The sequence below is a fragment of the Snodgrassella alvi genome, assembly GCF_002777425.1.
Taxonomy (GTDB): domain Bacteria; phylum Pseudomonadota; class Gammaproteobacteria; order Burkholderiales; family Neisseriaceae; genus Snodgrassella; species Snodgrassella alvi_B.
Window position 1 is genome coordinate 1 of record NZ_MDVC01000050.1, and the last position, 41,443, is coordinate 41,443.

Here is a 41,443-nt window from a genome sequence, read left to right on the forward strand (position 1 = left end):
ATAATATATAATTTATAAAATCGTTATTTTTTGTAAAAAAAATTGACACAAAATAACGATTGTTATGAAATAATTACCGTACTTGGCATACATTTCCTAAATAACAGATACAAAACTACCCACTGATGGATAGCCGCATCATCGGCCACGCCAAACTGTAGGTTTTTTTGAAGATATTGATTGCCAATGTACTTATCTGCTATTGAGCAGCACTACATAATAAAACTTCATCTACTGGAAAAATAGAAAGGAATTACATTAATGGATAATTCAAATAACCATAAAAAACACCGAAACAACGATAAAGCTACCACTACCTTAAAAGGTCTGGTACCTATCGAACCTAGCAAAAAACTCGTTAAAACAAAATATCCAATCGTACTTGTCCATGGGTTATTTGGTTTCGACAGAATTATGGGATACCCATATTTCTTTAATATTGCTGAATCTTTAAAAAAACAAGGTACTGAAGTTTATACTGTTGCAATTTCAGCTACTAATTCAACCGAAACCCGTGGTGAACAGTTGCTGGCTGAAGTTAAAAAAATACTGAACGAAACTCGTGCCCAAAAAGTAAATCTGATTGGTCATAGCCAAGGTGCGCCTACTTGCCGTTATGTTGCTGCGCTCCATCCTGAAATAGTCGGCTCAGTAACTTCTGTAAATGGTGTGAATTTCGGTTCTGAAATTGCAGATTTAATGTTGGAAATTCTTTCTGGCAAATTGGTTGGCCCTGCTGCTGATATGATTGTTGAAACATTTATGAAATTTATTGGTCTATTTAGTACTAAGCCATGTTTACCACAAGATTTTAGAAGCGCACTACAAAGCTTGTCAACTGAAGGTACTAACGCGTTTAATAAAAAATATCCGCAAGGTCTGCCCGAACAATGGGGTGGCGAGGGTAAAGAGCTAGAAACTAATGGTGTTTACTACTATTCTTGGAGTGGTATTATTAAATCAAACTCGCTTAATGAAGGTTTAAATCTGGCAGATCCATCGCATGCTATTTTGGTTGCATTAGGTACTTTCTTCACAAAAGAGCGTAGACAAAATGATGGTCTGGTTGGCCGTTATAGCACTCACTTGGGTAAAGTTATCTGTTCTAACTACCAGATGGATCATTTCGATGCTGTCAATCAAATTGCTGGTGCGCATCCGATTAAACCAGATCCGGTAAAACTTTATTTGGAACATGCTGCACGCTTGAAATCTAAAGGTCTATAAATTATATTTATGAGCAAAAGCTGGATCATGTGATTTTACAGGGTTCAGCTTTTTTTATTTATATTTGGCGTTTATTTGTTGGTGCAGTGTGGGAATTAAGCTGAATTTAAATAACTAAATATTAACAAGCACACTGTTGGAAATACTTAGTTGTTTATCTTTATTATTAACATACTTGTGTATATTCATTAACAACGGTTAACAGTAAGGATGTAAGTAAAGGTCCAAACTGCCATATACACATACCTGGTGATACCCAATGTACAGGAAATGGAGAGGAAGTTAATTTTAAAGCTATAGGTAATACAATTAATATTGCTAATACCTTTGATATTGTGGGTGGAGGTGATAACGACCCCAAAGCCGATATCGGTAATGGTGGCAGCATGAAGTTGACTATTCCATTAGAATGGCGCTTAGATAAATCTGCCAACTGGAAAAGTATGGGTAGTGTAAAGCAGGATATTGTGCTATGGGCCAATGGCAATATCACAATATCTAGCCGTGCGAATAGAATTCTTGTGCGAAAAATTTATGCATTCAGCCAGTTATAAATAAAGGCTGCTAGTTGTTAACTAGCGGCCTTGGGCATAATTAATTGAAAAATTTATTTTTTCAATTCTTTTGCCAGATACAACCAAGTTTCAATCACGGTATCAGGATTGAGAGAAATGGTTTCAATTCCTTCTTCAATCAACCATTTGGCAAAATCAGCATGGTCAGATGGACCCTGTCCACAAATACCAATATATTTGTTTAACTTGCGACAAGCCTGAATTGCCAGACTGAACATCACTTTAACTGCTGGGTCGCGTTCATCAAAAGTGCCAGCAATCGGGCCACCACTATCACGATCTACGCCCAGAGTTAACTGAGTCATGTCGTTGGAACCAATAGAGAAGCCATCGAAGTATTTCAGGAATTGTTCAGCTAATACAGCATTGGTTGGCAATTCACACATCATAATCAGGCGCAAGCCATTTTTACCGCGCTCCAGACCATTATCCTTCAGGGCACGAACTACATGTTCTGCTTCTTTTAAGGTACGTACAAATGGAATCATGATTTCAACATTGGTCAGACCCATTTCATCACGAACATATTTCAGGGCTTTACATTCAAGCGCAAAACAGTCTTTGAAATCATCTGATACATAACGTGCTGCACCACGGAAGCCCAGCATCGGATTTTCTTCATGTGGTTCGTATTTGTTACCACCCAACAGATTGGCATATTCGTTTGTCTTAAAGTCAGACATACGCACAATCACTTTTTTCGGATAAACGGAAGCAGCAAGTGTAGCAACACCTTCAGCAATTTTATCAACGTAAAAATCTACCGGAGAGGTATAGCCAGCAATACGGTCGATGATAGTGGCCTGCATTTGCTCATCCTGCTGGTCAAAGTCCAGCAAGGCGCGAGGGTGGATACCAATCTGGCGATTAATAATAAATTCCATGCGTGCCAAACCAATACCATAACCAGGCAAGCCGGAGAAGCTGAAAGCCAGCTCTGGATTACCTACATTCATCATGATTTTGGCTGGTGATTCAGGCATATTGTCTAGAGGTATTTCATTAACATCAACCTTCAATAAACTTTCATAAACATAGCCAGTGTCACCCTCGGCACAGGATACTGTTACTTCCTGACCATCCTGCAAGGCAGAAGTTGCATTACCACACCCTACTACGGCTGGAATACCCAGTTCACGCGCAATAATAGCAGCATGGCAGGTACGGCCGCCACGATTGGTAATGATGGCAGAAGCGCGTTTCATCACTGGTTCCCAGTCTGGGTCAGTCATGTCGGTTACCAGCACATCACCTGGCAAAACCTTGTCCATTTCATCAACGCTTTTAACCAGTCTTACTTTGCCCTGACCCACTTTCTGGCCAATGGCGCGACCTTCAACCAGAATGGCAGATTTGTCATTAATCTGGTAGCGACGCAGTACGCGGCTGTTATTTTCCTGTGATTTTACGGTTTCAGGACGAGCTTGCAGAATATACAGTTTGCCATCAATACCATCACGCCCCCATTCGATATCCATTGGACGGCCATAATGTTCTTCAATAATCAGCGCGTATTGAGCCAGCTCGGTAATTTCTTCCGCACTAATAGAGAATTTTTTCCGCTCAGCAGGCTCTACATCCACGGTCTGTACAGACTTACCTGCCTGTGCCGCATCGGTGAAAACCATTTTGATCAGTTTTGAACCCATAGTTTTACGCAGGATAGCCGGGCGGCCTGCACGCAAGGTAGGCTTATGTACGTAAAATTCATCAGGGTTTACTGCGCCCTGTACTACGGTTTCACCCAAGCCATAAGATGAAGTAATGAATACCACCTGATCAAATCCGGATTCGGTATCCATGGTGAACATTACGCCGGATGCGCCTTTATCAGAGCGTACCATGCGCTGTACGCCGGCAGAAAGTGCTACTACATCATGAGCAAAATTCTTGTGAACTCGATAGGAAATGGCACGATCATTATACAGGGAAGCAAATACATGATGCATAGCTTCCTTGACATTTTCATAGCCACTGATATTCAAAAATGTTTCCTGCTGGCCTGCAAAAGAAGCATCCGGTAAATCTTCAGCAGTAGCAGAAGAGCGCACAGCCACGCAAATCTGGTCTGTACCGGCATCTGCTACCATTTTTTCCCATGCAGCCTGTAAATCTGATTCCAGTTCAGGCGGAAATGGGGTATCCATAATCCATTGACGGATTTGTTTACCTACTCTTGCCAATTCGGCAACATTATCGACATCAAGTGCATTGAGTTCGTTATTAATCCGTTCACTCAAACCTTCGTAAGCAAGAAATTTGCGATAGGCTTCGGCAGTGGTAGCAAAACCACCGGGGACACGCACACCTTTTTCAGTGAGCTGTGAAATCATCTCGCCAAGAGAAGCATTTTTACCGCCGACGCTTTCAACATCAGTCATGCGCAAATTTTCAAACCAGATTACGTTATTACCGGCCATGATGGTTATCCAGTGTGGAGTGTGAAAGTTGAAGACGGTCTATTCTAACTAGTCAGGTATAAAATGTCATGTATTTTTGGCTATTTATCTGCTCTTTGTGAATATAGTTTAGCTTTTGTCAAACACCTTTTACTTACAAATCATTGATAGCATAAGTATTTTAATTTCAATATCGATTTTTTAGCTGAATATATCAATTTAATTTGCTTATTAACAATTTAAATTTAAATATATGACAAAAATAGCTTAAAGTATGCGTATTTATGCCGGAATAACGCAAGTTCAATGTGATTTATTTTTCCAAACCAGTTATTGAAAAAAGCCAACACTGAAATATGAGTTAGGAGAAAACTTCATTTACAATAGATAATCTATTCAACTGTCGCAATTTCTTTAACTTTGATTGTATAAATAATTATGAAACCTGTACGCCAAGTTTTTTTTGTTTCCGACCGCACCGGAATTACAGCTGAAAGTATGGGGCTAGCTTTGCTGAATCAGTTTGACAATATTGAATTCAAACGTGCTACCTACCCTTTTGTAGACACAGAAACAAAAGCACGTGAAATTGTTGCTTTAATCAATAATGCTGCAAACCATTGTGAAACACGCCCGCTGGTTTTTTCGAGTATTGTTGATGAAAATGTTCGCGAGCTGATTAAAACCAGTGCCGGTTTGCACATGAGTTTTTATGATGCTTTTATTGGAGAACTGGAAGATGAGCTGGCCACCGAGGCCAATCATTCTATCGGCCGCACCCATGGCATGCATGACACCGAACGTTACGACAAGCGTATGGAGGCAATTAATTTTGCTCTTAATCATGATGATGGTATTACAGATCGGGAATTAAAAAAAGCCGATGTGATTCTGATGGGTGTATCCCGCAGCGGTAAAACCCCTACCTGCCTGTATCTGGCACTACAGTATGGTATTCGCGCGGCCAACTATCCCCTTATTCCTGAAGATCTGGAAAGCAGTGAACTACCCAGAATGCTACAGCCGTTCCGGCAAAAATTATATGGATTAACTATTGACGCTGACCGCCTGCATCATATTCGTTCGGAGCGGCGTCCTGATTCACGCTATGCCAGCAGAGATAATTGCCGGCGTGAAATTTTAACTGCAGAAGATATGTTTCGCCGTTTTAATATTCCTTATACCAATACGACTCATAAATCCATTGAAGAACTGGCCGCCAGTATTATTCTGGCTGCAAAGTTACAGCGTCGGTTTTAAAGTTGTTTAATTCTGTGTATTTTCGCCCTGAAAATTTTCAGGGCTTTTTTTATAGTTGTCAGCCATATTAGTGTGAATATGCTGTTTAGACAGACAAGAAAAATGTTCTTTCTCGCGTGCGATTGGCATTATCTTTCAGAGCATGCAAACAGAAAAAATTTCTCTTCGATACTTTAACTTAAGAATTCTTGCCATTTTTTTCACGGCATGGGATTATGCAATACAGAATTCGGAAATTCTCTTAACTATTAAAACTTTGAGACTGATTTATGGAATTGCGCCCAGTTATTGGTATTCCGTGTGATGTGAAGCAGATGGGTAAGTGGAATTTTCACGCTGTGGGCGAAAAATACATACAGGCCGTACAGGATAGTGTCGGTGATGTGATTCTGCTGCCAGCACTGGCTGACCAGACTGTATTACAGCGTTTACTAACACTAGTAGATGGTGTTTTTCTACCTGGCTCCTATTCCAATATCGATCCAAAATGGTATGGCGAAGCTACTGCCCGTGAAGGAACACTACAGGACACGGCTCGCGACCACACCACTTTGCCACTTATCCGGCAACTTATCGACAAAGGTATACCGCTTTTCGGTGTTTGCCGCGGCTTGCAGGAAATCAATGTCGCACTTGGCGGCACGCTCTATCAGCATTTACAGGAAATACCTGGTTTTCTGGATCACCGGGAACCAGATAATCAACCAATTGAAGTACAGTACGATGATGCGCACATTGTCAACCTGCATGCAGACAGTTTATTGATGCTGTGGCTGGCCGCAGACCAGCAACAGTATGCTGTTAATTCTTTACATCAACAAGGAGTTAAAACTTTAGCACCTGGGCTTAGCATAGAAGCAACTGCACCAGATGGCCTGATTGAAGCATTCAGGATTGATGCCGCGCCGTTATTTGGCTATGCAGTGCAATGGCATCCTGAATGGCTATATGGGCAAAAACCGCTTTCTATCGCTATTTTTAAAGCTTTTCGTGAAGCATGTATGCAATATAAATTGCATAAGCAAAAGGAATCATTTTAAGGTGACTTATGTATGATGGCATATTTAACTGGCTCAAAGAACATGGTATTACTGAAGTAGAATGTATCTTGCCAGATATTACAGGTGTAGCTCGCGGCAAAATTATTCCCAAAGACAAATTCATATCTGAACCGGATATGCGCTTACCTGAAGCAGTATTACTGCAAACGGTTACCGGCGAATATCCGCAGTCCAGTCTGCTGGATGAAACTGATGCAGATATGGAATTAAAGCCAGACCCTACAACATTACGGTTTGTTCCCTGGGCGCAGGAACCCACGGCATCACTGATATTCGACTGTTTCTCCCCAGAGGGTTTACCGGTAGAGACCGCGCCACGCAATGTCCTCAAACGCATACTGAAACTGTATGAAAATATGGGGTTGGAGCCGATTGTTGCTCCTGAAATGGAATTTTATCTGATTTCGCCCAATCCTGATCCGGATGTACCGCTGCAACCACCGATAGGCCGTACAGGACGCAGTGAGTTTGGCCGGCGCTCCTATGCCGTGGATGCAGTTAATGAGTTTGACCCGCTATTTGAGGAAATATACGACTATTGTCATGAACAGAATCTTGAAGTAGACACCTTGATTCATGAAATTGGTGCCGCACAGATGGAAATTAATTTTCTGCATGGCAATGCACTGGATTTGGCTGATCAGGTATTTCTGTTTAAACGTACTGTACGGGAGTCAGCATTTCACCACAAAATGTATGCCACTTTTATGGCCAAGCCTATGGAAGGTGAACCGGGAAGTGCCATGCATATTCACCAGAGTCTGAATGACGTAAAAAGCGGTAATAATGCTTTCAGCAATGCCGATGGCACACCTTCAGATCTGTTTTTCCATTTTATTGGCGGTTTGCAAAAATATCTGCCTCTTACCATGCCATTTTTTGCCCCGTATGTGAATTCATTTCGCCGCCTGACCCGTTTTACCGCGGCGCCAACCAACGTAGAATGGGGCTATGACAACCGTACGGTTGGCTTACGTGTTCCTCGTGCCAGTGCCAAAGGCCGGCGCATTGAAAACCGGCTGGCTGGGGTGGATGTCAATCCCTATCTGGCGATAGCCTGCTCACTGGGCTGTGGCTATCTGGGAATTAAAGAACAGTTACAGCCGCGCACCCCCATGAGCACTAATGCATACTCTCTGCCCTATCAGTTTCCTACCACACTGGAAGAGGCCATAGAACGTCTGCGCCAGTGTGAACCAATACATGATCTATTGGGGCAACGTTTTGTCGAAATGTACATTGCAGTCAAAGAACAGGAAGTATCTGAATATTTTCGGGTAATCAGCCCATGGGAACGTAAATATCTACTGTTGCATGTTTGAACCACGTACATGGCCGGTTCTGCGGGTTTGCTGCTGTTCACAGCAAGCTTAGTAAACAGCCTGTATCATTTTTAACAAAGGAGTATTTTATATGACTAAAAAAACCGATACCAAACACGCCGTAAAACATCACCTGCATCCGTTTTCAGACAATGCCCAGCTTAAAAAACATGGCGTACGTATGATGGTTAAGGCTAAGGGTATTTATGTCTATGACAGTGACGGCAATGAAATCATTGATGGCATGGCCGGCTTATGGTGTGTGAACATTGGTTACGGACAAAAGAAACTGGCTAAAATTGCCGAGAAACAAATGGAGGTTTTGCCGTTTTATAATACTTTTTTCAAAACCACCCATCCGGCTGTAATTAAATTATCCGAAAAACTGGTAGAAATTACCCCGCCTGAATTTAATCATGTGTTCTATACAAATTCTGGTTCGGAATCAGTTGATACCATGATTCGTATGGTGCGTCATTACTGGACATCAGTAGGACAACCAACCAAAAAAATCATTATTGGTCGCTGGAATGGCTATCACGGTTCAACCCTTGGCGGAGCCAGCTTGGGCGGTATGAAAAGCATGCATGAACAGGGTGATTTACCCATAGCTAATATCGTCCATATCGAACAGCCCTGGTATTACGGTTTAGCCAACAACAATGAAAGTGAAGAAGAGTTTGGTATCCGTGCGGCCAATTGGCTTGAAGAAAAAATCCTGTCCCTGGGTGCGGATAAAATTGCAGCATTTGTTGGCGAACCTATTCAGGGCGCAGGTGGCGTGATTATTCCACCAGCAAGCTACTGGCCACGAATTGAAGCAATCTGCAAAAAATACGATATTTTGCTGGTAGCGGATGAGGTAATTTGTGGCTACGGCCGTACCGGAAGATGGTTTGGCTTCGAAACACTCGGCTTTACTCCCGATATCTTTACTACGGCTAAAGGATTGTCTTCCGGATATTTACCCATTGGAGCTGTTATGGTAAATGACAGGGTAACTGAAGGCCTGCTGGCAGGTGGTGATTTTAATCATGGCTTTACTTATAGCGGCCATCCGGTTTCAGCAGCAGTGGCGTGCGAAAACCTGAACATACTGGATGATGAAAATATTATTGAAAAGGTACGCACCAAAACCGGCCCATATCTGCGTAAACGCTGGCAGGAAACATTCAGCCAGTTTAAATATGTTGCAGATATCCGAGCAGAGGGTCTAATGTGTGGTTTCACTCTGGTAAAAAACCGCGAAACGCGAGAATTTTTTGAAAATTTTGGTACCACCGGTTTAATTTGCCGTGATATCTTTTTCAAAAACAATCTGATTTTCCGCGCCTGTGGTGACCACATGGTAGCGGCTCCACCGCTGATTATTTCCAAAAAGGAAATCGATACCATGCTGGCCATTGCCGCTACCTGTATGCGTGAATTTGAAGAACTCATGGATAAAAAGCTGAGCAGTGATGCTGATAAGACAGCCTGACATTCACACAGGCAAAAGACCTGAGCTAGGACTCAGGTCTTTTTAATTCAGTTAACGCTGAGGCTTTACAGCCATGCTAATTATACCCCATGCCTTTTAAAGCCATATTGGTTACCGAATTCAACCCCAGATTCGCAGCATTCTGTGGCGTTAAAGTAAGCGGAACAGTCCGTTTAACCAGCACCAGACCATAAACTGCGGCCAAATGCGGCCACCAGCGGTTACCCATATACTCGATGGCTTGATGATTTTTCCCGAAACAGCCAGGGATGCCATAACCCATAAACTTTCCTTCTTCAAGATACAAGCCATATTGTTGCATCCGGCTCACTACAGCACTTGCAGATAAAAGATTTAAAGCTGGCCGGCTGTGTATGCAGCGCTTATAAAACAGGCGCCAGTATCCCTGAACATTCAGCCCAGTTAGGATAACATGACCTCCCGGCACTAATACCCGTGCTATTTCCGCTATGGCTGCATCATGACTGGATATCATATCCAAACCATGCGGCCAGATAATTGTATCCATACATGGTTGTACCCAAGGTAAAGCCGTACTGTCAGCAACAATAGCCACATTTGCATCAGCCTGTACGCTTTGTACAATATACTGCGACTCTGCGGCAAATACATTCTGAAACTGCCACCGTGGCAAGCCGCATTGCATAATAGTTCCAAAACGCAATACTGATAATTGATGCCTTATAAACTGCTGTTCAAGCTGGCTAAGATACAAACCAAAAGCATGCTCTGCCAGCCAGTTTTCCAATCTCGGATAACTCATTCACAACACCATTGCGCATATGTTAAATAAATATCATAGCCATTTAAAAGATTCTATCGCATTTGCAACATTACTGTAAAAATAGGGATTTATCCTTGACTGTTAAGGAATTCCTCTTTAATATTAATGGGATTTTGCATAAATTTTACGGTTATACGAATGGCTCAATTGAAGCATATGGTACTGGCACTCACTAGCCTGGTACTCGCTCCCTCTATCTCATTTGCCCAATCTTACACCAGTAATGGCATCGGATTATCAATCATGAATTTGAATGCGGCCACCCTTAAAGGCAAAGCGCATCCTGCTCATGATATCTGGGGGCGTATGCGTCAGGATTTTCGTATGACTGAAGTCAATCCTGAAATTGTTCGCAAGCATGAGCAATACTATTCAAGCCACGGCGACTATTTCAATCGTACCATTCTACGCAGTCAGCCATATTTATATCACATTGTGAATGAGGCAGAAAAACGCCAGATGCCGGCTGAAGTAGCTTTATTGCCTTTTATTGAAAGTGCTTTTGTCAGCAAGGCAAAATCTCGCGTGGGTGCATCTGGATTATGGCAGTTTATGCCCCACAGCGGCCGCCAGTATGGACTGGAACAAACCAATCTTTATGATGGCCGTCATGACGTATATGCTGCTACCGATGCTGCTTTAACCTATCTGCAATATCTTTACAGCCTGTTTGGTGATTGGTCGCTGGCACTGGCTGCTTACAACTGGGGTGAGGGCAATGTAGGTAAAGCCATCAAACGCGCCCAGCTGGCCGGCATTGCTCCTACCTATGAAAATCTGCGTATGCCTAATGAAACCCGTAATTACGTGCCTAAGCTGCTGGCTGTACGCAATATTATTGAAAATCCACAGGCATTTGGCATCCATCTGGCTTCCGTACCAAATCGTCCTTATTTTGAAGCCATCAGTATCGACCAGCCGATTGATATTGATGCGGCTGCCCGCTTGGCCAATATTTCTACTTCAGAATTCTTAACACTCAATCCAAGCTTCAAGAGCCCGGTATTCATTCCCAAAGAAAACCGCAAAATGCTGCTGCCGATTACCGCAGTGAATACCTTTGAACGTAATTACCGCAGCGCAGATAAAAGCAGCCTGCTGTCCTGGAATGTCTTTAAAGCTTTTGCACCTACCAGTGTGGCAGATTTAGCAGCCCAGACCGGCATGAGCAGTGCAGAAATCAAACGGCTGAATAATCTTAGCAGTAACACTGTTCCAGCCGGACGCAGCCTGCTGATCAGTAAAAACAGCTTGAATACTCAGATTCTGGATTCTTTCAGCAACAGTGATACCGACCCATTGCTGAATATTGCCATGGCACAGCCTGTGTTACCTCCCGGCACATTCGTGACCCATCCTACTGTAACAGTAGCCCAGTCAAACAATATAGTTAGCAATAATCAGGAAGCCCTAACTATTACCCGTACATCTACGGTGGCTACCACTGCGCTTAATGCCGAACAGCCATTGCCGGAAAATACAACAACACAGACAGTGACAGTTGCTACTGCTACCACCACACCAGCAGCGGCTAATTCACCAGCACCATTAGCAGCAGAAAATAGTGACGCATTGATGCAAATGGCACAGACTGCTCAACTACAGGCCGCCGCTGCCGCTTCTGTACAAAAAGTACTGGCACAGGCTGAGCGCGAGGAAGCACAGGTTTCCCGTGTAGCTGAAAACCGTTCTGAGCGTGCTGCACGCAAGATAATTAATGTTGCCGACAGCCGCCGTAATGTAGCCCATAAAGTGAACAAGGGTGATACTTTATTCTCAATTGCCCAGCGCTATAACATCAATGTTGCCGATCTGGTAACGGCGAATAATCTGCGAGGCCACAACCTACAAGTGGGGCAGGTACTGAAAATTGATACTAATGTTAACAGCAAACGCATGCTGGCTTCAGCACGCAGGACTGGCAATAGCAAGACCAGCATTATTCCAGCGTCCTATACTGTAAAAAAAGGCGATACCCTTACCAGCATTGCCCAGCGTCTGAATATCCCCGTAAGCAAACTCAAGAAAGTTCATGGTAAGCAGGTATTACGCCCGGGGCAAAAACTTAAACTGACCAATATGTAATCTAGTTTTTTGTCAAAGCTTCAGTGCTAAAAATCAGGGTTAGTGCTCAATGCACTAACCTTTTTTATTAAAAGTAAATCTGCTTAGTTCTTTTGCGGAATGAATATACAGGTAGTTGCCACCCCAATAACCATTATCGTACCGGCCAGAACCTGCATACCCACAGACTTTTTAAGCAATATAATTGCCATTATTATTAACCTGAAAACCGTTTTCAGTGCCAGAAAAATACCACTTACACTGACTGAAGCATTTTCTAGTCCTTTATTCCGTCAGCATCAAGCAGTAACCAGAGTTCAATCAATATTCAGTTAAACTATTGCATCCATGTCCTGAATGGAATAATGCCCCACATACACCCAGCACCAGTATCACTGGGTCACCAACAGTATTATCTGTCTGTAACATTAAAGCTGTTGAGATTTTAACGTCCATTCTGTGCAACATGTTCTGCCGCAGACGAATCCAGACAGCCTTTTACAATAGCCGAAGTCAACACCAGCACAGTACCAAGCCATGCAATATTGCTCTTGTCTTTTCCTGTTTACCTTACCCCAATCCCATACTGAAAAAACCACAACATTGATTTCCTACCGATATATTGACCAACGTATTAACAACCATCTTTATTTCCCCCATCACGACTCATAATTAATATTATTGGATATTCCGTGGGCAAAAGCATGCATATTAGCAGACACAATTTTTTATAAACTGCTAGAATCCTGACAGCAGGATTCAGAATTTGATTAAGTCCTTTTCAGACTTCAAAGAAATTTTTAATTATGTTTTATTTTAGTATTAATAGCCCAGACAACCATCATCTTGGTTTTCTGGTGTTGATGGACGAAGATGATTCCACCTATACCAGTGGTGCTACCGGTTATTATGCAATTAAAGCACAGGCAGATGAGGCAGACCGGCAAGCATGCCCGGTACAATGGCAGATATTGCAGCAGTTGTCCCAACATAACAGCCTAAGCTGGTACAGACAGTCCGATTATGTGCAATTATGTGATGCTGAAAACAATATTATCGGCCGTTTGCAGCAACAGTATCTTAGCCTGTGCGGCCAGCATTTTCTGCTGAACGACCTCACCGGCACCCTGTAACCATTCAGTACCTTTTTGCAAGGTCATATATGCCTACACCTGATATATTGCCATCTGGCAACCAGTTTGCTTTTGCCCATACCAGAAGGTTCCTGCCGCTGTTTGGTACCCAGTTTTTTGGTGCATTTAACGATAATCTGTTTAAAACCGCCCTATTTGTGCTGATTAGCTTTTATGGCCTGGGCGCAAACTCCTGGCTACCTGCCAGCCAGATGTTAAATGCCGGTGCCTTACTGTATATTCTGCCCTATTTTTTGTTTTCTGCCCTATCTGGCGAATTATCCAACAAACTGGATAAAGCCATACTGGCGCGCTGGATTAAAGCCGCAGAAATCTGCATTATGCTGGTAGCTGGCCTTGGCTTCTGGCTGCATTCGGTAGCAATATTAATGCTGTGCCTGTTTCTGATGGGAACACACTCTACTCTGTTTGGCCCCTTAAAATACGCTATTTTGCCCGAATACCTGCCACAATATGAATTACTGAATGGTAACAGTCTGATTGAAAGCGGCACCTTTTTGTCTATCCTGTTGGGGCAGATTTTCGGTACCATCCTGGCAGGCACTGACACAACCTGGTTGTTTGGTATTCTGCTGTTTGTGGCCATATTAGGGCAACTGGCCAGCATGTTTATGCCACGCGTACCGGCACAGATTCCCCAGCAGTATATTGATGCAAACCTTTTGCGCAGCACTAAACAGCTACTCAAGCAAACCTATCAGCAAAAAAACGTCTGGGTAGCCATAATCGGCATTTCCTGGTTCTGGCTGATTGGTTCGGTTTACATTACTCAGCTTCCCACTTTCACCCGCCTGAATCTTGGCGGTAATGAGGCGGTATTTAATCTGATGCTTACTTTGTTTTCATTGGGCATTGGTAGTGGTTCGATTGCCTGTGCGCGCCTGAGCCGGCATCAGTTACATCTTAGTCTGGTTATACTAGGTACGCTTGGCATGAGTATCTTTGGTCTGCTGCTGGTGTGGGTCACTCAGGCACAGCATAGTCTGCCCATTGAGGGTATCAGCACATTTCTGAGCCGACCCAATAGCATAATGGTTATGCTGTGCATAATTGGTATTGGCTTTTGCGGTGGTTTCTTTTCCCTGCCTCTATATACATGGCTGCAAACGGCCAGCAGCAATGAATTCCGTGCTCATGCAGTTGCCGCCAATAACATTATTAATGGCCTGTTTATGGTCTGTGCAGCAATATTGAGCGCTGTGCTTATCTGGCTGTTTAACAGTATTAATGCCCTGTATCTGATTGTAGCTTTGGGAAATGTGCCGGTTTTATTTTATTTATGGTGCAATCAGGAATTATGCCTTGATTTTAAGAGATTTATTTTACGCAAATATTAAAACCTTTACTTGACAGCTTTAAATTAGAGTTTTGAAATGGGTATAATACCGGATGGTTTTAATAAACAGTAATTTGATTAAAGCCAAAATCCCATTTCATTAGCTCGGGCAAGGCATTATGTCAGATAACGACAGAATTCATATTCGCGGTGCACGTACACATAATCTTAAAAACATAGATCTGGACATTCCCCGCCATCAACTGGTAGTCATCACCGGCCTGTCTGGCAGTGGTAAATCTTCTCTGGCTTTTGACACCTTATATGCAGAAGGTCAACGGCGTTACGTCGAAAGCCTGTCGGCTTATGCACGCCAGTTTCTGCAAATGATGGAAAAGCCGGATGTTGATTTAATTGAGGGTCTGTCCCCAGCCATTTCCATTGAACAGAAAGCCACCAGTCACAACCCCCGTTCCACTGTAGGCACGGTCACTGAAATTCACGATTATCTCCGTTTATTGTATGCACGGGTTGGTACGCCGTATTGTCCCGAACACAATCTGCCACTTTCAAGTCAAACTGTTTCGCAGATGGTAGACCATATTCTGGCTCTGCAAGAAGATAGCCGGGTAATGATTCTGGCACCCGCGGTACGCGGGCGCAAAGGTGAATTCATAGACTACTTTGCCGATTTACAGGTACAGGGTTTTGCCCGGGTACGGGTTGATGGTGAAGTGTATGCGATTGAAGAAGTGCCCAAGCTACAGAAAAATATTAAGCACGATATTGACGTAGTCATCGACCGAGTAAAAGTACGCACCGATATCAAACAGCGTCTGGCTGAAAGTTTTGAAACCGCACTGCGTCTTGGCAATGAACGTGCCCTTGCCATAGAAATGGACAGTGACCAAGAACACTGGTTTTCTGCCCGCTTTGCCTGCCCTGTATGCTCATACAGCCTACAGGAACTGGAACCAAGGCTGTTCAGCTTCAACAATCCTGTCGGTGCCTGCCCCAGCTGTGACGGACTGGGCAGCATGGATTATTTTGACCCTGAACGCGTAGTTATGCATCCGGACTTGTCTTTGGCCGCGGGTGCTATCAAAGGCTGGGATAAACGCAATACTTTTTATTTCCAGATGATTCAGTCACTGGCTCATCATTTTGATTTTGACGTTGATACTCCATTTAATCAACTGAAAGAAAAAATCCAGAACATCGTTCTGTATGGTTCCGGCAAGGAGCAGATTGAATTTACTTACCTTTCAGAACGGGGTACTAAATTCACCCGTAGCCATCCGTTTGAAGGTATTCTACCCAATCTGGAGCGCCGCTATCGGGAAACCGATTCCGCCACTGTGCGCGAAGAGTTAGCCCAATACCAAAGCCATCGTGCCTGCCCGGCCTGTGGGGGTGCGCGTCTGCGTACTGAAGCACGTTACGTTTATGTAGGCGGTAAGCCATTACAGGATGTAAATGCTTGGCCGCTCACAATCACACTGGATTTTTTCCAGAATCTGAATCTGGATGGTAACAAAAAACAAATTGCCGAAAAAATTCTTAAGGAAATCAATGAACGGCTTGGTTTTCTGATTAATGTTGGCCTCAATTATCTGAGCCTGGCACGTAGTGCAGAAACATTATCTGGCGGTGAAGCACAGCGTATCCGTCTGGCCAGCCAGATTGGTTCCGGCTTGACCGGTGTGATGTACGTACTGGACGAACCCTCTATCGGTCTGCACCAGCGTGATAACGACCGCCTGCTGGATACCCTGAAGCACCTGCGCGATTTGGGTAACAGCGTAATTGTGGTCGAACATGATGAAGATGCCATCCGTGCGGCTGATTTTGTTGTCGACATGGGCCCCGGTGCCGGTGAACACGGTGGCCACGTGATTATTGCCGCCTCACCAAAACAGGTTGCCAGCTGCAAAGAATCGATTACTGGCCAGTATCTTAGTGGCAAAAAATCCATCAGCATACCGGCACAACGCACTCCTGTAGACAAAAAACGCTTATTGATTTTAAGTGGAGCCAGCGGCAATAATCTCAAAAACGTTACTTTGACATTACCGCTTGGGTTGATTACCTGTATTACCGGTGTCTCTGGTAGCGGTAAATCCACCCTGATTAATGATACTCTGGCGAAAATTACAGCACGAGAACTAAACCGTGCCAGTGAAGAGCCTGCGCCATATGAAAATATTCAGGGATTGGAACAACTGGACAAAGTAATCAATGTCGACCAGTCGCCCATTGGTCGTACCCCGCGTTCCAATCCAGCCACCTATACCGGTCTGTTCACCCCAATCCGTGAACTGTTTGCCGGCGTACCGCTGTCACGCGAGCGTGGTTACAGCGTTGGGCGGTTTTCCTTTAATGTAAAAGGCGGACGCTGTGAAGCCTGTCAGGGCGATGGCGTGATTAAGGTAGAAATGCATTTTCTGCCCGATATTTATGTTCCCTGCGAAGTTTGTCATGGCAAACGTTATAACCGCGAAACACTGGAAATCCAATACAAGGGCAAAAACATCAGCGAAATTCTGGAAATGACCGTTGAAGATGCCTGTACTTTCTTTGATGCCGTACCTATAGTAAAACGCAAACTGCAAACACTACTGGACGTAGGGCTGGGCTATGTGCGTCTGGGGCAGTCGGCTACCACCTTGTCCGGTGGCGAAGCTCAGCGTGTCAAACTGGCACTGGAGCTGTCCAAGCGCGATACCGGCCGCACCTTGTACATACTGGATGAACCCACCACAGGTCTGCACTTTGCCGATATTGCCCTGTTACTTGATGTTATTCAGCGCCTGAAAGGCAAAGGCAATAGCATCGTTATTATCGAACATAATCTGGACGTAATCAAAACAGCTGACTATATCGTTGACCTTGGTCCGGAAGGTGGTGATGGTGGCGGTACCATTATTGCAGAAGGGACACCAGAAGAAGTTGCCGCCAATCGTAAAAGCTATACCGGTAAGTACCTTAAGCCAATGCTGGGCAAATAACCTTTCAGCCTGTTTGCCCAATATAGCTAGACCATTTTGGTTACAGGTGACTACTTTACTGATTAACCAAGCTATACTCATATGTAAAAAATACAAGCAACATGCATTTTGTGTTAATGTTAAACAGTATGTTTTATCGTTTATCTTAATCAAGGTTAAATATGAAAAAATTGTTATTTGCATTACTGTCTGTGGCTGCAATCGGTACAGTACTCACTGCATGCAGCCAGAAAAATGAAGCTGCATCGTCAGCCAATACCAGCAGCGCATCAGCTGCTACCAGCGAAACCGTACTTAAAGTGGCAGCCTCACCAGTACCTCATGCTGAAATTCTTCAGGTAGCCAAACCATTGCTGCAAAAAGAAGGTATCGATTTACAGATTGTACAAATGACAGATTACGTGCGTCCGAATATCGCTTTGGCTGAAAAAGATGTTGATGCCAACTTTACCCAGCACAAACCCTATCTAGACGATTTCGTGCAAAAACATAAAATGCAGTTAACACCTGTTGTTAACATCCATGTGGAACCAATGGGTGTTTACTCTAAAAAGGTTAAATCACTCAACGAAACTCCTGACGGCGGTCTGGTAACCATTCCAAATGATGCCTCTAATGGCGGTCGTGCCTTGTTATTACTGCAAAAAGCTGGCTTAATCAAACTTAAAGCTGATGCAGGTATCAGTGCTACTGTACGCGATATTGTAGACAACCCGAAACACCTGAAAATTACCCCAATGGACGCACCGCAGTTACCACGTACTTTGAATGATGCCACCTTAGCCGTAATTAATACCAATTTTGCCATGGAAGCCAAACTGGTACCGACTAAAGATGCTTTGTTCATTGAAGAAAAAGATTCTCCATATGCAAACATGCTGGTTGTCCGCACCGGTGATGAAAACCGCGCAGCAATTCAAAAACTGAAACAGGCCATGACCTCGCCTGAAGTGAAAAAATTTATTGAAGAAAAATATCAGGGTGCAATTATTCCCGCATTCTGATTAACCATGCATTACTAATCAATATAAATAACCCTTATGCCCAAAGGCCTAAGGGTTATATTTTTACATCTGGAAAGAATACCGGTAATTCATTACAAATCGCGCGGGCTAACCGCCTGCCACTGTCCCAAAGGCAGGTGCAGAGAAAAAACATTTAACCGCCCGATACCAACCCGTACCAGACGCAAACATGGCCAGCCTACTCTGGCACACATGCGCCGCACCTGCCGATTTTTACCTTCACTGATACGAATTTGCAGCCAGAAATCTGCTACCGTCTTGCGTTCACGGATTGGCGGCACCCGTGGCCACAGGCGGGCACTATCAGCCGTACTCACCACACTCACCTGTGCCGGAGCTGTCACAAAATCTCCTAAATCCACGCCCTGTCCCAGTTGCTGCAGGCGTTCCGCATCGGGCTTACCCTCTACCTGTGCCCAGTAAGTTTTCACCAGCTTATATTTTGGATGGGCAATTTTTGCCTGCAAACGTCCGTTTACAGTCAACAATAATAACCCCTCACTATCCGTATCCAACCGGCCAGCAGGATAAATATCCGGTAAAGGCACATATTGCTTTAAGGTAGGATATTTTTCATGGGCACTAAACTGACAAATCACCCCATATGGCTTATTCAGTACAATCAATTCCGGCACGGACATTATTTATCCAATCAGCAAATCAGGCTGCCAAAAATACTTTTGACAGCCTGTTAAACAACAATACAGAGACTTAACTCAGCAATAAAGCATCATCAGTTACTTTTTCACCCTGAGTATGCTCAAACATTTTTAACAAATCAGTGACACTCATACCGGCACGCTTATCGCCGGCAACATCCAACACCACCTGCCCCTGATGCAGCATAACAGTGCGCGAGCCATGATCCAGAGCCTGCTGCATCGAATGAGTTACCATCATCGCAGTCAGATTGTTTTCGCGCACAATACGGTCAGTCAGTTCGAGCACAAAAGCGGCTGTTTTCGGGTCAAGAGCAGCAGTATGTTCGTCCAGCAACAAAATTTTGGAATCCTGCAATGAAGCCATTAGCAGGCTAACCGCCTGCCGCTGGCCACCGGAAAGCAGGCCAATCCGGTCGCTTAGACGATTTTCCAGTCCCAGATTGAGCATGGCCAGTTTTTCCCGAAACAGTTCACGATACTGGCGCTTAATTGCAGCACGTAAACCACGTCCGTTTCCGCGCCTGAGTGCTAAAGCCATATTTTCTTCTATGGTTAGCGCTTCACAGGTACCGGCCAGCGGATCCTGAAACACCCGAGCCACCAACGGCGCACGTTTATAGGCCGGCTCATTGGTCACATCTTTATTATTAATGGTAATACTGCCAGAATCCACCAGAATATCACCACTGATAGCATTAAGGAAAGTAGACTTGCCAGCACCATTACTGCCGATAACCGTAACAAACTCGCCTTCAGCAATACTCAAACTCATGCCACGCAAAGCAGGATTTTCAATAGGCGTTCCTGCATTGAATGTCAGGCGTAAATCATCTGCGCGCATCATGCTTTTAATTTCCTTTTAAAATAACTTTTGATTGCTGGCAAACGCAAGGCCAGTACCACCAGAATGGCCGTTACCAGATTCAAATCCTGCGGGCCAAAACCGATATGTTGCAGCGTATCGCTGCCTAATGCCAGCGCAATAAACGCACGATACAGCACTGCGCCCACAATCACGGCCAGCGTAATCACCAAAAAACGCTTACCCGGAATTAGCGTTTCACCGATAATTACCGCCGCCAGACCAACAACAATTGTGCCGATACCAATGGAAATATCAGCGCCGCCCTGCGTCTGCACAAATAGAGCACCAGCCAGAGCAATAAATGCATTGGACATTGCCATGCCCAGCAACAAAATGCGCGAAGTATTCACGCCCTGTGCACGCGCCATTCGTGCATTTACCCCAGTGGCACGCATTGACAGACCTATTTCAGTGGCAAAAAACCAGTCCAGAAACAATTTGGCAACCAAAACAAAACCGAATATCACCAGTGGCTGTACCCAATACTGATTACTGATATCAGCATTGTAAAACGGTGTGAACACACTGGGCTGATCCAGCAGAGGCAGATTAGGCGCCCCCATAATACGCAGGTTCACCGAATATAAAGCCACCATAACCAGAATGCTGGCTAAAAGCTGCATGATTTTCAAAGAAACATGCAGCCATGCTGTCACCAAACCTGCACAGGCACCGGCTGCACCACCAAGTGCCGTCGCCAGCCACGGATTAACACCATGAGTCACGCACACGGCAAACACAGCGCCACCTAGCGGAAAGCTGCCATCAGCAGTCAAATCGGGAAAATCCAGAATTCGAAATGAAATCAGCACACCCAGAGCAACAAGGGCATATATCAGCCCGCTTTCTAAAGCACCAAATAAAGCTATAGAAGACATATTATCCAATTAATAAATTGTAGTTAAAAATAAAAACAACATCGGCAAAGCCAGAATCAGCCTGCCGATGTCACGGTATTCAGCACGAAGACCGGTTATTCTAATCGATTACTTTAGCCTGTTTAAGTAGCTCTGGCGGTAAGGTAATACCCTGTTCCGCGGCATTGGATTTACTTACCATCAAATCCAGCTGTTCGGCAGACACCCGCTGCGGCGCAATACTGCCAGCCTGTTCACCCTTAAGAATCCGACCCACAATCTTTCCCGTAGTCACACCAAGCTCATGATAATTAACGCCCAGTGCCACAGCAGCACCACGTTTCACCGAACCAGTATCGGAAGCAACCAGCGGCATTTTCATATTTTTGGCAACCTTGTACATGGATTCATAGGCAGAAACCACATTATTGTCCAGTGAGGTATAAATCAGGTTTGCCTTACCTTGCAGGCTTTTTGTGGCCATAGGCACATCAGTAGTGCGTTGTGCCGGAGCTGCCGCAACCGTAATACCATCTTTGGCCAGTAAAGTTTGCAATTGTCCCAGCACCACAGTGGAATTCACTTCACCCGGACTATACACATAGCCAACAGTTTTCAGATTAGGTACCACCTGTTTCATCAAATCAATCTGCGGCTGCAACGGCAGTTCATCAGACACACCAGTTACATTGGTTTTACTCGGCTCCCAGTTTGCCACCAGTTTGGCTGCTACCGGATCGGTTATCGCAGCAAATACTACCGGTATCTTGCGTGTTGCCGCCACTACAGACTGCGCACTTGGTGTACCAATAGCCACAATCACATCCGGATTACTACCAGCAAATTTTTTGGCAATCTGGCTGGCTGTAGCTGTATTACCCTGTGCACTCTGAAAATCAATCCGCAGATTCTTGCCCTGTTCATAGCCTTCGGCACGCAGTTCATCTATCACACCCTGACGCACAGCATCCAGTGCCGGATGCTCTACAATCGCAGTGATGGCTACTTTCTTCATACTATTATCACTGGCCTTGCCGCCCTGTTCGGACGGCGAACAGGCTGTAAGCAAACAGGCAGCAGCCAAACCCAGAATCAGTAATTTTTTTTTCGATCCGAGCATATTGGGTTCCTTAGCACAAGGTTATTCAGAAGCAATTGAGTAATAAAATTGCTTACAAGCAGATGATGGTGCAAATTATACAAAAAATCCAGCCTGAATGCGTAATCAAAATTACTTAAGCAAACTGCTTTATACCGAAATAAAAATTCCATACTTTATTTTTATAAGCAATAAAATACCAAATAATAGCTTAAATCACAAAAATAATGCTCATAACTAGCAAACCATGCCATATCTGACTTTTCTTTGCAAAGAGTATTTGCCTAGTTTCAACCAGCCGGCTATACCGGCCGGAAACCACATAGCCAGGTTTTCCAGAACAGCCGCTGCTGACGCGGACGCGGCACAATTAATTGATACTGTAAAACATTTGCCAGCCCATCTTGCTCAATTTCCTCAAGCAGCGCAGAAGAGATTGCCAGCATCGCCAGACTGCTACGCTGCCGATATTTGTCTGCCTGCGGTAACAAAGCCACAATAGACTTAAACTGTCTTTTCAATTCAACCAGCCATGTACTTAATAAAGACATAAATTCTGCACTACCATGTGCATTTAATATCTGATGAGCTGGTACATTAAATTGCTGCAACATCGCTACTGGAATATAAAGCCGTCCCTGCCGCGCATCAGCACCAATTTGTGAAAACAGCTTTACAGATTGGCATAATTCACCAGCTTTTTCGGCAAATTCCAAAGTTTGCTGCTCAGTAAATCCCAAAACCCTGCTACCCAAACGCCCTTGTACCATCCCAGCCTGACATGCATATTGGCGTAACTGCTTCATATCCTGAAATCTAGCCTGAGTTAGCTCCGTACAATGCGCCTTAATCAGCGCCTGCAACTCAGACTGCGGCAAAGCATATTCTGCAATTAGCGGTTGCAGAGCCTGCATCAGCGGATGTTCCTGCATTGCTTTGTCCGCATAAAGCTGGCTTATCTGCTGTTGCCACCAGTTAAGAGTGGTCAGCGCTACATTGGCTTCCGAACAATCCTGTACTACCTCCCGCAACTCCTGTTGCAGAGCATACAACACCACCAGCGCCTGACGCTGTGCACGGGAAAGAAAAGGAAAACGAAAAGCCATAGCATTCCTGCTATGGCAGATTTTCTGATAACAATATTCAAGTGGCTGCACAGCAATAGATTAATTTTAACTTAAATAACTATTGTAACCTGTTCCAGCTGTTTATCCAGCAATATATGCATGCAAAAATTTAATTTTTTAGCGTGTCTTTTTTTACCTCACCCGAACGCAAAATAAAATTCAGCCTGCCTTCCCAGAATTCAATCAGAAATAAATCATCTTTAGACAAGTGTTGCTGCTGCATTTTCTGCTCTAGCCATTTTTCATCTTTGTTTATACGCTGTAATTCAGTTGTACGAACTTCACCATCCTTGAATAAAATCAATGAAGGATATTTGCCCCTGTCGGTAAGTACTGTTAATGACCCACTGGGTTCTATCTGTGCGTAACTAACTTCCTGAAAAGAAGTAACTCCCTGAGCATGCAATAGCGAAGCCACATTCAAAATATCAATCTTATTTTTTTTACGCAGAATATTATCCATCAAAAAGCGCCCGTCTTTCATAATCGGAATCGGTTCTCCAATGGCAAACATTCTAAAAAAACTCACGTGTTTACAGATCCAATTTAAGAGTGAAATCAGACCAACACCAATCAACAGCACAATAATATACTGATGAATGGGGATATCCTCATTATAAATAACGCCACCTATAATTCCACCAAGTACAAAATTACCAATAAAGTCAACTGGCGTCATCTGATTCAGCTGGGTTTTACCGGTAAAATTCAAATGCAATATCACAATTAAAAAGCCTACAAGAAACTTGGCCAGCACCCATAAATAGTATTCCATAAGAATTCCTAACTGTATTTCAAAGTTAAATTCCCGGCCAACAACTATTGGCTCAGGTTCCTTCCCCTCATACAAGCATAATTCCCAACTGTACTGATTACTGTGTAAACATAAAAATTTCAAACACCAACCTGATCCAATAGTATTTCAACCATTTGATAAAAATAAATTTTTTACCAAAAATTTCTAAATTCGCATAAAGAAATGAACTTTCTAGCCACATTACACATTTCATTACAATAAGATAAACTAAACTTTTCTATTAACATAAAAAGTAAATAAAAGTTATAGACAACGCTTTGCCATATAAATAAAATTACATACTAGGTATAACCAGATTGATACACCGATTTCCGCTATAATTAAATTCTTTACATATTGAATTAAACATCTATGTCAAATCAGCGTCTCATCATCGGTTTTCATGCAGTTAACGCCCGTTTATGGCAAAACCCCGCCAGCATTATTGAGCTTTATGTACTTGAGGGTAAACACGATGCCCGTATGCGGGATGTACTAAGCAAAGCTGAAACAGAAAATGTACGTGTCATCAGTGCGGATCAGACACGCCTCGACACCCTGAGCAAACATGCACGCCATCAGGGCGTAGTGGGCTTCATCGATGCATCAAGACAACACGTAGACATAGAGGATGTACTCGAAAACCTGAATGAACCACCATTACTGCTAATTCTTGATGGCATTACTGACCCTCATAATCTGGGTGCCTGCCTGCGCGTAGCAGATGTCATGGGCGTACATGCCGTTATCGCCCCTAAAGACAAAAGTGCTGGCCTCAATGCCACCGTAAGTAAAGTGGCCTGTGGTGCAGCCGAAACCGTGCCCTATATCACCGTTACCAATCTGGCGCGCACCATCCGTGAGCTGAAACAGCGCGGTATCTGGATTATTGGCACCGATATGGAAGGCAGCGAGGATTTATACCACTTTACTGCCCCTGAAGCCGTAGCTTGGATAATGGGTGCCGAAGGCAGCGGTATGCGCCGTTTGACACGTGACCTGTGTGACACATTGGTATCCATTCCCATGTTTGGAACTGTTGAAAGCCTAAATGTTTCCGTAAGTACCGGAATTGTGCTGAGCGAAACCCGCCGGCAGCGAATACTGGCCAACAACGGCAAAAACTGAAATAAATACTTATTACTGATAAGTACTAGACGATTAGAAAATTAAGGAGATACAGATGATTTGGTGCATTGTCGCCCTGCTACTGTTTGTGTTGGAAATGTTCAGCGGTACATTTTATCTACTGGTAATCAGCGCCTCATTACTGAGTGCCGGTCTGACAGAGTGGCTACTGCAAACCAGCAACAATACCAATGCATTAATTGCCACCGTTTTTTCCATTATTGGTATCACCATTGTACGTTTGTGGCAAAAAAAACATCCACGGGAAAACAGAGCTAACGCAAGTGATGACCCGGATTACGGTCAGACTGTGGTGCTCACCCAGCCGCTTACCGATGGCTTATGGCAGGTACACTACCGTGGCACCACATGGCAGGCGCGTTTTACCCAGCCCACCACCGCAAAAGCCGGTGACAGCGCCCAAATCATCAGTCACAACGGCAATATTTTAAATCTCACTTCGCAAATCTCCACTACTTCTCAGGAATAACCATGATTCTGACCTTTCTTTTTTTAGCAGCTATCGTTGTCTTTATCTGCATGGCATTTAAAGTTGTGCCACAACAGGAAGTCTACATTGTCGAACGCTTAGGCCGCTATCATGCCACCATGGTAGCCGGTTTGAACTTTATCATTCCAATTATCGACCGGGTAGCCTACAAACATACCTTAAAAGAAATTCCGCTGGATGTACCCAGCCAGGTATGTATCACCCGTGATAATACCCAGCTTACCGTGGATGGCATTATTTATTTTCAGGTAACTGATCCCAAACTTGCTTCCTATGGTTCCAGCAACTTCGTCGTAGCCATTACCCAGCTGGCACAAACTACCCTGCGCTCAGTAATTGGCCGCATGGAACTGGACAAAACCTTTGAAGAACGTGATGACATTAACCACACAGTGGTTGCTTCACTGGATGAAGCAGCCGTTTCATGGGGTGTAAAAGTTCTGCGCTATGAAATCAAAGATTTAGTACCACCACAAGAAATTTTACGTTCGATGCAGGCACAGATTACTGCCGAACGGGAAAAACGCGCACGTATTGCCCAGTCTGAAGGGATTAAACAGGAGCAGATTAATCTGGCAGCTGGTCAGCGCGAAGCCGAAATTCAGAAATCTCAGGGTGAAGCACAGGCCTCCATCAATGAATCTCAAGGTGCCAAAGTTGCCCAAATCAATCGCGCTGAAGGTGAAGCAGAAGCCCTTCGTCTGGTGGCTCAAGCCACTGCCGAAGCAATCCGTGAGGTTGCCGCTGCGGTTAAAGAACCTGGCGGTACAGAAGCAGTTAATTTGAAAGTAGCTGAACAGTATGTTGATGCCTTTGCCAAACTGGCAAAAACCAATAATACCCTGATCATGCCTGCCAACGTAGCCGATATCGGCAGCTTGGTTAGTGCCGGTATGAGCATTATCAAAGGCCAGAACAGCACCGCAGCTAAATAAACAATTATTCGTGACTAAAAAGCAGGCTACCGGTTAACTCAAACCGGTAGCCTGAATATTTTCAGCACCATTAAATTAACACCGCTTATTCTGTCAGAGTAAGCAATATAATACTGGTTATCCTGATTTGTCTGTATATCCAGTACAGATACTATAATTCTTCAGTTAACGGCCACAGCCATGCCCAGACATTACGGCCTTCGCTGCGCAATACCATAAAAGTACGACATGCAGCTGCCGTAGTCATACTTTCAACACCTATACCTTTCGCTGCCAGTTGCGCCGTCAGGCGCGGGTGAATAAACACATGTTTACTACCAGTGCCAATCAGAATGACTTCCGGCTGCGCTTGCATAGCTTGGGCAAAATCTTCGATAGTTAATGCTTCAGCACCATCTTTATCCAATGACAATACTTCAGTTGTAGTAATACACACAGGCCTAGTGTATTGCTGGCCATTTACCGTAATTCCACCATTATCAAACTCTTCAATCCATAAGCCCTGTTTATCACGGATTTCATCAATCTGCATCAAATACTCCTTATGCTTAACCACATAATCTAATATAGCAGTAGTAGTCAAAAAAGCTGTTTTCCGCTAGCATAGTAGATTAACGTAAAATTGCAAGTATTAAGCAGTCATACAATTAAATTCGTCTAATTTAAGGAGTAAAAATGCAGCCTCTACGCATTGGTTTGCTGGGTGTTGGCACAGTTGGTGGCGGCACCGTCAAGTTGTTACAGAATAATGCAGATGAAATCACCCGCAGGCTCGGGCGTGAGCTGATTATTACCCGAGCAGCCAGCCGTAATATAGAACGCACCCGCGAAATATGTGGGCATCACACCCTCATCAGTAATGATGTATTCGATGTAGTCAATGCTCCAGATGTTGACGTTGTAGTAGAACTGATTGGCGGTACAACAATTGCCAAGGATGCTGTGGTACAGGCAATTAAAAATGGCAAGCACATCGTTACCGCTAATAAAAAACTACTGGCCGAATTCGGTAACGAAATTTTCCAGCAGGCATCAAAGCACAATGTAATGGTAATGTATGAGGCAGCAGTTGCTGGCGGTATTCCCATTATCAAAGCACTGCGCGAGGGGCTGGCCGCCAACCACATCGAATCTATTGCCGGTATCATCAATGGTACCAGCAACTTCATTCTGAGTGAAATGCGTGCCAATGGCAGCACCTTTGCGGAAGCATTGGAGCAGGCTCAGGCATTGGGCTATGCAGAAGCCGACCCCACCTTTGATATCGAGGGTCATGATGCCGGCCATAAATTAAGCATTATCTCTGCGCTGGCATTTGGTACACCGATTAACTTTAGCCAGTGTTATCTGGAAGGCATCAGCCATCTGGAAAGTCTGGATATCTGCTATGCAGAAGAATTAGGCTATCGCATCAAATTACTCGGCATCACCCGTAAAACCTCAGAAGGCATTGAGCTGCGTGTACACCCTACCCTGATACCGGAAAGCCGCCTACTGGCCAAAGTAGAAGGCGTGATGAACGCAGTATCAGTTCAGGCTGATATGATTGGCCAGACGCTTTACTATGGTGCCGGTGCCGGTGCCGGCCCTACTGCCAGTGCAGTCATGGCTGATATTATCGATGTTACCCGTTTACAGAATGCAGAAGCCAGCTACCGTGTTCCTTATCTGGCCTTTCAGACTAATTCACTGCAAAACATTTCTATCCTGCCAATGGATGAAATTATCAGCAGCTATTATCTGCGCGTATCCGCCTGCGATGAACCTGGGGTATTAGGTGAGATTGCCAATATTCTGGCCGCAGAAAACATTTCCATCGAGGCATTGATTCAAAAAGGCATTCTCAACAAAGAATCCGCCGAAATTGTTATTCTCACCCACTCTACCAAAGAGCGCTTTATCAAACAGTCTATGGCTCGTATTCAGGCATTACCACGGGTGCTGTCACCAGTAACCATGATTCGAATGGAAAGTTTGTATCCACGCTAATCTCTTGTTGCAAAAACGATGATTTTAGATACGGGCAATATTGCCCGTATCTAATTGCGTTTTAATATACGCCGATAAACTTCGCTCAAAATAATATAATTAGTCAGCAATCTCAGATAGTATAAGTATACTTAAATCCTAAACTGATAATCTAATCAACTTATATAGTTTAAATGATTGAAGAAAACACCAAAAATACAGTGTTCAACATCACCCATTCAGAGCTTGGCGAACAATTAATCATAACTATTTATTTAAATTAATTACTCAACCTGATTTCCAAAAACACAGTATAAAAACACAATAAATTAATAAAATCTTCAAGTCCGCACCAAACAGGCTGCACAATCGTTTATTCCGACTGAAAATTTATAAAAATTCATTATCTATCATATACATAAAGTTAAACAAGCTGCAAAACAATTAAATCCCTAATAAACAAAATATAATCTATTTATATAAAATATATTACATAGATATATTTTATATAATATAATGCCATAAGTATAAATATATTCAACCCAATATGGCACGCTTATTTCATCATCATCCAGATAAGCATCAACCACATTCAGCTCAGCATAACATCCAGGGATATAGCCTGACCCAGCTATTAATTACACTTGCAGTTATCCTGATACTCACCGCCATCGCTTACCCCTATTACCACCAGCAGGTACAGCAGGCAAGACTACAGCAGGCACAGGCCGCCTTGCTTACCAACAGCCAATATCTGGCCAAACACTACCAGCAGCACATCAGTTACAAGAAAAACAAAAATAGCTGGCCACACTTACCCATCAGCCAGAATCAGTATTTTTGTTTCCGCATTCAGGGTAATCCACGCTATACCCGTGAAGAACATTACACGCTTAAAGCAGTAGCACTAGACACCAAAGCCGAACCTCGTATACTCAAGCTCAATCAGGATGGCAGAGTATTTGTCTGCCAAAGCAGTACCAGCCGTTGTGATGAAGAAGAGCATTTTTTCAGCGGCCACAGTCAAACCGACCAGAACTGCCAAATCTTTAATCACTAGCCAATTCAGGACCACAACAACATTCTAATAATGAAACTGTTACAATACGCGCTCTTTCCATAACACATATCCGAACTTAGTCTGGTTAAATCATGAGTATTCTGTCACTGGATAACGCCTGCTTTGCAGTTGGCCACCATCCCTTACTGGATCAAGCATCCCTGCAAATGGACGCAGGGGAAAAAATCGGCTTTATTGGTCGTAATGGTGCAGGTAAATCCACACTACTGAAAATTCTTGCCGGCGTACAAAAGCTGGATGATGGTCTATTAACCATTCAGAACAATCAAAATGTAGTATATGTGCCGCAGGAGTCCTTTTTCGACCCACAGGCTACTATTTTTGACACCATAGCCCAGGGGCTGGGTGAACTGCAAAGCCTGCTGCGCGAGTATCATGAAATCAGCCAGAATGTGAGTGATGAAGCCAGCCTGAACCGTTTAACGGAACTACAGAATGAGCTGGAAAGCCGCAATGGCTGGCAATTTGATGCCCTGATAGCACAGACCCTGAGCGAATTAAAACTACCGGAAAATGAATTTATCGGTAATCTCAGCGGCGGACAGAAAAAACGAGTTGCTCTGGCACAGGCATGGGTACAGAAACCCGATATTCTGTTACTGGATGAGCCCACCAATCATCTGGATATCGAAGCCATTGAGTGGATGGAAAACCTGCTGAGCAATTTCGCTGGTAGCTTGATTGTTGTTACACACGACCGTCGTTTTCTGGACCGCGTAGCCACGCGTATAGTTGAATTAGACCGCGGACACTTGCGCAGTTATCCGGGCAGTTTCAGTGCCTACAGCGAGAAAAAGGCACAAGAACTGGCAGTAGAAGCCGAGCACAATCGCCTGTTTGATAAATTCCATGCTCAGGAAGAAGCATGGATTCGCAAAGGTATTGAAGCACGCCGTACCCGCAATCAGGGGCGAGTAAAACGGCTGGAGCAATTGCGGCGCGAGCGCGCGGCGCGACGCGAAGTTCAGGGGCAAGTTAGCTTTAATCTGAATCGTGGCGAATCCAGCGGTAAAATCATAGCCGAAATCGAACATGCAAGCTTCTCCTACGGTGAGCATATCATCATGCGCGACTTCTCCAGCATTATTCAGCGTGGCGATAAAATTGGCCTTATCGGGCCAAACGGGGTGGGTAAAACCACATTTCTAAAATTGATTTTAGGAGAGCTGCAACCCACTTTAGGCAAAATTCGTCAGGGCTCACGCCAGGAAGTAGCCTATTTTGACCAATTTCGCAGTGCACTGAATGAAAACGATACTGTTTTCGATACTATCGGACAGGGTAACGACTATGTAGAAATTGGTGGCCAGCGCAAACATGTTATCGGTTACCTCGAAGAATTCCTGTTCTCTCCGGCTCGAGTACGCAGCGAAGTCAAATCACTTTCGGGAGGTGAACGCAATCGGCTATTATTGGCCAAACTGTTTACCCGTCCGGCCAATATTCTGGTACTTGATGAACCCACCAACGATCTGGATATCGATACTCAGGAATTACTGGAAGAATTATTGCGCGATTACAACGGTACGGTATTTTTGGTCAGCCACGACCGTACTTTTCTGGATAATGTCGTTACCCAATCTATCGTATTCAATGGCAATGGCCAGTTAAAAGAATACATCGGTGGCTATCAGGATTACATCGATGCCAGAAAACGCGAACAAAGCTTGCAGACACCGACACCAACAGTAAGCAAAGACACCAGCAGCAGTGACAAAACCCGCACCAAAAACCGGCGCAGCGATAAACTTTCCTATAATGAACAGCGCGAACTGGCCAGTTTACCAGATGAGCTTGCTGCGCTGGAAGCTGAACAAACTGAGTTGAATGAAAAACTTTCCGACCCAGAAATTTTCAAAAATGACTACAAACTGGCAGCCGAATGGCAAGCGCGCATTGCTGAAATTGAAGAACTATTGCTAGAAAAACTTGAGCGCTGGGAAAGCCTTGAAGCAAAACAAAAGCTCCAGAACTGATGCTCATAAACAAACAGCTAGTGAATTAATTACACTAGCTGTTTTGCAAAACCGGATTTATCTTTTATGGTAGCGTCCGCCAGCACCAGCACGCCGCATACAAGTATCATAACGACGAGTAACATTAGTCGCATACCAGTTAGTATTGTAATCCTTACTTAATTTCGGCCCACTAATTACCACCTGCGGCATAATCGCATATGGTGGATTTTTACCAAACTGGCGTTTATACAAATTAATCACATTTTGATACGTAGTTGTATTTTCAAATTCCGCCTGCTTTTCCTGCAATAAATCCGCCCGGATCTCTTCTGATTTCATCGCCATACCATGATCAGCAAACAACTGATTAAGTGCTGTTTCAGTCTGACTAGGCATAGACTGAGCATTATCATCCTTATCATACAGCAGCAAATCTCCATCCAGAGACATATCCAGATTCAGCAGCTTATTAATACTCTGCTGAAAAGCAGCATTGCGGCTCGAATACATACCTGAATTATAATCTGCAAAACGATATTGGGTATTATCATAGTTAGCAGGATATTTCATCAGCCGGTGAATACCATAATACAAACCACCCTCACGAGTATACATATAATCTCGCAACTCATTTACAGACGCATGGTCGCGCTGGTGCTGACGCGCATATTTCACCGATACCTGCATCGAACCAATAGTAGTAATCGGATTATTTTCTTCCCCCAAATCCTTGCCCATAAATTTGGCCGCGGCATTGGCAATAGAGTCGGCATAAAACTGCTTGGCAACATAAGCAAAAATCTGTCGATAAATCAAATCCAATTGCTGTTCAGTTTTTACGGCACGCATCTGCACCAGAAAACTGTTTTCCTTGCTCGGCTCATTAAGCAATACATAGGTAAAATAACGAGAAACTGCTGGCCCTAATGCCGGACCAAACTGTTTAATAAATTTTTGTGGTACTTCAGTCTGAAACGCTTTAATTGCCTTATTACCCAAATCAGGAACAGCTGGATTGGCAACAAAATTGGACTCCTGGTCCACCACAGCAATCACACTACACACATTTTCCCGTGTCTTACTGATTTTCAGCTCATCCATAATCCGGCTGATATCTGCCGCCCATGCATCACGTTGTGCTACCCTTGCCGGTATTAGCTGGCTTATTTGCGCAGACTGGGACAATATTTTACTATTGTCACGCTGCGAATCTTCATCGACACCAGACCAGCTTCCATGCTCCTTACAGGCAACTAAAGCCCACAACAATAATCCTGCCAATGTTATCCGACCAGCTGCTTTCAGTAAAAATTTAGCGTTCATACTATATACATTCATTCAAGCAAATCAGTTCATCAGCATACCCAACACAGCTTATTTCCTAACATCCTTGCAACGACAACGCCAGAACCATACCCAGACCCACAGCAATACAGCGCTAAAAAATAATGCACTCCATATCGGCAAAGGTACCCACAGAATACGTTGAACTTCACCGCAATTGCCTGAGCCACGAATAATTGGTTCATACCAGTCAAACAATGGCGCATTACGATAAAGAAATGTCAATGGTGCGCCGCAGGAGGGCTGCTCAACTAAGGGCAGGTGCTGAATATATATCTGGTATATCGCCACATACAGCCCTACAACTGGCGCCACACTCACCACAACAGCATTAATCACACGCTCTAAACAACTACGATTGGGGCAGCAGGCACACAAAAGAGCCAGTAATGTTGTCGCAATCACTGCAATACGTTGTTTAATACACATCACACAGGGATTCATGTCCAGAACATATTGGCCGATAAATGATCCGGCTGTACAAAGCACACCCAGAAAAAATACACACCATAATGCCTTACGAAAGCTCATTTTCAATCCTTTCAAGCTGGCTGCAACCAAAAGCACACTGACCACTTACCGGCTGGCTACAACAAAACAAGCCATGCCACTCATAGCTTATACCCCGGCAACCGTCATATTATCAATCAGAATAGAACCCACCTTATGTGTACTGCGTCTTAATGCATCGTCTGCCGCACCAACCATGGCCATAAACATATCCTGCAAACGCGAAGCAATCGTAATACCTTCTACCGGATAGGCAATTACCCCATTTTCCACCCAGAAACCAGCCGCACCACGTGAGTAATCACCAGTAATTCCATTCACGCCCTGTCCCATTAGTTCTGTAACTAGCAAACCAGTGCCCATCGTCTTCAACAGCTCAGCCTGAGTAGTATGCGTATGATTCAGATATAAATTGTGCACCCCACCGGCATTGCCAGTTGTCGTCATGCCTAACTTGCGCGCACTGTAACTGCTTAAAAAATAGCCAGACACATGGCCACCATCAATAACCGTACGTTCACGGGTAGCCACACCTTCAGCATCAAAATAAGTACTGGCCAGTGCCTTTTTCACATGCGGCTTTTCAGTCAGAGATACCCATGGTGCCAGAATTTGCCTGCCCAGACTATCTACCAGAAAACTGGTTTGCCGATACAGCGCACCACCACTAAGCGCACCCACCAGATGGCCAATCAAACTTCCAGCTACCGTAGTATCGAAAACCACCGGATATTTACCAGTAGCAACAGACTGGCCATTCAGGCGCCGCACCGTACGTGCAGCAGCAGTTTGGCCAATCGTTTCGGCTGTAGCCAGATCGCACGCATCACGTGCCAGATCATACCAGTAATCACGCTGCATACCAGAAGCATCAGCAGCCACCACACTACAGGAAATACTGTGCCGACTGCCACGCTGATAGGCACAAAAATCATTACTGTTGGCATATACATACTGATAATGGTCAGTCTGCACCTCAGCACCTTCGGAATTACTGATACGCTCATCCGTATCCAGCGCAGCCCGTTCTGTACGTTTACCAATTGCAATTGCTTCATCCGCAGATAAAGACCAGGGAAAAAACACTTCTGTATCACCCAGCTCTGTTGCCAGTAATGCAGCATCGGCCAAACCGGCACAATCATCCTGAGCAGTATAGCGGGCAATATTCAATGCCGCCGTTACCACCTCCCCGATTGCCCTGTCATTAAAATCAGCAGTACTGGCACGCCCTTTGGCCTGCCCCAGATAAACCGTAATATCCAGAGACTTATCCTGCTGATATTCAATATGTTCAACATCCTGCTGGCGCACTTGAACATTCTGTCCAACAGATTCACTGATATCAATTTCAGCCGCACTTGCCCCCTGTTCTCTGGCTTTCTGCAATGCCTGCTGGCTCAACTGTTGTAACTGTTCGGCGCTGTGATGAAACATAATTAACCTCTTGCAAAGAAGCCTGCATTCTAGCATGCTGCTTTAAGCACTGGCAGCAATGAAACATACATGCCAACTGAAATAATACGGATTTTTTGCTAAAATAGACACTTGAAATTCAGATTACATGTGACACCTAAATATATGAACAGCAACCTTGATAGCCAAACCATTGCAGAAAAAGAATGGGTAAGCAAAACCCAGATGAAAAAGCAAATGAACGATTTGCAACAACTGGGCATGGAACTCACCAAACTTTCTGCTGATACCTTAAAGAAAATGAATCTGTCCGAAGATTTATTACAAGCAGTACTAAGCTATCAAAAAATCAGCTCCAACAGCGCCCTAAAACGGCAGGCACAATTTATTGGCCGCCTGATGCGTGAAACCGACACCGCACCAATCAGCGATTATCTGGCACGCCTCAAAGGTGAAAACAACGCACATAACGCCTATCTGCAAAGGTTGGAAAATCTGCGCCAGCGTCTGATTGCCGATGATAGCAGCCTTACTGAAGTCATCAGCCAGCACCCACATATCGACATCAATAATCTGCGCACTCTGATTCGCAATGCCCGCAAAGAACAGATTTCCGGTAAACCGCCAAAAGCATTCAGAGCAATTTTCCAATTACTGAAAACCGAAATCAGCGAAGATACCTCTTCCTGAAACAACAAAACATATTTCTGAAATTAATGGCCATTTCCCTGCCTGATTAAGTCAATTTCAGCACCCGAATCTGGATAAACACCATGAGCGATATCTTAAATAAAATCATTGCCACCAAAAAAAACGAAATGGTTGCAGCCAAAACTGCTGAATCACTGGCCGAAGTTCGAGCACGGGCTTACGATCAGGCACCGACGCGCCCTTTTCTTGATGCCATCCATACCAAACATCATCAGGGTAAAGCCGCCATTATTGCCGAAGTCAAAAAAGCCAGCCCATCCAAAGGGCTGATTCGCCCCGACTTCTCACCAGCAGACATCGCTCAAGCCTACCAGCAAGGTGGTGCCGCCTGCATGTCTGTCCTTACCGATACCAGCTATTTTCAGGGCAGCCTCGCCTACCTGAATACAGCCCGTAACGCTTGCAATCTGCCCGTATTACGTAAAGATTTCATCATCGACATCTATCAGATTTATCAGTCCCGGGCGCACAACGCCGATGCGATACTGCTTATCGCAGCAGCACTAAGCCATACCCAGCTAAATGAATATGAAGCAATTGCCCACGAACTGGGCATGACCGTACTGCTTGAGATTCACGATGAAGATGAACTGGAAAAATGCAACAATATGCGCACCCCGCTATGGGGTATAAACAACCGCAATCTGCGTACATTCGAAGTGGATTTACAGCAAACCATCAAACTTCTACCGGCACTAACCGGCAAAACCATCGTTACCGAAAGCGGCATTTTTACCACAGACGACATTCATATGATGCAACAACATCAGGTTAACACCTTTCTCATCGGTGAAAGCCTGATGCGCAAACAGAACATTGCTGATGAATTGAGTATACTAGTCAATGCCTGAAGCATTTATACACCCTATCTAAACCTAATTAATTACCGTAAAAGGAAAAATCATGGCCGTGATTATTAAAAATGCAGAAGAAATTGCTGCAATGCGCGTTGCAGGCCGACTGGCTGCCGAAGCGCTTGACTATATAGGCCAGTTCATCAAGCCAGGTATCACCACCAACGAAATCGACAAACTGATACATGATTACCACATCAACGTTCAGGGCGGCTATCCTGCACCATTGGGTTATGGTAACCCACCATTTCCCAAATCCTGCTGCACTTCCGTTAACCATGTTATCTGTCACGGCATTCCCGATGACAAACCATTAAAAAATGGCGACATCCTGAACATCGACGTCACCATTATCAAAGACGGTTTTCATGGCGATTCCAGCCGCATGTATGCAGTCGGGGAAATCAGCCCACAGGCACGCCGCCTGATTAACATTACCCATGAAAGTATGATGGCCGGTATCTCAGTAGTTAAACCGGGTGCCACTCTGGGAGACATTGGCTATGCATGTCAGCAGGTTGCCGAAAATGCCGGATACTCCATGGTACAGGAATTCTGTGGACATGGCGTTGGCCGCGGTTTTCATGAAGAACCACAAGTGTTGCATTATGGTCGCCGCAATACCGGCTTAAAATTGCAACCAGGCATGATATTCACTATTGAACCAATGGTTAATCAAGGTAAACGTCAATTACGTATCTTAAGCGACGGTTGGACAGTCGTAACCAAAGATCACAAACTCTCCGCACAGTGGGAACACGAAGTATTGGTCACCGAAAATGGTTACGAAATTCTCACCATTAGCCCTCTAACAGGTAAACCTTAATCCCACAAAAAACAACAAAACTTTACATTAAAACGTCATTAAACCTGATTTAAGACAATAACTATTAACCCAGTTTAATTAAAATAAAATTGTATTATTTTTGAAACACCATATTTTTATAAACCAGCAGCAATATTGTATTGAATGTAAAAACTATTGTGATAATATTGAAGTCCATAGATAATTATGCATATTGGTCTAACATTAGTCACTACTTTTAATGACTAAACTTACCAAAATAATTAAATATTTATGAATGATCATATTAATTAATTCTACTAACACATAGACAACTTGTTTTTAAGGTATAACAATATGAAAGCTTTTAAACCTATCAACAATGTGCGCGAAATCCGTAAAAAACTTGGTCTAAACCAAATCGAGTTCTGGAGTCAGGTTGGCGTCACTCAATCAGGTGGTTCCCGTTACGAAGCTGGCCGCAACATTCCGAAACCAGTTCGCGAACTGGTTCGTCTGGTACATGTGGAACAGCTGGAATTGAGCAAACTCAATCGTGCAAACATGGAAGTGGCTGAACTGCTTAAAAACGAGCATCCCGAAATGTATCAACAGCTGAAAGCAAAAGCAGAAGGAAAATAACCCTTTCTATTAGCTTTCTCACTAAAGCTCCGTACCAGATTCTGGACGGAGCTTTTTATCTTGTTTATTAAAAATTCAGCCTTATAATAAAGCCCAACAAATTAATCAGGATTTATCCATGACACACACAGCATCTACCCTGATGCCTTTTTTTGGTCTCATCCGGGTAAGCGGCGAAGACCGCACCTCATTTCTACACAACCAGCTATCCAACGACATAAACCATCTGCCAGCAGGTCAGGCCTGTCTGGCAACCTACAACACAGCCAAAGGTCGTGTAATAGCTAACATAGTGGTACTTAACAGAGGAGAAGACATCATCCTGATTGCCGCCGCCGACCTGTGCGAAACATTACAAAAAAAACTACAGATTTACATCATGCGCAGCAAAGTAAAGCTGGAATGCATGGCTGAATGGGGCGCAGCTGTCAGCGTACCAACCCCTACAACTACATCAGCAGAACCAGCACAACCACAATATGTCTTATCAACCACCCAAACAAACCAAATCTGGCATATAACCCTGCCAGATAACTCCACTATCCAGATTGGCAAAATCAGCCAGCTACCTCCATTCAATACCGAAACAAGCAAAACATGGCAGACACATCAAATCAACAGTGGTAATCCGTGGATCAGCGCAGCCACCACAGAAACTTGTGTAGCACAAATGCTTAACCAGCAACTGATCGGCGCAGTCCATTTCAAAAAAGGCTGTTATCCAGGTCAGGAAATCATTGCCCGTGCTCAATACCGTGGCCAGGTAAAACGCGGACTGGCACTACTAGAAACCACCAGCGCACTCTCCGCTGGTGATATCATCAACGACAGCAACAACGAAGAAGTCGGCCTGCTTGTCAATCAAGTACAACAAGGAGCAATCACCTTAGCTCTGGCTGTAATCAAACACAGCGCTGCTGAAACTCAATTAAAGTGTCGTAATCATCCCATTGCCACAAAAAAGTGCTTTTTTACCACAGCTATTACCAAAAATACCTGAAACAGCAAATAACCACCCACCAGCAGATATTTCTTCATACCACCTGCTGGCAAATATATTGAATAATGAAATACAAAAATGAAAATGCATATACGAAATAAATATTACCCCGTTCTAGCTATTTTCAAATACCGGCTTTATGCCAACCATAGCAGACTTACCACCATTTAACCCTATCCATCAAAAGCACTATTTCTGCCCATAAACCGCACAAATAACAGATTTTATATCAACCTGTGCTACAATATATCCTTTACAAGACGGCCACAGCCGTCTTGTTTTTATTGTTTGCAGAATACAAAAAATCATGAGTCAGATTGCCCAGGAAGCGGCACGCCGCCGCACATTTGCGATTATTTCCCACCCGGACGCCGGTAAAACCACCCTCACCGAAAAACTATTATTGTTTTCCGGTGCCATTCTCTCAGCCGGTACCGTCAAAGGTAAAAAATCCGGAAAATTTGCCACCTCAGACTGGATGGAAATCGAAAAACAGCGCGGCATATCCGTAGCCTCGTCCGTCATGCAGTTCGATTATCGCCAGCATGTCGTCAACCTGCTCGACACCCCCGGCCATGAAGACTTTTCTGAAGACACCTATCGCGTACTTACCGCAGTAGACAGTGCCCTGATGGTGATTGATGCAGCCAAAGGCGTAGAAGCACAAACCATCAAACTTTTAAACGTCTGCCGCTTGCGTGATACCCCAATAGTCACCTTCATGAACAAATACGACCGTGAAGTGCGAGACTCACTCGAATTACTTGATGAAGTAGAAAATATACTGCATATCCGCTGCGCCCCGATTACCTGGCCGATTGGCATGGGCAAAAACTTCAAAGGTGTATACCACATCCTCAATGATGAAATTTACCTGTTTGAAGCCGGCGGCGAAAAACTACCACACCAATTTGATGTCATCAAAGGCATCAACAATGCCCGTCTGGATGAACTCTTTCCCATAGAAATACAACAACTGCGTGAAGAAATTGAGCTTGTACAGGCGGCCTCAAATGAATTTGATTTAGATGCCTTTCTGCGCGGCGAACTTACCCCCGTCTTTTTCGGTTCAGCCATCAATAATTTCGGCATTCAGGAAATCCTCAATGCCCTGATCGACTGGGCGCCAGCGCCACAACCACGCGAAACCCTCGAACGAGTGGTCGAGCCCACCGAAAGCAAATTCTCCGGTTTTGTATTCAAAATCCAGGCAAATATGGATGCCAAGCACCGCGACCGCATTGCATTTTTGCGTGTATGCTCCGGCGAATTCACCCGTGGCATGAAGATCAAACATCTACGCTTGAATCGCGATATTGCAGCTTCCAGCGTTGTTACCTTCATGTCACATACCCGCGAGCTGGTCGAAGAAGCCTTTGCCGGCGACATTATCGGTATTCCCAACCACGGCAATATCCAGATTGGCGACAGCTTTACCGAAGGTGAACGTCTCACCTTCACCGGTATTCCATTTTTTGCCCCTGAGCTATTCCGCGCCGTACGGATTAAAAATCCACTAAAAATGAAGCAGCTACAAAAAGGTTTACAGCAGCTGGGTGAAGAAGGTGCCGTACAGGTATTCAGGCCACACAACGGCGGCGACCTCATACTTGGCGCCGTAGGCGTATTGCAGTTTGAAGTAGTCACAGCCCGTCTGGCTAATGAATATGGCGTCGATGCCGTATTTGAATCTGTCAGCATCTGGTCAGCACGCTGGGTATCCTGTCCCGACAGGAAAAAACTGGCCGAATTTGAAAAAGCCAACGTACTTAACCTCGCTACCGATGCCGGTGGCAACCTCACCTACCTCGCCCCCAACCGCGTTAACCTGTCGCTTACCGAAGAACGCTGGCCAGATATCCGTTTCCATGAAACACGAGAATTAACTGCCCAGATTAACCAATAAGCACACCAATTCAAACCACACCAAAGCAGCTAACCCCTTACCGGAAAGCTGCTTTTATTATTTCCAGCACTCAATCATCTACACCGTTGATAAAATACAACACAAAAATTACCTAAAAATAAATACAAATTAATATAAATCAACAAATAAACTAATTTAATAATTTTAATTTAACAAAATTAAACCAAACCATGAAATACTAAAGCAATAAACTGGTAACAAACTGTGTTTATCAACCAAAGGAGACATAAGCATGGGAGAAGCCTACTGGGCTGCCCGCGAGGGAGACATCCTTTTACACACCTCCATGCTTGCAGACATCGTTGGCGCCGCCGTAGAAATCGCCACCTACGCCGCCATTACCGCGGCCGCAGGCTTCCTCGTTTTTGGCACCATAACCACCGGCGGACTGGCATTAAGCCTTGTCGTAGGCATCGTCATGGCCATGACCGGCGGCGATAATGTCGTATCTAATCTCGCCGACTGGGTCAGTAGCATCTTTCCTCTCAACGAAGATGGCAAAATCACCACCGGCTCACCCAATACCCGTATCAACAGCAAACCGGCAGCTCGCGCCGCGGGCACAATAGACCCAAGCATCGAACTGACCGATGACGGCGAACAACCACAACA

The 41,443-nt window shown here is 44.3% G+C and carries 36 protein-coding genes; 24 read left to right on the forward strand and 12 right to left on the reverse strand.

What is annotated here, in order from left to right:
* Nucleotides 1-261: 261 nt before the first annotated feature.
* The gene (locus tag BGI33_RS03440; protein WP_100089940.1) at nt 262-1,227 is read left to right on the forward strand and encodes an esterase/lipase family protein; all 966 of its coding nucleotides are present in this window, start codon (nt 262-264) and stop codon (nt 1,225-1,227) included.
* 335 nt (nt 1,228-1,562) lie between these two features.
* Nucleotides 1,563-1,781 (forward strand): hypothetical protein, encoded by a 219-nt coding sequence (locus tag BGI33_RS03445; RefSeq protein WP_100089941.1) that lies wholly within the window; start codon nt 1,563-1,565, stop codon nt 1,779-1,781.
* Between the two features lie 53 nt (nt 1,782-1,834).
* Here BGI33_RS03445 and ppsA read toward each other — a convergent pair whose 3' ends face one another.
* Nucleotides 1,835-4,222 (reverse strand): phosphoenolpyruvate synthase, encoded by a 2,388-nt coding sequence (gene ppsA, locus BGI33_RS03450; RefSeq protein WP_100089942.1) that lies wholly within the window; start codon nt 4,220-4,222, stop codon nt 1,835-1,837.
* 417 nt (nt 4,223-4,639) lie between these two features.
* On the opposite strand from ppsA, the gene ppsR reads away from it, so the two are divergent.
* From ppsR to BGI33_RS03470, 4 genes are all read left to right on the forward strand, one after another.
* Nucleotides 4,640-5,461, forward strand: a complete 822-nt coding sequence (gene ppsR / locus BGI33_RS03455) for a posphoenolpyruvate synthetase regulatory kinase/phosphorylase PpsR (protein WP_100089943.1) — start codon at nt 4,640-4,642, stop codon at nt 5,459-5,461.
* Nucleotides 5,462-5,730: 269 nt separating this feature from the next.
* Complete coding sequence (locus tag BGI33_RS03460; protein ID WP_100089944.1) at nt 5,731-6,501, forward strand: gamma-glutamyl-gamma-aminobutyrate hydrolase family protein; 771 nt, start codon at nt 5,731-5,733, stop codon at nt 6,499-6,501.
* Nucleotides 6,502-6,509: 8 nt separating this feature from the next.
* A complete protein-coding gene (locus tag BGI33_RS03465; RefSeq protein WP_100089945.1) occupies nt 6,510-7,844 on the forward strand; it encodes a glutamine synthetase family protein in 1,335 nt (444 codons plus the stop codon).
* A 91-nt stretch (nt 7,845-7,935) separates the two neighbouring features.
* Nucleotides 7,936-9,324 (forward strand): aspartate aminotransferase family protein, encoded by a 1,389-nt coding sequence (locus BGI33_RS03470; protein WP_100089946.1) that lies wholly within the window; start codon nt 7,936-7,938, stop codon nt 9,322-9,324.
* 76 nt (nt 9,325-9,400) lie between these two features.
* Here the strand turns inward: BGI33_RS03470 and BGI33_RS03475 are convergent, their stop codons facing one another.
* Nucleotides 9,401-10,108 carry a class I SAM-dependent methyltransferase gene (locus tag BGI33_RS03475; protein ID WP_100089947.1) on the reverse strand — a complete coding sequence of 236 codons (708 nt, stop codon included), beginning with the start codon at nt 10,106-10,108 and terminating at the stop codon, nt 9,401-9,403.
* Nucleotides 10,109-10,267: 159 nt separating this feature from the next.
* On the opposite strand from BGI33_RS03475, the gene BGI33_RS03480 reads away from it, so the two are divergent.
* From BGI33_RS03480 to BGI33_RS03505, 5 genes are all read left to right on the forward strand, one after another.
* Nucleotides 10,268-12,214 carry a lytic transglycosylase gene (locus BGI33_RS03480; RefSeq protein ID WP_100089948.1) on the forward strand — a complete coding sequence of 649 codons (1,947 nt, stop codon included), beginning with the start codon at nt 10,268-10,270 and terminating at the stop codon, nt 12,212-12,214.
* A 785-nt stretch (nt 12,215-12,999) separates the two neighbouring features.
* On the forward strand, nt 13,000-13,326 hold the full coding sequence (locus tag BGI33_RS03490) for an HLGFF motif protein (RefSeq protein WP_100089950.1): 327 nt from the start codon (nt 13,000-13,002) through the stop codon (nt 13,324-13,326).
* A 29-nt stretch (nt 13,327-13,355) separates the two neighbouring features.
* A complete protein-coding gene (locus BGI33_RS03495; RefSeq protein ID WP_100089951.1) occupies nt 13,356-14,684 on the forward strand; it encodes an MFS transporter in 1,329 nt (442 codons plus the stop codon).
* A 118-nt stretch (nt 14,685-14,802) separates the two neighbouring features.
* Complete coding sequence (gene uvrA, locus BGI33_RS03500) at nt 14,803-17,631, forward strand: excinuclease ABC subunit UvrA (RefSeq protein WP_100089952.1); 2,829 nt, start codon at nt 14,803-14,805, stop codon at nt 17,629-17,631.
* Nucleotides 17,632-17,792: 161 nt separating this feature from the next.
* Entirely contained in the window at nt 17,793-18,635 is an 843-nt protein-coding gene (locus tag BGI33_RS03505) for a MetQ/NlpA family ABC transporter substrate-binding protein (protein ID WP_100089953.1), read from the forward strand.
* Between the two features lie 92 nt (nt 18,636-18,727).
* Here the strand turns inward: BGI33_RS03505 and BGI33_RS03510 are convergent, their stop codons facing one another.
* From BGI33_RS03510 to BGI33_RS03535, 6 genes are all read right to left on the reverse strand, one after another.
* A complete protein-coding gene (locus BGI33_RS03510) occupies nt 18,728-19,297 on the reverse strand; it encodes a pseudouridine synthase (protein ID WP_100089954.1) in 570 nt (189 codons plus the stop codon).
* 70 nt (nt 19,298-19,367) lie between these two features.
* Entirely contained in the window at nt 19,368-20,162 is a 795-nt protein-coding gene (locus BGI33_RS03515) for an ABC transporter ATP-binding protein (protein WP_100089955.1), read from the reverse strand.
* Nucleotides 20,159-21,061, reverse strand: coding sequence for an ABC transporter permease (locus BGI33_RS03520; RefSeq protein ID WP_100089956.1), 903 nt, complete (start codon nt 21,059-21,061; stop codon nt 20,159-20,161). Before BGI33_RS03520 ends, BGI33_RS03515 begins: the two co-directional genes overlap by 4 nt.
* A gap of 100 nt (nt 21,062-21,161) precedes the next feature.
* Nucleotides 21,162-22,160: an ABC transporter substrate-binding protein gene (locus BGI33_RS03525; RefSeq protein ID WP_100089957.1), complete on the reverse strand. Its 999-nt coding sequence runs from the start codon at nt 22,158-22,160 to the stop codon at nt 21,162-21,164.
* A gap of 281 nt (nt 22,161-22,441) precedes the next feature.
* Nucleotides 22,442-23,245, reverse strand: a complete 804-nt coding sequence (locus BGI33_RS03530; protein WP_100089958.1) for a squalene/phytoene synthase family protein — start codon at nt 23,243-23,245, stop codon at nt 22,442-22,444.
* A gap of 130 nt (nt 23,246-23,375) precedes the next feature.
* Entirely contained in the window at nt 23,376-24,041 is a 666-nt protein-coding gene (locus tag BGI33_RS03535; RefSeq protein ID WP_100089959.1) for a DUF421 domain-containing protein, read from the reverse strand.
* Nucleotides 24,042-24,434: 393 nt separating this feature from the next.
* Between BGI33_RS03535 and rlmB the strand changes: the two genes are divergently transcribed.
* The 3 genes from rlmB to BGI33_RS03550 are packed head-to-tail and all read left to right on the forward strand — an operon-like array spanning nt 24,435 to nt 26,636.
* Nucleotides 24,435-25,190, forward strand: coding sequence for a 23S rRNA (guanosine(2251)-2'-O)-methyltransferase RlmB (gene rlmB, locus BGI33_RS03540; RefSeq protein WP_100089960.1), 756 nt, complete (start codon nt 24,435-24,437; stop codon nt 25,188-25,190).
* 55 nt (nt 25,191-25,245) lie between these two features.
* Entirely contained in the window at nt 25,246-25,680 is a 435-nt protein-coding gene (locus tag BGI33_RS03545; RefSeq protein WP_100089961.1) for an NfeD family protein, read from the forward strand.
* A 2-nt stretch (nt 25,681-25,682) separates the two neighbouring features.
* On the forward strand, nt 25,683-26,636 hold the full coding sequence (locus BGI33_RS03550; protein ID WP_100089962.1) for an SPFH domain-containing protein: 954 nt from the start codon (nt 25,683-25,685) through the stop codon (nt 26,634-26,636).
* 151 nt (nt 26,637-26,787) lie between these two features.
* Here BGI33_RS03550 and BGI33_RS03555 read toward each other — a convergent pair whose 3' ends face one another.
* Nucleotides 26,788-27,168, reverse strand: coding sequence for an Mth938-like domain-containing protein (locus BGI33_RS03555; protein WP_100089963.1), 381 nt, complete (start codon nt 27,166-27,168; stop codon nt 26,788-26,790).
* A gap of 143 nt (nt 27,169-27,311) precedes the next feature.
* On the opposite strand from BGI33_RS03555, the gene BGI33_RS03560 reads away from it, so the two are divergent.
* The 3 genes from BGI33_RS03560 (at nt 27,312) to BGI33_RS03570 (ending at nt 31,661) form a co-directional block, all read left to right on the forward strand.
* Nucleotides 27,312-28,625 (forward strand): homoserine dehydrogenase, encoded by a 1,314-nt coding sequence (locus BGI33_RS03560; RefSeq protein ID WP_100089964.1) that lies wholly within the window; start codon nt 27,312-27,314, stop codon nt 28,623-28,625.
* 526 nt (nt 28,626-29,151) lie between these two features.
* Nucleotides 29,152-29,664 (forward strand): type IV pilin protein, encoded by a 513-nt coding sequence (locus tag BGI33_RS03565; protein WP_100089965.1) that lies wholly within the window; start codon nt 29,152-29,154, stop codon nt 29,662-29,664.
* Nucleotides 29,665-29,756: 92 nt separating this feature from the next.
* Entirely contained in the window at nt 29,757-31,661 is a 1,905-nt protein-coding gene (locus tag BGI33_RS03570; protein ID WP_100089966.1) for an ATP-binding cassette domain-containing protein, read from the forward strand.
* Between the two features lie 57 nt (nt 31,662-31,718).
* Here the strand turns inward: BGI33_RS03570 and BGI33_RS03575 are convergent, their stop codons facing one another.
* From BGI33_RS03575 to pmbA, 3 genes are all read right to left on the reverse strand, one after another.
* Nucleotides 31,719-32,966 carry a DUF1615 domain-containing protein gene (locus BGI33_RS03575; protein ID WP_218965130.1) on the reverse strand — a complete coding sequence of 416 codons (1,248 nt, stop codon included), beginning with the start codon at nt 32,964-32,966 and terminating at the stop codon, nt 31,719-31,721.
* A gap of 51 nt (nt 32,967-33,017) precedes the next feature.
* Nucleotides 33,018-33,518, reverse strand: a complete 501-nt coding sequence (locus BGI33_RS03580; RefSeq protein ID WP_100089968.1) for a disulfide bond formation protein B — start codon at nt 33,516-33,518, stop codon at nt 33,018-33,020.
* 87 nt (nt 33,519-33,605) lie between these two features.
* Entirely contained in the window at nt 33,606-34,937 is a 1,332-nt protein-coding gene (gene pmbA / locus BGI33_RS03585) for a metalloprotease PmbA (protein ID WP_100089975.1), read from the reverse strand.
* Between the two features lie 141 nt (nt 34,938-35,078).
* On the opposite strand from pmbA, the gene yjgA reads away from it, so the two are divergent.
* The 7 genes from yjgA to BGI33_RS03620 form a co-directional block, all read left to right on the forward strand.
* Nucleotides 35,079-35,603, forward strand: coding sequence for a ribosome biogenesis factor YjgA (gene yjgA / locus BGI33_RS03590; RefSeq protein ID WP_100089969.1), 525 nt, complete (start codon nt 35,079-35,081; stop codon nt 35,601-35,603).
* An 83-nt stretch (nt 35,604-35,686) separates the two neighbouring features.
* Nucleotides 35,687-36,475 carry an indole-3-glycerol phosphate synthase TrpC gene (gene trpC / locus BGI33_RS03595; RefSeq protein ID WP_100089970.1) on the forward strand — a complete coding sequence of 263 codons (789 nt, stop codon included), beginning with the start codon at nt 35,687-35,689 and terminating at the stop codon, nt 36,473-36,475.
* A 49-nt stretch (nt 36,476-36,524) separates the two neighbouring features.
* Nucleotides 36,525-37,304 carry a type I methionyl aminopeptidase gene (gene map / locus BGI33_RS03600; protein ID WP_100089971.1) on the forward strand — a complete coding sequence of 260 codons (780 nt, stop codon included), beginning with the start codon at nt 36,525-36,527 and terminating at the stop codon, nt 37,302-37,304.
* Nucleotides 37,305-37,619: 315 nt separating this feature from the next.
* Nucleotides 37,620-37,904 (forward strand): helix-turn-helix domain-containing protein, encoded by a 285-nt coding sequence (locus tag BGI33_RS03605; protein ID WP_100089972.1) that lies wholly within the window; start codon nt 37,620-37,622, stop codon nt 37,902-37,904.
* A 118-nt stretch (nt 37,905-38,022) separates the two neighbouring features.
* A complete protein-coding gene (ygfZ, locus tag BGI33_RS03610; protein ID WP_100089973.1) occupies nt 38,023-38,904 on the forward strand; it encodes a CAF17-like 4Fe-4S cluster assembly/insertion protein YgfZ in 882 nt (293 codons plus the stop codon).
* 307 nt (nt 38,905-39,211) lie between these two features.
* Entirely contained in the window at nt 39,212-40,810 is a 1,599-nt protein-coding gene (locus tag BGI33_RS03615) for a peptide chain release factor 3 (RefSeq protein ID WP_100089974.1), read from the forward strand.
* A 307-nt stretch (nt 40,811-41,117) separates the two neighbouring features.
* Nucleotides 41,118-41,443: hypothetical protein (locus BGI33_RS03620; RefSeq protein ID WP_144235357.1), on the forward strand; the 326-nt coding region annotated here is incomplete at its 3' end.

Excerpts from the sequence above, each read along its gene's own strand:
- BGI33_RS03440 (WP_100089940.1), top strand. The coding sequence starts at position 262 with ATGGATAATTCAAATAACCATAAAAAACACCGAAACAACGATAAAGCT.
- ppsA (WP_100089942.1), bottom strand. The coding sequence starts at position 4,222 with ATGGCCGGTAATAACGTAATCTGGTTTGAAAATTTGCGCATGACTGAT.
- ppsR (WP_100089943.1), top strand. The coding sequence starts at position 4,640 with ATGAAACCTGTACGCCAAGTTTTTTTTGTTTCCGACCGCACCGGAATT.
- BGI33_RS03460 (WP_100089944.1), top strand. The coding sequence starts at position 5,731 with ATGGAATTGCGCCCAGTTATTGGTATTCCGTGTGATGTGAAGCAGATG.
- BGI33_RS03465 (WP_100089945.1), top strand. The coding sequence starts at position 6,510 with ATGTATGATGGCATATTTAACTGGCTCAAAGAACATGGTATTACTGAA.
- BGI33_RS03470 (WP_100089946.1), top strand. The coding sequence starts at position 7,936 with ATGACTAAAAAAACCGATACCAAACACGCCGTAAAACATCACCTGCAT.
- BGI33_RS03475 (WP_100089947.1), bottom strand. The coding sequence starts at position 10,108 with ATGAGTTATCCGAGATTGGAAAACTGGCTGGCAGAGCATGCTTTTGGT.
- BGI33_RS03480 (WP_100089948.1), top strand. The coding sequence starts at position 10,268 with ATGGCTCAATTGAAGCATATGGTACTGGCACTCACTAGCCTGGTACTC.
- BGI33_RS03490 (WP_100089950.1), top strand. The coding sequence starts at position 13,000 with ATGTTTTATTTTAGTATTAATAGCCCAGACAACCATCATCTTGGTTTT.
- BGI33_RS03495 (WP_100089951.1), top strand. The coding sequence starts at position 13,356 with ATGCCTACACCTGATATATTGCCATCTGGCAACCAGTTTGCTTTTGCC.
- uvrA (WP_100089952.1), top strand. The coding sequence starts at position 14,803 with ATGTCAGATAACGACAGAATTCATATTCGCGGTGCACGTACACATAAT.
- BGI33_RS03505 (WP_100089953.1), top strand. The coding sequence starts at position 17,793 with ATGAAAAAATTGTTATTTGCATTACTGTCTGTGGCTGCAATCGGTACA.
- BGI33_RS03510 (WP_100089954.1), bottom strand. The coding sequence starts at position 19,297 with ATGTCCGTGCCGGAATTGATTGTACTGAATAAGCCATATGGGGTGATT.
- BGI33_RS03515 (WP_100089955.1), bottom strand. The coding sequence starts at position 20,162 with ATGATGCGCGCAGATGATTTACGCCTGACATTCAATGCAGGAACGCCT.
- BGI33_RS03520 (WP_100089956.1), bottom strand. The coding sequence starts at position 21,061 with ATGTCTTCTATAGCTTTATTTGGTGCTTTAGAAAGCGGGCTGATATAT.
- BGI33_RS03525 (WP_100089957.1), bottom strand. The coding sequence starts at position 22,160 with ATGCTCGGATCGAAAAAAAAATTACTGATTCTGGGTTTGGCTGCTGCC.
- BGI33_RS03530 (WP_100089958.1), bottom strand. The coding sequence starts at position 23,245 with ATGGCTTTTCGTTTTCCTTTTCTTTCCCGTGCACAGCGTCAGGCGCTG.
- BGI33_RS03535 (WP_100089959.1), bottom strand. The coding sequence starts at position 24,041 with ATGGAATACTATTTATGGGTGCTGGCCAAGTTTCTTGTAGGCTTTTTA.
- rlmB (WP_100089960.1), top strand. The coding sequence starts at position 24,435 with ATGTCAAATCAGCGTCTCATCATCGGTTTTCATGCAGTTAACGCCCGT.
- BGI33_RS03545 (WP_100089961.1), top strand. The coding sequence starts at position 25,246 with ATGATTTGGTGCATTGTCGCCCTGCTACTGTTTGTGTTGGAAATGTTC.
- BGI33_RS03550 (WP_100089962.1), top strand. The coding sequence starts at position 25,683 with ATGATTCTGACCTTTCTTTTTTTAGCAGCTATCGTTGTCTTTATCTGC.
- BGI33_RS03555 (WP_100089963.1), bottom strand. The coding sequence starts at position 27,168 with ATGCAGATTGATGAAATCCGTGATAAACAGGGCTTATGGATTGAAGAG.
- BGI33_RS03560 (WP_100089964.1), top strand. The coding sequence starts at position 27,312 with ATGCAGCCTCTACGCATTGGTTTGCTGGGTGTTGGCACAGTTGGTGGC.
- BGI33_RS03565 (WP_100089965.1), top strand. The coding sequence starts at position 29,152 with ATGGCACGCTTATTTCATCATCATCCAGATAAGCATCAACCACATTCA.
- BGI33_RS03570 (WP_100089966.1), top strand. The coding sequence starts at position 29,757 with ATGAGTATTCTGTCACTGGATAACGCCTGCTTTGCAGTTGGCCACCAT.
- BGI33_RS03575 (WP_218965130.1), bottom strand. The coding sequence starts at position 32,966 with ATGAACGCTAAATTTTTACTGAAAGCAGCTGGTCGGATAACATTGGCA.
- BGI33_RS03580 (WP_100089968.1), bottom strand. The coding sequence starts at position 33,518 with ATGAGCTTTCGTAAGGCATTATGGTGTGTATTTTTTCTGGGTGTGCTT.
- yjgA (WP_100089969.1), top strand. The coding sequence starts at position 35,079 with ATGAACAGCAACCTTGATAGCCAAACCATTGCAGAAAAAGAATGGGTA.
- trpC (WP_100089970.1), top strand. The coding sequence starts at position 35,687 with ATGAGCGATATCTTAAATAAAATCATTGCCACCAAAAAAAACGAAATG.
- BGI33_RS03605 (WP_100089972.1), top strand. The coding sequence starts at position 37,620 with ATGAAAGCTTTTAAACCTATCAACAATGTGCGCGAAATCCGTAAAAAA.
- ygfZ (WP_100089973.1), top strand. The coding sequence starts at position 38,023 with ATGACACACACAGCATCTACCCTGATGCCTTTTTTTGGTCTCATCCGG.
- BGI33_RS03615 (WP_100089974.1), top strand. The coding sequence starts at position 39,212 with ATGAGTCAGATTGCCCAGGAAGCGGCACGCCGCCGCACATTTGCGATT.